This window comes from Crocosphaera sp. (genome assembly GCF_030064895.1).
In the GTDB taxonomy this organism is placed as follows: Bacteria; Cyanobacteriota; Cyanobacteriia; order Cyanobacteriales; family Microcystaceae; genus Crocosphaera.
Genome location: NZ_JASJEB010000121.1, coordinates 1 through 48,853 on the forward strand (window position 1 = coordinate 1; position 48,853 = coordinate 48,853).

Below are 48,853 nucleotides of genomic sequence, written 5' to 3' on the forward strand. Positions count from 1 at the left end.
AGTTACTAGCCAAATTTCTGACCTGGCTTCCCCACTATTAATTTTCCTCCATTCTTAAAAACTAATAAACTTCTCATAGGTTTATTAGGGATGATTTTTTAAAAAAGTCTTTTCATTTTCTTTTTACAAACAGTCTCTGAGGGAATTATTCCTATGAACAAGAGAAAAATCTCAATCATGTTACTCTTTACGTTGTTCGGTTTTGGTGTCTCTACGACACCAGTTAGAGCGGAAAAAATGTTTGATATTACAAGCATTACTTGCAAAGATTTGCTACTCATGGAAGGAGACCAAAGAGATTCTACTTTAGTCTTCTTTCATGGGGTAATGCTAGGAAGAAATAATACAACCATGTTAGATAGTGAAAAGATTAGTAGTCAAACGGATAGAGTGTTAGAAAGGTGTATTGCTAAACCCGAAAGTCAATTGATGTCTGTTTTTGAGGAAACTCGTTAATTATTAATTACATTGAGAGTCGCTTTATCCCGACTCTCCCCTATTCTAACTTCCCAACTTTAATTAAAGATCATGACTATGCAAAGCGAAGAAAACACACCCTCTAATTTAGTTAAACTTATCCGTACCACTTTTATCGGTGGATTTTTAGTTGTTCTTCCTGCTTATTTAGCTATTTTAGCTTTCAATAAAACAGTAAAAGGACTATTGGGATTAGTTGTTGTCTTACTAAAACCCATTAGCAATTTATTAGGAATTGATAATAATTCGATTGCCGTTCCTGTTTCTTTATTTCTTTTTATTTTAATTTGTTTTATTGCAGGACTTATCTTAAAAACCCGTTATTCTATTATTGTCAAAAAAACCGTTGAACCCATTTTAAAAAAGATTCCAGGTTACTTATTAATTCGCAGTTTAACCAATCGGGTTGCTAAACTAGAAAAATCAGAAACGTTAGGGGCCGCATTTGTCTCTATCGGGGAAACTTATCAAGCTTTATCTCCAGCATTTTTAATTGAAAAACATGATAACGGAATGCACACCGTTTTTGTTCCGACTGTACCCACACCGACGGTTGGTAACATATATGTCGTTCCCGATAATAGAGTATTTCCTGTTGACGTTCCCTTATTAGATATGGTTAAATTTATTTCAAAATGGGGTGAAGCTTCCCCTAAGTTAAATGAAGCTATTAAACAGATTAATACAGGGGTTAATTCTTAATTATTAGCTTCAAGTTTAATCATTTTTATTGTTTTCATTATCCCTTAGTCCTACAACAAGGTAAGTCAGGAATAGTAACAGTATAACCTCCTTCTTCTTCTGGATAGAGTGAAATGGGATATTTTAGAGAAAAATAGTATTCTAAAGATTGACGTTGTGGTTGTTGATTAGTGGTCATTGTCTCTCGCTTCTAATTGTATTTAATGAGAAAATTTTTTTGATGATAGCACTAAGCATTATGCTGAGAAGGTTAAAGAGATTCCTCGTACCTCACCAATGACAGCGATATATCCAAACAATGTCCTAACTAATTTTTGTACTGCTATAGTTTAAAGATTTCTTGCTATTAAGCTTAGGAAAAACCTTGTAATGATACAATTCATAAGACTTTATCAGGTAAGACTATCGTGGTTCAATTATCCCCCTCACCTCCTCAAACTCAGTCTCTACCCAGAGAAACCAACGCTTTAAAACACTGGTTAGATACTCTATCCCAACGTATTATCAACGGCCATCGCCTCAACAAAACCGAAGCCTTAACCCTCACCGAAATAGAAGGCCAAGACAACATCTTATTACTCTGTGAAGCAGCCGATCGCATTCGTCAAGCTTGTTGTGGTAACGTGGTGGATCTCTGTAGCATTATCAATGTAAAATCCGGCAACTGTTCCGAAAATTGTCAATTTTGCTCCCAGTCTGTCCACCATCAAGGAGAAAATAGCCCCATTTATGGCTTAAAATCTTCTGAAGAAATTCTCGCCCAGGCAAAAGCAGCCGAAGCAGCCGGGGCCAAACGCTTCTGTTTAGTCAGTCAAGGCCGAGGACCTAAGTATAATAGTCCCCAATCAGGAGAATTTGAGAAAATATTAGAAACAGTTAGACAAATCACCACCGAAACCAATATTAAGCCCTGTTGCGCCTTGGGAGAAGTTACCTTAGAACAGGCACAGGAATTAAAAAAAGCTGGTGTCACCCGTTATAATCATAATTTAGAAGCCTCAGAAAACTTTTATTCAGACATAGTTTCTACCCATTCCTGGGATGATCGCGTCGAAACCGTTAAAAACATCAAAAAAGCAGGAATACAAGCCTGTGCAGGCGGAATTATGGGCATGGGAGAGACGTGGGAAGATAGGGTGGATCTTGCTATCTCCTTACAAGAATTAGAAGTAGATTCCGTCCCCATTAACCTCCTCAACCCCAGAGAAGGAACCCCATTAGGACATTTACCAAAATTAGATGTTTTTCAAGCTCTAAAAGCCATCGCTATTTTCCGTTTCATTCTCCCCGAACAAATTTTAAGATACGCTGGCGGACGAGAAGCCGTTATGGGCGAATTACAAGGTTTAGGGTTAAAATCAGGAATCAATGCTATGCTGATCGGACATTATTTGACCACTTTGGGACAACCCCCAGAAAAAGATCACGCTATGCTAGAATCTTTAGGACTGCAAGGGGGTGAAGCTCCAATTCCTGGTGAATATCAAACGCAAACGCAGAAACAAGCTCACTAATACTAAAAAATCCTCATCAACGGTGTCTTTTGCCAATGAACTGCTTTGGGCCATAATCGGTTTATTACTAACCATATTCAGCACCTTTGTTGAAGCTTTCGTTACCAATACGCCCTGGACTTGGGCCCAAGAAGGGGTCAATAGTTTACCCCTTGGGGTCACTTTTCAAGTGGGTGCTGTCCTTTTAACGGGCTGTATGGGCGGCAAAAATGCCGGTTTGTTGTCTCAAGTAGCCTACATTTTCTTGGGTTTATTTTGGTACCCTATTTTTGCTCAAGGAGGTGGCCTACAATACTGGCAACAACCGAGTTTTGGTTATATTTTAGGGTTTATGCCTGGGGCTTGGTTGTGTGGTAGGTTAGCGTTTCGCAGGAGAACAAGATTAGAATTATTAGCTCTTAGTGCTATGGCTGGTTTACTAATTATTCATGTTTGTGGCTTAATTTATTTACTAGGACTCTGGTTTTTAATCCCTTCTCAATTACCTTCTAATAATCTTGTTGAGTTGATTATGGGTTATTCTGTGGAACCGATTCCTGGACAATTAGTTGTGGTTTGTACTGTGGCTGTTGTTGCTTTTATTTTGCGTTATATTCTCTTTTATTAATTATATTCGTGAAAAAAAATCGTTGGTTTTGGATAGTCGCTTTAGTCGGGTTTGTGTTGGATCAATTAACTAAATATTGGGTGCTTCAAACCTTTCCTAATATTGGTGATACCATACCATTATGGTTGGGTGTTTTTCATTTTACTTATGTCATTAATACAGGAGCGGCCTTTAGTTTTTTTGAAGGTGGGGCGAAATGGTTACGCTGGCTTTCTTTAGGGGTAAGTTTAGGGTTAATGGCTTTGGCTTGGTGGGGAGAAAAAATGAAAGTCACAGAACAATTAGGCTATGGTTTTGTTTTAGCTGGTGCATTAGGCAATGGATTAGATCGCTTTTTGTTTGGTTATGTGGTTGATTTTTTAGATTTTCGTTTGATTAATTTTCCTGTGTTTAATTTAGCGGATGTTTTTATCAATATTGGTATTATATTTCTGTTAATTGCTAGTTTTGCCTCTCAACCTTCTAAACGTTGATCTTAGTTTTTACTGATATCTTGCACCAGTAAGCTGTTAAGCATCTAAATTACTATTTATATAAATACATAAATAATTTAGTTAATTTGATATTTTTCTCTGATATATAATATTATTGGTTTATAAAAAAGAATATATAGCGGGTTTTATGGTATAATTATTCTTATAATGTTTGTTAGTTTATATTTTTATTTTGATTATAATTTGTTAGATTAATGGGACAAAAACCTGAAAAACCAGCTCTTCCGCTTATATATTTTAAGGACAAAATTATATTGCCTTTTAATCAAGAAACTTTTAATGATTTTATAGTTTCTTTGCTTGGAAAGCCTCAAAATATTACTAGAAAATTGATAGGTTCTTACATAGTTGATTCATCTTTTATTAAGTATATTGATCAATATCTTGATCATATTATTAATGAATTTAATACTTCTTCTTTAATTGAATTTAGCGCAATAGTTAGTTTTAATGATGATTCATCAATTTCATTTAATAGTATTGATGAACTTTTAGAATTTAATCAATATAAATCTTTGTTATGTACTTCTATAGCATTAAATTGGATTTATTTAGTAAATTTTCCAAAGGCTCAAAATAGTCGTAAACAACAAATAAATATATCAATGATAACTAATAGTCAATCTTCTTCTCCTAGTCAAATTAGTTATTCTATTGAGTACACTTCACAGCAATGGGGTATTTTTATTGGGACAAAAGTTAATGAAATGTTAGAAACCTTGATTAATAAGGAAAACAAGAAAATTATATTTTATAATTTAAGAGAATCTTTGACTGGTTTAGGTAAGTCATTTTTACAAACACCTGAGAATATTTTCTATCTACTATTTATAGGACTGTTTGTCTTTGTAAGTTTATTTCAGATTTTGTTTCTTAATAGTAAGAGATTGTTATTTTCAGATTATTTTGATAAATACTTTGAAAGTGAATTAAAGTTTTTAACATCAGAAAAATTAAATACTTTGTTAAAAGACATGGATATTAATGATAAATTGGATTTATTAATAGGATTGCATAACTCTCAAATTAATGAAATATTAGTTGCTGGAAAGGAAAGAGTTTTTTTTATTAGTCTTCAAATTTTTATATTTTCAATACTAATTATCTCTTTTCTTGCCTTTATTTTTAGTATTTTACAAATAATTAAATTACCAAATTATGGCTTTATTTTATTAACTGATAAATCTGTAGATGATAAAGATAAGTATTTTTTAACTAGAGATAGAGGTTTTAAAAAGTGGAGCTTAACTGCATTTATTAGTATTATAATGGGTATTTTTAGTGGAATAATTGGTAATTATATTTATACATATTTAATAAACTTATAAAATATTTTTTATTGCATCCGCGTGATTATTCTGTTATCTGCCTACTTGCAGTTTTTTATGGTTCTAAGTATTTTTTATTGTTCTTTACATTGTTTTATACCAATTTCAAAAAGTCTGGCTACACATTCGGTGTAGAGTTCAACGGCCCTTGACCCCTACAAAATAAACATCTGTAGTCTAAGTTAATGAAAATGGTATAACACTGAACTGAGGTTACTTTTATCGAAGGTGCAAGATATGAGTTTAACCCAAATAGCATCCTTATTTAAAACCATGTATTATATTTGTATTTTTAATCAATATATTTTGGGCAAATTTTTGAAAAAACAGTAATCTTTGATACAAACTGCCAGAGAAACTGTTCAAGTACCCCACAGAATTATTAGGAATAATTTTTAATAGCTAACGAGACAATGGGACTTACAGACCATACTACTTTTTTATGTTATAATGATAATTAGTCAGGTATTATGCCCTAACTGTATCTAGATAAGCAGTAAATTAAGGCAGAAAATAGAAGTCTGAATAAACAGCAGCTTGGCCTTGATACTTTTGTACGTCATCGAAAACATTCCAAACAATACCGTTATTAATTTTAAAGCGTTTACCCGTATTAGTGATGCGGATAGTGGAGAAATGAGAATAGCCTTTTTCTGTTGTTTCTTTGAGCAAACGATTTCGTTCTTGTTGTTCTATAGCTTCTGCCGTTTTTCGAGAAGGAGTTTGGATAAATTCATTCCAAGTTAATTCCCAGATATCCAAAGCTTTTTGGTTGCCATAATTAAAAATAGGATCAGGTTGAGTCCCATGAGAAGCAACGATAAAATCAGCTTCAAAGAGTTGTTTAGATACTTCTCTAGGATCATTTATAACATTATTTATACCAAAATGTTCAAATAAAGAACAACCCAACCAATGCTCAAAACTACTGACAATTAATTGAGTTCTTAGGATAACCTTTTCTTGTTGCCAAGGAGAAGAAGACATAAGCTGTTAAGCATCTAAATTACTATTTAATACCAAGTAAGATGGGCAAAATTGAAAAAATTGATAATAATTTGCCCACCCTACAGTTAATTAGAAAAATCATCAATCATCATCAAAACTTAAGGATTAACAAAAACTCCAATGCCATTGTGAACCCTTGCTGCTGTAACAGGAGAGCGATCAATCAACTGTCCCCCCAAAACTAAGCCAGTAGAACTGCCTCCATCCAAGTTAAGAGCATCCGTCGCGCCTAGACTTTGCATAATTTGAGCCATTTCATCGAGACTTGCGCCACTGCCCCCAACACGGGTATGAACCGCTACTAACATAATTGTACCGCGCTTGCTCACACCGATCGCACTACGAGAAGCTTTTTGTTTTTGGAACCCTTTACTAAACTGTTCACTAACAGCATTTAAAACAATTCTGCCATTACTAATTAATAACGGTCCGGCTCCTAAAATATGAGATAACTGATTAAATTCAGTAGGGATAGTATTGCTTTGTAACCTTAGGGGTGTCCCAGGAGAAAGCAAACTAGAAGCAACAGCATTTTTGCGAACCGTTAATAGATAGCCATTAGTCGGGATAGGATAAGACCTACTTTTTGCTTTTCCTGCTTTTTGTTGATAAGTAACTTGATTATTTTCCACAAAAATAATAGTTTCATTATCACTAAGAGGAGTATAACTTTGACCCCACTCAGAAGTATAACGAGACACTCCAGCTTGAATATAGCCACTATTTAAAAAAGCAATAGTAATGTTATTTCCTGTTGCCGTAGTAATAGTTTCTCTTAGTGCCAAACGGTTCATGTAAACTTGACCTTTATCGTTCCAACCAATGGCACCACGACCCAAAATAGGACTAGATAACCAACTATTATCTTGACGAATAGCTCCCAGAGGAAGTTGATTGTTGCGGTTAAAAAAGCCACCATTAATAGCAGCAGCAGCTTGCCATTTTCGAGTAGTTGTAACTAAAGGTGCTGTTCCTGTTTGTCCATTAACATTAGTGGTAATAGGTTTAAGAGAAATACGCGGTGATCTTTGGTCAATTTCTAACCAGTTTACCGGAAAAGTTGCTGTTTTTCTCCCACTATTAATAGTCACTAATTGTTGTCGCCAAATAATCCCTGGAGTCCAAACAATTTCTTTAGGAACCATCCCATCAGCACGGACATCAATAACAATACGATTGGGGTTAGATAAACTAAAAACATTTAGCCCATGTGCCGTAGGTAAATTAACATGAACCTTAGTTAAATTACCCGTATCTTCCAAAGAGAATAAAGAAGAATCCTTTGGTTGAGAAATAGGACTACCCAAATCATCTTCATCGGTATCTATTGAAGGTTTCGGAGTAGAAGAACCATCATAATTAGATAATTTGCTAGGAGAAGCTTTACCCGAAACCATTACTACACCATGACCCTTTGCCTGACTAATTTGCCAAACCGTAGGACGGTCAACCTCCATAACAATACGTTTTCCCCAGGTTTGATTACCTTGACGAATGTTATTAATTTGTGCTAGAGGAAAGTTTAATTCTAAGGTATTATTTTTAACTTGAAGCTGTCCACCAGCCAACTGAATTAATTCCGTGATATCGAGGTAGCGATAAGGAGCAATAAAGCGAGCTAAAATAGGTAAAGGTTGATTAGAATTTGTCCCAAACCAACGAACTGGCTGTAAACTAGGATCATCGGTACTTAGTAACTCTAACCCAAGTAAATTCATTGCCCCAATATCACTGATTCCGATGCGAGTTTTATCCCCTTGTTGCCATTGAGTCCAAGGAATTTTATAGGTTTTTCCATTGAGGATAATTGCTTGTCCTTGCTGGATAGAATTAGATGCTTCAACCGGTGCAATGGTTGGTGAGATATTGAGGTTAACCGTTTCTTCAGCTTGTGGATTACCCAAAGCAAGATAGACCAATAAGGTAGTGGTTAAGGAAATGGAAAAAAGACTTAAAGGATACCAGGGAAGTTTCATCTTATATAAAAGTTTAACTACTATGACAAATAACTATAAAACAAATTAGTCACATCTGTATTCTGTTAACTATATAGATTAGCTACATATTCTCCGTAACCATTGTAGGGTAATGTCTCTTTTATTTCCCAAGATAAACCAGGCCCAATACTAATAAATTTTTCCGTTGCTTGTGACCATCGGGGGTGAGGTTTAGCCGGGTTAACATTGGCTTCAAAATCGTATTCGTTGGGGTCAATAGTGTTCCAATAAGTTGCTGGTTGTTCTTTTAAAAATTCAATTTTGACAATTGATTTTGCTCCTTTAAATCCGTATTTCCAAGGAACAACCATACGTATCGGTGCGCCGTGTTGTTTAGGTAAATCATGTCCATAAATTCCCACAGCAAAAAATGCTAACTCATTAGCCATTTCTTCGATTCTTAAACCTTCTTTATAAGGCCAAGGCAAAGCTCCTAAATGTAAACTGGGTCCCGTGGTAATTTCTTTGTCATAAAAGGAGGTGAAACGTACGTATTTTGCCTCGCTCTTTGGTTCCACTGCTGCCATTAATGCTTTCATAGGAAACCCAACCCAAGGTAATACCATTGACCAAGCTTCAACACAGCGAAAACGATATATTCTTTCTTCTAAAGGGAACGTCTTTTTTAAGTCATCAATATCGTAGGTTTTGGGATTTTTAACTAATCCTGTAACTTCAACTTTCCAGTTTTCTGTAGGTAAGTTTTGGGCGTTTAACCAAATCTTTTTGGTTCCTCCAAATTCATAAAAATTGTTATATTGTCCCGCTAAAATTTCTTTAGTCATGGGGCGATCGACTTTACTAAATTCAGGGGCGGTTTTAAGCCCTGGAATTTTAGGCTTTTCTAATGTTGCTTCTAATGCGGTCTGAGAAGCTGATTTTTGACACCCTGACAGGGGAATTAAACTGCCAGCGATGCTTGCCCCGATTATTCCTTTTAAGAGACGACGACGGTTAAAATAAACGTTCTCAGGGGTGATTTTATTTTCAGAAATATCCCAAGAAGGAGGAATGCGAATTAAAGACATGATTGTAAAAAAATAGATTCAGAAAAAAACAAAAATTTTAAGCAGAAAAAAACAAGACTAAATTAGTCGTATCATAACACAGTCATCAACGGATAATGAATAATTATCCATTATAAATTCAAAGCTTTTAACTGTGCCTTTGCTTTTTGTAGAGATTCAAACCATTCTTTTTCGGGATCACTATCAGCAACAATGCCGGCACCAACTTGTCCCCAAACACTAGATAAATCAGGAGATAGTGGGGTATATAATAAGGTACGAATTAGTATATTTAAGTCTAAATTGCCCCGATAGTCTAAATAACCACAAGAACCGTAGAATAAATTACGTTTAACAGGTTCTAACTGTTCAATAATTTCTAAACATCTTACTTTGGGACATCCTGTAATTGTTCCCCCAGGAAATAAAGCTTTAATAAGGTCAATTGATGTTTTTTCTTGACGTAATTTTCCTTTAATATTACTGACTAAATGAATGACATGACTATATCTTTCGACGGTTAATAATTCGTCAACTTCTACGGAACCCCATTGACAAACTTTTCCCAGATCGTTGCGCTCTAAATCAACTAACATAATATGTTCTGCCCTTTCTTTAATATCAGAAGAAAGTTCCATTAACATCGCTGTTTCTTGTTGGAAATTTTTCCCACGGGGACGGGTTCCAGCAATGGGACGAGTTTGGGCAATATTATCATTTAAATTAACTAATCTTTCAGGTGAAGAACTTATAATATCTCCCCAAGGCGATCGCCAATAACTAGCAAACGGAGAAGGGTTAATCTGTTGTAACTTTTTATATAATTGCCAACTTTTTAATGACGTGGTAGTTTGAAATCTTAAAGAGAGATTCGCTTGGAAAATATCTCCTGATTGAATATATTTTTTTGCCTTACAAACTGCCTTTTCATACTCTGATTGAGCCGTGTAAAAAGATAAGTGAGAGGGAGAATTTTTGAGGTGATAGGGAAAGGTATAAGATTTTGTTTCTAATTTAGATTGTAAATGATCTAACCCTTCTAAAGTGTGACTCGCTAACCATAGTTTTTGTTCAAGATGATCTAAAATAGCGAAAGAGTTAGGTTCGTACCAATAAGCAATAGGAAAAGGAAGAGTATCCTTATTATAATTGGGTAAAGATTCGATTTCCCAAGCTAAATCATAGCCTAACCATCCTAACCATCCTCCCGCGAAAGGTAGATGATCAGGGCTTGAAATAATGTCGTTTTTTTGTCTTAATAATTGTTGTAAAAATGGCAAAATAGTGCCTAATTTTGGAGTCCATAATTGAGGCTTTCCGTTAATAATACGGGGTTCCCCTGCACAGATAGAATAACGGGATAAATAAGGATAGTCAGAAGGGGTAGGAAAGGGACTTTCTAATAAAGTTGCAATGGTTGCATCAGACGCGTATAATCTATCAAAAACCTCTGAAGCAGTTAACTTTTTTAGGGGAAGCGATCGCCAGTGCCAAGATAATAAATGAGTCATACTTAAGGATAACTAAGTTGTTCGGTGACTTTCCTTGTTAATATCTATTATAAACTTATAAGCTACTCTATTTCTCTGACGGAAAAATCTTTTGATACAAGAAAATTATCAATGATTAAAGAACTAGGGTGAAACAAAATTTTTATGTTTCAGTTTCTGCTCATATCATTGTGTATACTGAATTTTATCTGTTAATATTTGACTTTCTTCCTTGCTCAAAGAAAAAATAATTTTAGCAATAAAGTCAATGACTTGAGTATTAATTAAATTCGTGGGTTGACTCATAGTTCAGGAAATATTTACAAATTTAGCAATTACAGTATTTTTCTTATGTATATATTAAACATTAAAAATTAAAAACTCCCCACACTCCCCCAACCGAAATATTAATACACTCAATTGAAAACTGCTATATCTATCTCTAGTCTAGCGTAGGTTTACTCCTCTCCTATGTTCGCAAATGACAAACAATATGTCACAATATTAATTCAACCGTAATAATTTAACGATCTATCCTCAATCATCTATGACTACCACCAACACTGATAAGACTCAAAGTGATAAAGTACTAGAAGCAATGAAAAATTTTGCTGAACAGTACGCAAAACGAACAGATACATACTTTTGTAGCGAACCCTCTGTAACAGCAGTGGTGATTGAAGGACTTGCTAAACATAAAGAAGAATTAGGGGCCCCACTCTGTCCCTGTCGTCATTATGAGGATAAAGAAGCAGAGGTTAAGAATACTTATTGGAACTGTCCTTGTGTCCCCATGCGAGAACGCAAAGAATGTCATTGTATGTTATTTATTACCTCAGATAATGACTTTGCTGGGGAAGAACAAGAAATTGACTTAGAGTATATTAAAGAAGTTCGAGAAAATATGTCAGCCTAAATAAAATCATGATATCAGAGGCATTTTTGCAAGGTATTGAGCAATTTAATCAACAAGACTTTTATGCTTGTCATGATACCCTAGAAGCGATCTGGATCGACTCTGCCGAGTTAGATAAACGTTTTTATCAAGGTATTTTACAAGTAGCAGTTGGCTGTTATCATCTCACGAACCATAATTGGCGTGGTGCGGTTATCTTATTAGGAGAAGGGGTGAGAAGACTCCGTGACTATCAACCTGAATATGAGACAGTTAATGTTTCTCAATTGTTAGAAGAAAGTCAAACTTTATTGAAATATCTTCAACAAAGTGACCCTAATAATGTAGCCGAGATTGCCCAAACTTTGCAAGAATCTTCTGATAATTCTCCCTGTCAGTTTCCTTATATTATTAGATTGTAAGCAAGGCCATTTCATTTATCATTTAACATTTATCATTTATCATTCGTTTGGAAGTAGGCTTGAAACCTCTCCCAAACTTCTTTCTCCCTAAAGGGAGAGGCTTGAAACCACAATGAAAGATGTGCGGAATGCACTGCCGCTTTCCACCTCGAATTCAATTCGAGGTGGGTCGGCAGTTTAATGTTCAATGTTCAATGTTTGGTCATATTTTCATAGCAATATTAAAAAGTATTAAAATGGTTTTTTCAGTTATAAATTTTGTTTTGAAATAATTATTTCACCTCAAATAAAAATAATTTATCAGTCAATTAATAGTAATTATTTAATTAGTATCATAACTCTGTTTTTGTTATTTAATCTTCTTTTGAAACTTAAAGCTTATTTGTTTCGTCTTTATATATTGTTGTTTATTTTTTCATTTAGTTGCACAAAGAATTCTAATTTTTCTTCTTTATGTAACAATGAACTGTAAACTTTCTCTTGGGTCTCAAAAGTCTATGAAAAATGCTGCTCAAAATCCCAAATACAGCTTAATCATTCCCATTTACAACGAAGAAGAAACAATACCTGAACTTTACCACCGCATAAGCAAGGTAATGAATCGTCTTGACGGTTTGGTTGAATTAATTCTGGTTAATGATGGCAGTCAAGATAGATCCCTCAAATTGATTCGAGAACTACATCAAAGCGATTCGCGAGTATCTTATCTTAGTTTAGCCCGTAATTTTGGACACCAGACAGCCGTAACAGCCGGACTTAACTTTGCCAGGGGTCAAGCAGTGATTATTCTTGATGCTGACTTACAAGATCCACCCGAGTTAATCCCTGAGATGGTTGATAAGTGGAGACAGGGTTATGAAGTAGTCTATGCGCAACGTCTCAAACGTAAGCAAGAAGGATGGTTTAAACGCTTTAGTGCCTATTTATTCTACCGTCTTCTGAAACGATTAGCCGATGTCAATATTCCGGCAGATACGGGAGATTTTTGTTTAATGGATCGGCGTGTTGTCAATGTCCTTAATGCCATGCCAGAAAATAATCGCTATATTAGGGGTTTGAGAGCTTGGATTGGTTTTCGGCAAACTGCCGTTAAATTTGAGCGCGATCCTCGCTTTGCTGGAGAAGTTAAATATACTTTCCGTAAATCCTTTTCCCTCGCTTTAAATAGTTTGATTGCCTTTTCGAGAGTACCTTTAAGGTTATCAACCTATTTAGGACTACTTTCTGCTGCGGCAGCATTACTAATGGCTTTATTGGTACTTTATTGGCGTTTATACCAACAAAATTCCCCCATTACAGGGTTGGCTACCATTATGATTGCCATTTTCTTTTTAGGCTCAGTTCAGCTTGTCTGTCTTGGTATCTTAGGGGAATATATTGGACGCATCTATGAAGAGGTAAAAGGTAGACCTTTGTATACAGTAGCGGAAATTGGAGGCTTTAAGGATTCCACAATCTATCATAGAACTCCTCAACAAAGTCTTATTTCTGATGTTAGACAACATTAATTATGATTGACACAAGTTATTTCTTCTCAGTCATTAATTTTCTTAGTGCTAATATTTCTCTGACTTTAATCTCGATATCAGGAAATTATAATAGAGATACTGTTTCATTTTCTGGCAAAACCATCTCGCTTTCATAACCCTAATCTGTCCCATTTCTAAAAAGGTGCAAGCAACGATTATTCATATCTAATACAAATAAAATAACTTTTTCTGGATTTCCAATTATGTCAAGGTACTTTCTGAGTGTAAAGCTTGAGTTTCTTTGAGAAAATTTTTAAAGTTTGCAACTAATTCTTGTCGCTATTTATTTTTAGGAATAATAATAATTTCTATTTCTTCTCCTTCTTTGAAGTGCAAATCATCCAGAACTAAATTGGATGTCCTCTCTAACTTAATCAATTTTTGATAACTTTTCATTTTTTTGCTTCTGCTCTTTTTGAAGCTTATTCTAGCCTAACATACCCTCTAATACTGTAGAATAATAATTCAATAACAATTAGGAGATTTTTCTCAAAAATTTACTAAGGGGGTTTTTTTGGTCACTGCATCTTCTACTGACTCATCTAGGCTTGTTTTTTTTGTTCCTGGTATTATGGGATCAAGTTTATTTCTCAATCGCAAGACAGCTTTTGGAACAAGTCAAACAGAACAAATATGGGGTAATGATTTTCAAGAAAATGTACGTCTATTTCATCTACATCCTGAATATCTTAATCCCATAAATCCCCATGATATTCAAGCCGGTGAAGTTATTCGCTATTTCAACAATATAAGATTTCCTCAACGTTTGTTAAGTCTTATTCCTGTTCCTGTTAATAGAGTTATTGTGTATCAATCTTTAATGGATTTTTGTACTCAAGAAACAGGCTTAAATTTAACTGAAGGAACAAACTTTTTTCCATTTGCTTATAATTGGTTAGCGGATAATCGAGAAACGGCTGATCAACTAGCAGCTTATATTAGAGAAAAAGATAAAGATAAAAATTGTCGATTTTGTTTTGTTGGTCATAGTATGGGTGGTATTATTATTCGTTTAATGCTATTAAATAACGATGATATTGCTGAAAAAACGGATTTATTTTTTCAGATTGCTAGTCCCATTCAAGGATCTGCAAAAGCCTATTTTGGTATTAGACGTTATCCTCAACTTGATCCTATTTTTGATAGAGTATGGCGGTGGTTTCAACGAGCGGAAACGATGGGAGCTTTACAAAGAGCTATTGAACGATGTTATTCTTTGTATCAATTGCTTCCTGCTCCTGAAATAATCACACTTTATGATGAAGGTGGAACAGGATATTCTCCCCTAGATAAAAGGCTTTGGAATCCGGATCTTCATCAATATATTAATGCTGCCATTGATGTTCATAAACAATTAGCTCAATCCGCCAAGCTTGATATTAATATAAAATGCGTTTATTCCAATCAAAAACCGACGATTATTCACTATATTATTCGTCCAGATAATTTTGATATCATAAGACCAATTCCTCCTTCTATTTTAGGAGATAACACAGTAACCGTTGCTAGTGCGATCGCTTATTCTCAAGAAGATACACGAATCTTGATAAACACTCCTCCTGGAGATCATATGGGGATCTGTCAGAATCAGCAAGTGTATAATGAATTAACAAACGCATGGAATTCATTATGATAAAAGCAAATCATTTAACTAACTCAATATATCCCACCATACTTCTAACCTATCAGCCTCCTGTTCCCATACCTGGGGAGAAGTTAACCATTGATTTAAACAGAGATGGGGAATTTTCATCTGATCATCAGTTAATTGTTGAACTTGTTGCTGAGACAGGAAAAAGATTGATTACGTTGGATATCAATTCTTCTGACGATGTTGCTACTTTAGAAATTCCCAACAATTTTAAGGAAGGGACTTATATTTTACAAGTGATTGATAACAACGTTGTTTTAGATAGCACTGAGATCGATATTTTTGAAGATAAGAATTATGCTGAAAAAACCAATAGTTTTGTAGAAGAATTAAATCTTGAAATACAAATCAAAGAAAAGGTTGAAAAAGAATATTATCAACAAGCTTTTAAGTTACAAGAAAAGGTAAAAGAACATTATAAGCATAATCCTAAACTTGCTGCTAAGTCTTGGGAACAGTTCGCAGAGGTTTTGTATGATAAAGAAGAAATAAAGTTGTCAAAAAAAGCTTTAGAGAAAGCTTTAGAAATTTATGAGGGAATCAAAGATTTAGATAATAAAGAAGAAATTATTGATAGAATTAATGAGAAAATTGAAATTGTAAAACACAAACTGTTGCAAAATAGGCTCCCACTGTTAAGAAAACAAAAAGACTATTCTCAACAGGAATTAGCAGATAAAGTTGGAGTAGCGATTGAAACTATCCAAGAGTGGGAACAAGGTAAGCTTTTGGAGGAACTAAGAGAATTTATCGAACTTTCAGAAGTTTTAAATTGTAAGATTAATCAGTTGATATGTGTGAAGCTTAACTATGAAAATACCAGTTATGTCAAGCAAATATTGGATGACCGTCAAATTGAACCAAATATTAGAGAATTGAGAAAGAAAAAACACCTAAATAAACGTCAATTAGCAGCAATAGTTGGAGTAACACCTGCAATAATTCAAGAATGGGAACAAGGAAGCAAGTTAGATAACTTAGTTAAATATCTTAAACTGGTTCACGTATTAGATTGTGATGTTGATTATTTAATAGGAAAGGGAGAAGATCGATCTCCAATAAAAAATCCTATCGATAATTCGACACTAATAGGGAATTCGTATATACTTTAGTAAAGTTTCCAGATTTATCATTAATTAAGTATGCACTTTCATGACCACTCTTAGGATTTTAGTTGATGTCGACTTACTGGTCAACTCTCCAGACAAGCTTTGCGAACTTTTGGTTTTAATCGAAGCTCGTCGAGAGCTAAAAGTAGACGTAATAGTCATTGAAGAAACATTACAACGTGTTTGTAAATCTAAAAAGATTGACAACCATATAGAATGGTTATCCAATCATCAATTAAGTAATAAGATAGGAGTTTCTTCTCGTCATAATATCCCAGACAAGGAATCATTTTCTACTAATTTAGAAATAGCTGCTAACTATCTCGAAGATTTTGAATATCAACTTCAAATAGCTCATGCTTTGAGTCAGAAGATAGATTTTTTTATTACCGATAGAACAACCAATTTTGGAAAGTTTAAACTTTACGTAAAGGGAGTAAAAGTTGAATCAGTAGATGGTTTTAAAAAATTATTAGAATTACCGACAGAAGATATTCCACCAGTAAATGAAAAACCTGCAAATACTGAATCAGAAGAGATTAGGACACAATTGCAACGGAATATTTTAGGAGAACATCAAACGCAGAAACCCTCCTCAAAATCAGATTTTAAAAACTCCTTATATACTAAAATAATCCCCAAAACATGGTTTAAATCTAACTTAATTTTTTATATTATATTAGGAATAATTGTTGCTATTATCATAGTATTTATTATTCCACTTATGATTGATTTAGTAACTTTTAAAAATTATTGTCCCCGAAATAATAATGATGCCTTTATTAGTTGTGGAGAAAAAACATTCATTCAAGAACAACAAGGAAACCAAAATATAAATATACAAGAAAATGCGGTTGAGCATTTTAAAAGCTCTGAATATGAAAATGCAGTAGATGATTTTGAATTACTTTTCACGAGGACGAAATCTCCTGAAACTTTAATTTATCTAAATAATACGCTGCTAGAAGCTAAGAAAAAAACAGCTAATACCATTGCTATAGCAGCACCAATGAGTAAAAGAACAGGATCAGCAATTGATGATGAAAGAGATTTAGCCAAGGAAATTCTTAGAGGAGTCGCTCATGCTCAAACATTAGTCAATTATTGCTTTTTTTCTGAGGACTTTAATGATTTTGATTTTGTTCGGGATTCATTTTGAGATTCATTTCGAGATTCATTTCAAGCTGACAATCAATTATGTCAAAACATTCGCCAAAACGAGAGGGGATTAAGAATTATTATAGCTGATGATGCTAATGATAATGAACAACACGTTAACAATTTAGCTGATGAATTAAATAAACTAAAAAATCAATCAGTTTTAGCTGTTATGGGACACTATGCCAGTGATTTAACAAGTGAAGTTATTCAAAAATACAGTGATAATGAGTTAGTTTTAATCTCTTTTGGTAGTACCAGTGAAAATAAAGAAAAGAGATTTTTAAACCGTGATGATTACTTTTTTAGAACCGTACCTGGTGTAACTTATCATGTAGATAAATTAATTAAATATATCGAGAAAGAAGGTTATAAAAATCCAGCAATTTTTTATAATGAAAGTAGTGATTTTTCTAAATCTGTTTACAATAAGTTTATTGAAAAATTTAAAGATAAGATTGGAAACATCAATCCAGAATTAGTATTCAAAGGTGATAATGAAAATAATAACTCTTTCGCAGGAAAAAATTTTAATTCTGAAAATGAAGTTAACAACGCTGAAGATGCAGACGTTCTAATTCTATTTCCAGATGGGCAAACAAGTCAAAGTATGTATAATGCAATTGAGATCATGAAAGCAAATCAAGGAAGGAAACCCATTATAGGAACATGGACTCTCCGTAATAATCGCTTTCTCGAAGCAGCAAAAGATAATCCAGAGTGGGTGATAGAGGAGAAATTAGTTGTTTATTCGCCCTACTTTTTTGATAATAATGATAATAAACAATATGTTGAACAAGCTAATGCTTTATGGGGAGATGCAAGTAGTCCCAGAACAGCACTATCTTATGATGCTGCTTGGGTGTTAATTAACGCATTTCTTAAGACAAACAACCTTAATCGACAGACTCTACAAGAAACTTTAAATAACATGGAAACAGTTCAAGGTGGTGCAACTGGAGATATTACTTTTGATGACAACGGTAATCGTAATAATTTACCAGGATTATTATTAGAAGTAAAAGCAAATACAAACAATAAAGAAACTGGTTTAAAATTTGTGCCTCTCTCTGAAAATGGTAGTCCGTAGAGGTCGCAGGTTAACGAAGTCAGAAGTCAGAAGTTCCTCGCTGCGCTCCGGCTCTAGCGAACAGAAGTCAGAAGTTGTTTTTGAGACCATGATTTAAGCCTCGCCTTAAAAACGTTTCGCTTTAAAAAGCCAGGTTTTAAACCCTATTATCTCGATAACTCTGTTATCTAAAATTAATAACAAACGTGAGGGCTTAATAATATTAAGCCCCTACAAAGGCTAAAATTTATCAAATTCCTAACCGTTGATAAATGGTATCTAAATTCTGTAAATGATGTTGAGGATCGAAACAATTTTTTATGTCTTCAGCCCCAAGATATTGACTCACCTCGGCATCTTTGCTAATTAAATCATGGAAATCACCATCCTCTTTATTCCAAGCTTCGTGGGCGCATTTCTGTACCACTTTGTAAGCATCTTCTCGAATCATTCCCTTCTCTACTAAAGCGAGTAATACCCGTTGACTAAAAATTACTCCACCATAAACATTCATATTGCGTTTCATGTTGTCAGGATAGACCAATAAATTCTTGACCAAATTAGTCACTTCTTTCAACATAAAATGGGTCAAAATACAGGTATCCGGTAACATCACCCGTTCAACAGAACTATGAGAAATGTCTCTTTCATGCCATAAAGCTACATTTTCCAAAGCAGCAACCGTATAACCCCTAATAATACGAGCAATACCCGTTAACCGTTCCGAACGAATAGGGTTACGTTTGTGAGGCATAGCAGAAGACCCTTTTTGTCCTTTAGAAAAGTATTCTTCTACCTCTAAAACATCCGTGCGTTGTAAGTTACGAATTTCTACAGCAAACCGTTCCACAGAAGCAGCTAATAAAGCCAATTGTTGCACAAACTCTGCATGGAGATCGCGGGATATAACTTGAGTGGAAGCGGTATCTGGTTTTAGTCCCAAATATTGACAAGATAAGGCTTCTACTCTGGGGTCAACATTAGCATAAGTTCCCACTGCCCCCGATATTTTACCGACACTAATGGTACTGCGTAGCTTAACTAATCTTTCTCTATTGCGCAACACTTCTGCCAACCACCCGGCCAACTTAAACCCGAAAGTAATCGGTTCAGCGTGGATACCATGCGATCGCCCCACCATGACAGTATTACGATGTTGTTGCGCTTGATAACGTAGGGCTTGGATCAAATCTTCGAGACGTTCTAATATCAGGTTTAAACTAGCCACCAATTGCAAAGCCAAAGCGGTATCAAGAACATCAGAACTTGTTAACCCTAAATGGATGTAACGGCCAGCGTCCCCTACATATTCATTAACATTTGTCAGAAATGCAATGACATCGTGACGCACTTCTGCTTCAATTTCTAGGACTCGTTGCGGGTCAAAATTAGCTTTTTCTTTAATTTCTGCAACTGCTTCAACTGGGATGTAACCTAATTCTGCTTGGGCTTCACAAACTGCAATTTCTACTTGTAGCCAAGTTTTCAGCTTATAGCTATCTGTCCACAATTGGCCCATTTCTGGCAAGGTATAACGTTCAATCACTGCCATTTATAACTGATACAACAAGATATCGTATCACATTCAGGTTTTTTCCTTAGTTCATGATGAACCCTTGAGGACTGGGGATAGATAAGTTGCAATATCCGTTTACGACTTATCTCCAGCAACTGAGACGCTTTGGTAATATTGACACTCTCCCGAATCCGCTACGCTAAATTCGGGAGATTCTTCTCTCACAGGCTCTGATCTAGCCAATTAGAAATTGACCCCGATAGAACGCCTCCAGAAGCTTCTTGATGCAGTCACTCATGGGGGAAACCCTCAAGACCGCGCTGCATCGCATTTTCATTCACGGGCTGCCCGACCGCTACTAATCCTCGATTTCTTATTACTTGACTCGCCGCCACATCACGATTTGTTTTATACCCACAATTAGGACAATGATGAATTCTATCTGATAGATTCTTTTTGCCTGTTTGGGTATTACAATTAGGACAAATTTGCGATGTATAATCTTTATCTACTTTTAAAAAATAGACATCTCTTTTCCAACAAACATAAGCCAAGATGTTGAAAAACTGACCAAAGCCAGCCTCTAAAGTATGCTTGCCAAAAAGTCCTTTAGCCCATGCTTTGAAATTGATATCCTCAACGAATATCATGCCAGCTTGGTCACACAAATAATGAGCCAGTTTAAAATGCCAGTCTTTCCTAGTATCGTGGATTTTTTGATAAACTCTAGCTATTTTAGATTGAAGTTTCTGCCAGTTATTAGACCCCTTTTTCTTGTTTTTTAACCTTCTTTGCAGTGATTTCAACTGGCCATGAAGCTGATTAAAAAACCGAGGTCTTTTGACTAATTCTCCCTCGCTAGTAGCTAGATAGGAATCAAGTCCAATATCTACACCTAACGGATATCCCTGTATAGAAGTTTCAGGAATATTGACAGCTAACTGATAAATTAACTGAACAAAATAACCCGACGCTCTTTTAACTACTCTAATTTGTTTTAACAGAAAACTATCAGGAATAGGTCGAGACATTCTCATATTAACCTTTCCAATCTTGGGGAGTTTAACCCAACCATCTCCTACCCATTTTTGCTTAACCGATGGGTAGAGAAAACTTCTCATTTTCTTTTTAAAGCGTGGAAAACCGAAGCCTCTTTCCCACATATTCACAAATGCAGCCTCTAAAGTTCTTAAAGTTTGCTGCAAGACTTGGGAATGAGGTTCCGTTAATTCAGGATAGATTTTCTTAGCTTCTGTTAAAGATTTACACTGAGAGTTATAAGTAGGTCTAGAGGTATTTGGATTGATTATATATTCAGAATGAATTGAACAAGCATTGATAGGTGATTTCCTACTATTAACCCAATTTTTCCTTTCTCGAAGTGCATAGTTGTAGACCTTTCTGCACGTCTCAAGATACATCTCAATCTTTTGGACTTGAGACTTTCGGGGCTTGAGTTTGTAGTCGTAGGTCATGGTTATCATGGCACTATTATAACACACTTAATAATAATAATAACGGTTATTAAGAAATATTCACGGGCAATAAATTACCCGTGTTGCGCTACATCTCCCACTTGAAAGATGGGAGCTTTGCGCTGCCCGCGTTTTTCCGTAACTGTTTCCATAGTATATAAATATGCTTTAAAACGTTTTTAAGTACCACAAAAGTAACAAAAATATTGATAGTTAGTCAAAGTTGTCTGTTTTCATTCACTCAAGAATGTTAACTTTATTGTGATTCCATCCACTGAATACAGTTTGTCATTTGTTCTTTCATCGTTTCCCTATCATTGTGATAACGACGGCCATGACCTGGTAATACCCATTCAAAGGAATAATCAGCTAACATTTTCATGGAACTGATTTGTTTTTCCCAATCATACCAACAGAAACGATGGAAAGCGTAAAGATGATTTAAGTAGGGTGACCAAGCTAAATGATCTCCAGTAAATAAATAGGTTTTCTTGTACAAAAGAACGGTATGACCTTTGCTATGGCCAGGAACAGGAATAATCAGTAAATCGGGAGTCAAACTAATAGTTTGCTCTCCTGATAATTGAATTTCGACCCCTTGGGTTTTTTCCGTTATATCATCCTTATGTAGTATTCTTTCACAACCGAAATGATTAGCAAATTTTTCATGATCTGCTATATCGTCCTTATGGGTCAAATATAAGTATTTAATGCCTCCTTTTGCTTCTAACTGTTTCACTAATGGAGGAGAAAAGCGAGGAGAATCAATTAAAATATTGCCATCTTCCCGTTGGATAAAATAACTGGCGGCTGCAAAAGATTTTTCTGAATGATAACCACAATGATAAACATTATCTGCAATAGGTAACGGAAATCTTTGGTGAATTTCTTTGATATTACTGGGTTTTTCTACCGTTCCAATAGAAGCAGTAGGACAAGACAATAAAGCTTCATAAGCTTCTACAATTTCTCTTGTTTCTGTAGGTTGATGATAGACGGCAGATTGATTTCCAGCTTTATGAAACACGGCAGGGGACATCCAACGACAAGTATCACAGTCGATACAACTACTATCTACATAAAAGTTACCTGAAATATTTTCAGACCTACGTTTTTCTAAATTAGCCATAATGATTTTTTCTGATTTTATAATTGTGAGTTTATTTAAGGATTAGAATCGAGTCTTTGAGAAATCTTATTAATTCCCCAACTAAGAATAGCCCCTAAAAAGAGAATACCAATGGCAGGATTAAATAAAGGTTGCCAAAGTTTATACCAAAGGTCAAAACCCAGGGGAACACCAACATAACGACCAATAACTGCGACTATGAACCAGAAAAACCCCAGAAAGACTAAAAATACATCCGCCACCAGTAAACGGTTCAACCAAGTTAAAATTGTCTCTTTCATTATCTTCTGCATGAGATTTGATGGAGTACAAGTAGTCTGCTTTTGTGTTTTCCTAGTCATTTCATTTATCATTTAACATTTATCATTTATCATTCGTTTGGAAGTAGGCTTGAAACCTCTCTCAAACTTCTTTCTCCCTAAAGGAAGAGGCTTGAAACCAAAATGAAAGATGAAAGATGTTCAATGTTGAATGTTTGGTCACTGAGCAAGGTGCTACCTATTCCCATTAGACCATTTTAGCTTTCTCAGTCCAATCACGACAAATATTAACACAACGGAGTATTAAAATAGAACTTGGATAAATTCGCTACCTTTTTTATTTTATATTTAGCCATCATGCAAACTCTCGAAACGCCTAAAACCCTTTCTCAACCTGAATTTGATACCACTATTCAGCGTCGTAAAACCCGTCCGGTTAAAGTGGGAAATATTACCATTGGCGGTGGTTTCCCTGTTGTTGTGCAGTCCATGATTAATGAGGATACCCTAGATATTGAAGGGTCTGTGGCTGCCATTCGTCGTTTACATGAAATTGGTTGCGAAATTGTTCGGGTAACGGTTCCTAGCATGGCCCATGCTAAAGCTTTAGCCACCATTAAAGAGAAATTAGCCCAAGTGTATCAACCGGTTCCTTTAGTGGCAGATGTGCATCATAATGGCTTAAAAATAGCCCTAGAAGTGGCCAAGCACGTGGATAAAGTGCGTATCAATCCAGGATTATACGTTTTTGAGAAACCCAGTTCCACCCGTAGCGAATATACCCAAGCAGAATTTGACGAAATTGGGGATAAAATTCGCGAAACACTGGAACCTTTAGTAATTTCCCTTCGAGATCAAGGAAAAGCCATGAGAATTGGCGTTAATCATGGTTCTTTAGCGGAAAGAATGTTATTTACCTACGGAGACACTCCAGAAGGGATGGTGGAATCTGCTCTGGAATTCATTCGTATTTGCGAGTCCCTTGATTTCTATAATATTGTTCTTTCCCTCAAAGCGTCCCGTGTTCCTGTGATGTTAGCAGCTTATCGCCTTATGGTGAAACGCATGGATGAGTTGGGAATGGAATATCCTCTACATTTAGGGGTGACAGAAGCTGGAGACGGGGAATATGGTCGTATTAAATCAACCGCAGGAATAGGAACCCTCTTAGCAGAAGGAATAGGAGATACTATCCGTGTTTCTTTAACCGAGGCCCCAGAAAAAGAAATTCCTGTTTGTTATAGTATTTTGCAAGCATTGGGACTTCGTAAAACCATGGTGGAGTATGTTGCTTGTCCTTCTTGTGGTCGTACCCTATTTAATCTTGAGGATGTCTTACATCAGGTACGAGAAGCAACCAAACATCTGACGGGGTTAGATATTGCTGTTATGGGATGTATTGTTAATGGGCCCGGTGAAATGGCCGATGCTGACTACGGTTATGTCGGCAAACAACCGGGTTATATTTCCTTGTATCGTGGCCGAGAAGAAATTAAGAAGGTTCCTGAACAACAAGGAGTCGAAGAGTTAATTAATTTGATTAAAGCAGATGACCGTTGGGTTGAACCTTAGTCGGTTATCGGTGAGCAGTGAGCAGTGACAAGTGGGAACATGAGGTAACAAGTTGCTCAATAAACTTTATCTATTGTTATCTCTCACCGAAAAAATAAGAACAAAAGCTTAATATTGTCTCCTTTTGAGGCAATTTTTTTGTTTATATATGCCCAAAAATTAAAAAAATCTCAACATACAAGCTGAATCAAACAAAGATGAAATAGGGAGTGTGGGGATTGTGGGAGATGTGGGGAGAATTAAGCAATACATAATGTTTTATCTTCCACCTCTTCCCCATCCCTGTCTCAACAGACAATTTTCCAAAACCTACGCAGTATTAGGAGATATCACAGCAATTGATCCCGTTCTGTAATAGCCATACCGTGTGCAGGAAACTCCTCATACTCGGCTAAAGTTTGACTGGTTTCCTTAACGAGATCGAAACCTTGGGGAGTTAAATAAGCAACGGTTGATCGCTTGAGAAAATCGTACACCGATACCGCAGAATAGGAACGAGCAAATCCTCCGGTGGGTAAAACAGCGTTAACCCCGATGGCATAAGTAGCAGCAGAAGAAGGGGTATATTTTCCCAGTAAAATTTCCCCTGCATTCTTAATCTCTCCCACTAACCGCAAAGGGTCATCCACCAACACTTCTAGATGTTCCGGGGCGTAGTCGTTAACAAATTGCAGAGATTCTTCTAAGCTAGAGGTGAGAATAATACCACCATAAGCATCCAACCCCGTCTGACAAAACTCCCGTCGCCATTGGGGTAATTTTTCTAGGTATTGATCGGCAAAATAACTGACTTTTTCGGCAACAGTTTCGCTGTGGGTGACTAATAAAGCTGCCGAGTCCGGACCGTGTTCGGCTTCTATCAATAAGTCGAGGGCGGCCAGTTGGGGGTCGGTTGTTTCATCAGCTAAGACAATGGACTCACTCGGTCCAGCAGGTAAACCCACATCCACCGTACCGAATAACACCCGTTTGGCTGCTGCCCCATAGATACTACAAGGGCCGGTTAATTTATCCACTTTGGGTACTTTCGTTGTGCCTAAGGCCATGGCAGCTAAGGCTTGAATACCCCCTAATTTATAGACATTGCTTACCCCGGCCATTTGTGCCACATAGAGGGAAACTGGTTCGACCTGACCCTGTTTATCGGGAGGAGTACAAACCACTATTTGTTCAACCCCGGCCACCATCGCTGGAATAGTTAACATGAGCATCATGGAAGGGAAAGCCCCTTTCCCTCGGGGAACATATAAGCCCACACTAGGAATAGGGGTGATTTTTTCTCCAGCAAAGATACCGCTATCGATTTCGGCCAGATTCATTTCTTCGGGGAGTTGCCGTTGATGGACTTCTTTGATGTTACGAAAGGCTTGATCTACGGCTTTTTTAACCTCGGGTTCCACTAAATGTTGCGCTTGCTCAAATTCTTCGGGAGTTACTTTTATATTTTCTGGGGTTGCCCCTGCATAGTCAAATTTTTGGGCATATTTAATCAGTCCCTTATCTCCAGTTTGGGCGATCGCAGTTATCACTTCTTGGGCAATAGGAATCACTTGATCTATATCTAACTCAGCCCGTCGCTTTACTGTGGCGAGATCCTTGGCTGTCATTTGGGCAAGTTTAAGAATTCTGACCACTACTTCTCTCCTGATACTTTGATGCGTCTTTATCTATTTTAGTATCAGTTAGCAGTTAGCAGTTAGCAGTTGTCAGTTATCGCTTAAATCATTCTCGGAATTGCTATTTTCTAAAAATGCTCATAATCGACACTTTATTTTTTCATTCTTTTTTACTAGACTCTTTAGCTTAATTCAATAATTATGACTAAATCAACTTTATTTAACTTATTTGAGACTATTCTTGTTCGATTCTATAATATACATTTTATCTATCTCTACAGAAAACTTTCCATTTTTTACTTTATATATAATTCCATAATCTTAAGTTTTATTCTGCTTCAAAAATTTTGCCTAAAAAACCAGAAACAATGGACAAAATAATGGAACCAAATAGAGCATCTAAGAAACTATTAACCGTAAATCCCGGGGTAAAATAAGAAACTAGAGAAAAAGAAATAGCGTTAACAACGAAGAGAAATAAACCAAGGCTAAGAATAGTTAAAGGTAAGGTGAATAAAAGCAATATAGGTTTAACGATCGCATTTATCAAACCCATGACGGCTGTAGCGATCGCTGCCACTGTAAATCCATTAATGGTAATACCTGGAATTAAATAAGCGGTGATCAGTAATGATAAGGCAGTGATCACCCAAGTTAGGATAAACTGGAACATAGTCTTTAATGATATTGATTAATCTCTACAGTTAAATTATACCCGATCACATTAAGGTCTTCTAATACGAATCATAGCATTTTGGATTCTTTTTTTGAAAACTGCATCCTTTTGTGCATTTTCAGTTATAGCATTAAACTCGTCAGAAGATAAACCACTATCTTCAGCTATTTTTTTGGATTGATTACAAAATTCAACGGCTATTTCTTGAGCTTCATCGGGTAGTTTTTTGATACTTTCTGGTTGATCACAGGCAATTTCCGGAGGTTGAGTGTCCATAATAGCTTCAATTTCTTTATAGGCTATTTGTCGTTGATCTTCAATTTTTAATACCGTCTGAGCATAATTAGTGACTTCTTCATCACTAAAATTAGAAGGGGGCGGCAGTGGAGTAGGTGGAGGGCCTTGAAAGACAGTACATCCATGAAGAATACTAAAAAATACGACTAAACTAGACATAATGGAACGAGTGAAGATTCTGTTCAAATTAAAAAGGGAACAGTGGACAAACACCATGCGTTGAACCGCCAAACTCATAATAATAACTGAATCCCCGCCTGGGTTTCTTTTTTTTTGAATTCTTTTAAGCATTATAAGTTCCTGACAATTCCCACACAAGAGAGATTCCCAATTTAAAAAATTACGATACAATTAAGGGTCAGACTGGATTTGAGTGATGAGTATCCATTGTTACTACATCTTCTATACGGCCAATGTCTTTTTTGTTAACAAGGATCATCCTAACTTGCCAACACCTTCAACCCTTCACACCCCCGTTTTACCTCAAGCTTTGCTTGATGGTTTAGATATTGACCCTAACGGTCATTATTTAGATGCCACCTTGGGACGGGGCGGCCATAGTCGTCTCATTTTGGCGAGCTTTCCTGATGTTAGAGTAACAGCAATTGATCTTGATGACGAGGCGATCGCTACTACTCAAGCTAATTTATTAGACCTATTCGGCGATCGCTTACAGGTTTGGCAGGGAAATTTTGCAGATTACCCAGGTAAAATGGGAGAGTTTAACGGGATTATTGCAGACTTAGGTGTAAGTTCTCCCCAGTTTGATGTTCCAGAGAGAGGCTTTAGTTTTCGTCATCAGGCACCTTTAGATATGCGGATGAACCGTCAACAGTCTCTCACCGCAGCAGAAATAATTAATCATTGGGATCAGACGAGTCTTGCTGATCTATTTTATCAATATGGAGAAGAACGGCGATCGCGTGTAATTGCCCGTCGTCTTGTACAAAAACGTCCCTTTGAGACCACAACAGCTTTAGCAGAGGCGATTGCTTTATGTTTTCCTCCCAAACAACGTTATGGACGTATTCACCCTGCTACCCGTGTTTTTCAAGCGTTACGTATTGCGGTTAATGATGAGCTAGGATCTTTAGAAAGGTTCTTAGAAAAGGCCCCTCATTGGTTAAAACCTGGGGGACGTATCGGAATTATTAGTTTTCATAGTTTAGAGGATCGTCGGGTAAAATATAGTTTTCGAGACTCTTTATTATTGGATATTGTTACTAAAAAACCGATTATTCCCCAACGAGAAGAACAAAAACAAAATCCTCGATCTCGTTCGGCAAAATTAAGGTTTGCTCAACGGAAAACAGAGATGAATGTTTTCTAAACTTCGGTTCTTAAAACCCCAAACTTCGGTTGTCAATAGAAAGAATATTAGTTAAATTAACTTGGAAATTGTTTGTCCTTAAGTAATCATGAATATAATTGCTCAACTGAAGACTAAAAAACTAACATCTCGACAATTACTCTCCATGGGATTTTATGTGTACAAAAAAACATTCAGTCAGATGTTTTTACTTATTGGATTAATTTACTTGCCTCTAGTTTTAAGTATTTCTTGGATTCAATATTATGTTACTAATCAGTTACTTGAACAGTTACAAATCAATTTTTCTAGTTCAACTTTAATCCTTTATTTCAGTTTTGTCTTGATGTTTGTACTAATTGTATTTACCATTAATACTTTCTACTATAAAACCATTGTACTTGTGACTTATAACTATATTCATCAAAGACCTTTGATCAATGGCTCTTTATTAAGGGAAGTTTTTGATAATTTCTTTTCTTTATGGTTGTTAATGTTGAGAATTGCTATAAATTATTTTCTAAGGAGTTTATTGTTAATCGTACCAGGAATAATCTATTTAATCAATAATTTCTCAGTCCCTTTTGCTTTTATTTTTCGACAAGAAAAAATCGAACACGCTTTTACTTATAATAGTATTATTATGAAGGGCAATACTGGAAGAGTATTTTCTTTATTTTTATATCCCTTCATAATATATATGGTTTTTGCTTTATTCATTAATGTATTTTTTTCATCTGTGATGGATGGTTCTTCAACAATTAATAATTCTTCTAGTTATCCCTTTGGTTTGTCCTTATTTAGCCAAATTATTTTTATTGTTTTATACCCTATATTAATTAATGCTTATTTATGTCTATTTTTGAATGCAGAAGCACAAAAAAGATTAACTTAGTCATAGTACACTTAATACTAAATCCCCTGATCAAACCCGTCTTATCTTTTGGAAGAGGCAGGGAGGAGATAGAATATTATTCTACGATAATAAGCGGATTTGGTATTAGGATTTTATTTGAAGGTGCAAGATGTCAGCATAAGATGAATTTTTTTCTATTCATTAAGTAAATTAACTTAAAATAAAAATCAATCAAAAAATAAATTACTAAGAAATAACGATGTCTTAAACCGATATTAGAGAGAAAATCGTGGTCGAATGTAGCTTGTCTAAACATCACTCAAATTTTAAGTCATGGCTCTAGAAACTTTAAGTCGAAATTTTCTGCGTTTTGATCAGAGAAAACACTTAGATAAGATTGATATGATTCTCATTGAAAATCTTCCCTGTTCCAGTTTTTCTCACATTCAAGCAATTGGTTATGATGTCCCAACCAAAATTCTTAAAGTTAATTATAAATCTGGTTCTATTTATACTTATTTTCAGGTTCCTGCTCAAATTTTTAAGACCATGCTTACCACTCATAATATAGGACAATATCTTAACTCTCATATCAAAGGAAATTATCACTATCAGAGGTTTATTCCTCGTTACATCTAAAGGGATTTTTACTTAAAAAGTAGAAGTTATTAACTGAAATTTAAGCAGAAGTAGACAAAAAATAAGAATTAGAAAAATAAATAAAAGATTAGGGCAGATTAGAATCTGATTTTTGAGCGTTAAGATATTGAGATGCACTGAGTATTAGTTCGATTGTCTAATGTTTAGAGGAGTATGGTTATGTATATCATCTTTGGAATTCAAAAAGCATTCGAAGTTATCTATAATATCGCTGAGAGTGTAACTAAGATAGGTGTTATTGGGGAGATGTTACGGCGGCTGTTTCCACCAGACCCAGAGCCGAAGCCTAACCCAGAACTACCACCATCTCCAATTCCAACACCAGAGAACAAACCAGTTCGGAGATTTTGGCAAAAATTTGCTGAAAAAGACAAGGTGACTATTATTCTTAGCGAGTATGAGTCCAGTCCCACTACAGAACTTGGGTCTAAAGAAGCCATTAGAACAGCAATTAATAGACATTCTGTCTCAATGGGTAATGCAAAAGCTATGGCAACTTTATTCAGCTTTTTCTTAAAGGATAGCAGATTTAATTTCACACCTAATGTTCAAGGTAGTGAAAGTAGAGAAGCAAGTGAATGTTTCACAGGCTCAAATTTAATCCTTTTAGGTTCTGAGATCAGTAATCAAGTTACCAGAGAAAAGATAGAAGATTTAAGAAGAAAAAGCGCCATTATTCCCTATGAAGTTAGAGAAAATCAAGCAACAAATATGATTGAGATTCGCCATATCACAAATCCAGAGGCAATATATGTTCCACAAATTGATGAAGATGGGTCTGGAACTGATTATGCTCTAATTATCAAAACTAAAAACCCAAGTGATTTCGATAGAGGTAAAGAGCTAATTATTTTGGCCGGGGCCAATATGTACGGTGTCGAAGCTGCTGCTCGAATAATAACTGAAGCTGACCAGTTGAGAGAGATAAATGAAACAATAAGCCGCAATGAGACTGAAAATATTTGGATAATTATTAAAACAGAGGTTAAATTTTTCTCTCCTCATCGAGCCACAATTATAGATTCCAAGACTTTTTAATTAAACCGCGCCCAGGTTAAAAACCGTAGTTTTGAATAATCAAATAAAATGCTTATCTAACAAAGTTTTTCGTTTGTAGCTGCTGGAAAAAAAAACTCCAGTTCTCAAAATGGACACGGTTTCATTGCAACGCCTTCAACGTAAATAATCTATAATAGATAGTAGCCTATAAATAATAAAAGATAGAGGGATTTATAGATAGTCAATAGGGTTATTTTCCTGTCAAAAGAGAGGTTTTAGACCTCCATAAATTATTCATTGATAATTAAGGGATCATAAATTAGCTACATAACTATAGCTAAAAAATATATGAAAATAGTCACAGTCATCGGAACTCGTCCACAAATCATAAAAGCCAGTATTTTATTAAAGGAGTTGAAAAAAACAAATCACAAAAATATATTAGTGTATACAGGACAGCATTATAGTAAAAACCTTTCAGATATTTTCTTCCGAGAATTAAATCTAGAAATACCAGACTATAACCTTCAGATTGGTTCTGGAAGCTATTCCTATCAAATACAAACAGGAATTGAACATTTAAGCGAAATTTTGGAATTAGAAAAACCAGATCGAATAGTCACAATAGGAGATAGTAACCCTGCCTTAGTGGGAGCAAGAACAGCTTATCAGAAAAACATTCATCTTGTCCATTGTGAAGCAGGTTTAAGAAGCAATGATCGACATGAACCAGAAGAAAAAAATCGTGTTTTTATTGATTCCTACGCACACCAATTATTTTGTCCAACTCAAGAATGTTTGGATAATCTTAGGTTAGAAAATATAAAAACAAAACCAATATTAACCGGAGACTTACTTTATGATTGCTGGAAAAAATACCAATCTTCTCAAAAACAACCACAATTAAAATTTATCGATCAGCTAGAAACAAATAATTTCTGCTTGCTAACATTACATCGTCAAAGTAATTTATCTGATGTTGTTAAACTACAAAAAATTATTGGTATGTTAACTAATTCATGGGATTTACCAACCGTTTTTTGTGTGCATCCTGGCACAAAAAAAAGACTTCAAGAACTTGCTTTATTAAAAGAGTTAGAACAGAAAAAGAATTTTTGGATGATAGAACCCTTGAGCTATTTAGAGATGAGGTGGATGCAAAATAATTGTGCTATAGTTATGACGGATTCTGTGGGCATTCAGGTTGAAGCTTACCTATGTCAAAAACCCAGTATTATTTTAAGAGAAAAAACAGAACATCATGTATTAGAAAAATTGGGATGGAGTGTTAAAATAAATCCTAAGCTTGATGAACTTTTTAGCTGCTACAATTTAGCACAAAATCTTATTAATTATCCTCCATTAAATTATGATGTAGAATTGTTTGGTGATGGAAATGCTGCTAGTAAAATGGTTGAGAGAATTATTAAAGAATAGAAAATAGCTCGTTAGTTCTAGTTAGTTAGTGTCACCAAATCTATGAAAAATCTGGGATTTTGAGCATAAATTTACTATAATATGATTGTCTAATATTTCTCAGAGTACAGTTATGTGTATCATCCTTTTTCCTTTTCAGTGGGTTTTGGGTATAATTCCAAGATTAATAGAGTCCGTGGGTACAATATTAGACAATACAAATAAAATAGGTGAAATAATAAAGGAATTGCCGATACTTCCAGGCAGAAAAAAACCAGTTGGAAGATTTTGGCAAAAATTTGCTGAGAAAGAAAAGGTGACTATTATTCTTAGCGAGTATGAGTCCAGTCCCACTACGGAACTTGGGTCTACAGAAGCAATTAGAACAGCAATTAATAGACATTCTGTCTCAATGGGTAATGCAAAAGCTATGGCAAGTTTATTAAGCTTTTTCTCAAAGGATAGGAGATTTAATTTCACACCTAATGTTCAAGGTAGTGAAAGTAGAGAAGCAAGTCCATATTTCACCGGCTCCAATTTAATTCTTTTAGGTTCTGAGATCAGTAATCAAGTTGCCAGAGAAAAGATAGAAGATTTAAGAAGAGAAGGCGCAATTATCCCCTATGAAGTTAGAGAAAATCAAGAAACAAATATAATTGAGATTCGTCATATCACAAATCCAGAGGAAATATATGTTCCACAAATTGATAAAGATGGCTCTGGAACTGATTATGCTCTAATTATCAAAACTAAAAACCCAAGTGATTTTGAGAGTAGAGAGCTAATTATTTTAGCTGGGGCTAATATGTACGGTGTCGAGGCTGCTGCTCGAATAATAACTAAGCCTAACCAGTTGGAAGAGATAAATAGACAAATAAGCAATAATAATTGTCAAAACATTTGGATACTTATTAAAACCGAAGTCAAGTTTTTTTCTCCTAATAGAGCTACCATTATAGGGTCTGGCACTCTCACAATGGGAGAAGTCACTCAGTCTGAGAAACTTTCTGAAGCTGAACAAATAGAATCATTAAAAAAAGATTTTTGGGATGAGTTAGACGAAGTGATAGAAGACTGTAAAATAAACACAGGAATAAAGGACTTATCCTATCAACACGATCATTATATTCATGGCACACCTAAGCGAGATATTCAATAGGGAAAAAGTTTTAAATGTGGGAGTTATTAACACTCCCACAAAGGTTCAAAAAATCGTTAAAGTTTGACGGTTACTGTTTTAATTTCCGTGTATTGTTGTAGGCCATATTCTCCTAATTCTCGACCCATACCAGACTGTTTAAAGCCACCAAACGGGGCAGCAGCATCAAAGACATCGTAACAGTTAACCCAAACAGTCCCTGCACGTAAAGCATTAGCGATCGCATGACCTTTACTAATATCCTGGGTCCAAACAGCGGCCGCTAAACCATACAGAGTATCATTGGCTCGTTGGATCACCTCATCCATATCTTTGAACTTGATAATACTCATCACCGGTCCAAAAATCTCTTCTTGGGCAATTTTCATATTGTCCTGTACATCAGCAAAGACAGTGGGTTCGATAAAGTAACCCCGATCGCCCACACGGCCTCCACCACAAAGAAGTTTTGCCCCTTCCCTTTGTCCCGACTCAATATACTCCATCACCTTATCAAACTGAGTCTTGTCCACTTGGGGTCCTTGGCTGGTACTATCATCAAAAGGATTACCGACTATGCGTTGTTTTGCCTGTTCAACGCTTTTAGCCACAAATTCGTCATAACACTTCTCTTCTACAAAGAGACGAGATCCTGCGCAACAACATTGACCCTGGTTAAAGAATAAGCCGAAATGCGCCCCTTCGATAGCTTGTTCTAGGTTAGCATCGGCAAAGACAATATTGGGGCTTTTACCACCCAATTCTAAGGTAACGCGCTTTAAGTTAGTTTGGGCGGCCGCCTCCATGATTAAATGGCCCACCTCTGTCGATCCCGTAAAGGCCACTTTATCGATATGGTGATGACGGGCGATCGCTTGTCCCGCAGTAGGTCCGTAACCAGACAGTAAGTTAACTACCCCTGGAGGGAAACCTGCTTCTAGGATCAACTCTCCTAACCTTAAAGCGGATAGGGGGGTTTGTTCGGCAGTTTTCATGACAACAGTGTTCCCGGCAGCCAAAGCGGGGGCGAGTTTCCATGCTTGCATTAGTAGGGGAAAGTTCCAGGGAATGATTTGGCCCACCACTCCCACTGGTTCGTGACGAGTGTAACAAAAATAGGGTCCGTTGATGGGAATAGTTTTGCCTTGAATTTTGTCAGCCCACCCTGCATAGTAACGGTAACAGGCAATAACAAGCTGTAAATCTGCCTTTAAGGAGTCTTGATAGGGTTTTCCATTATCTAAGGTTTCTAGACGGGCTAATTCTTCCATGTTAGCTTCGATTAAATCAGCTAACTTGTATAACAGTTGTCCCCGTTGAGTGGCTGATAGTTTAGGCCAGTCCCCCTGGTTAAAGGCCTTTCTGGCAGCGATGACAGCTTTATCTACGTCGGCTGCATCTGCTTCTGCCACATCACAGATCACTTCCCCTGTGGTGGGGTTGATGGTTTCAAAGCGTTTTCCTGATGCACTTTCGACCCATTGGTTATTGATTAATAGTTGGGTTGGACCAATTTTAACTTTGTTTTCTGGTCGTGTTGCTGTGACCATCTTATAATTCTCCGTTTTTTATTTTGCCTTTATTTTTAGGGTGAAACATTGTTATTGATTTGGGAGGTATTTTTTTCAAAAATTAATATTTATTTTTTTTAAGATCGTGAATTTCTGTTAAAGAGTAGGGCAATTAATCCTAATCATGATATGAGTAATAGCAGACTTAATGGAGAGCTTAAATTTTATGGACAGTTTAAGAATTTTTAGCAAAAAATTAAGGATTTTTAGCTTGACTTTATTGTGGTTATTTGCGTTGATATTCATGCAGAGCGAGATGGCGATCGCTCTAGACGATTATAACTATTACCCCGCCCATGATTGTGATAAGGGTAATACTAGCAATTCTAATCCTACCCCTGTGGTGATGTTAATTGGAGGTTCCGAAACTAGAGCAGACGGGGAAAAAGCAGCAACTCAATGGTTTTTAGATCGAGCAGATGAGGGGGACTATTTGGTTATTCGTTATCGAGATCAAGGAGGTCAAGCTGACTGGATTTGTGATAACTTTCCTGATGCTATTCATTCAGCAGCAGAATTGAGTATTAATACGAGAAAAGGAGCTAATAGTGAAGAAGTAGAAAATTATATTAGAGATGCAGAAGCATTATTTATTGCCGGAGGAGATCAGAAGAAATATCAAGATACTTGGGAAGGAACTTATACAGAAGATGCAATTAATTATTTGATTAATGATAAAAAAGTTCCTATTGCTGGAACTTCAGCAGGAATGGCAATTTTAGGGGAATATTATTATGCTCCTGAGTACGATGGAGTCCTCAGTTCAGAAATTTTAGACGATCCTTTTCACTTGAATACAGATGATATTAATGAACGGGATTTTATCGATATTCCTATCCTCAGAAATACCATTACCGATACTCATTTAGATCGTTTACGTCCTGATGATGGATATAAAGAGACAAGATATGGTCGAATTTTAGGATTTTTGGCTAGGGTTGTAGAGGATAATGGTTTGCCTTCTTATGCTATTGGTGCAGAGGAAGGAGCATTTATTGCTATTAATGAAGATGGCATTGCCACAGTATTTGGTAATGGAAAAAATCGAGGAGAAGATGCTTATTTTTTACAGGCAAAAACCCAGCCAGAAAAGATTAGAAGAGATAAACCTTTAGTCTGGGATCATGATGGTAAAGCAGTGAAAGTTTATACCATTCAAGGAACTTCAAAAGGGCGTGGTCAGTTTAATTTAAATGACTGGAAAAGTGCAGAAGGGGGAAAATGGAGTTATTGGTATACCCGTTATGGTAATGCAGGCTTTCGTCATTGTCCCTAATCTTATAGCAGTTTTTAATTGGGTGTATCAAAATCTCGGTTTAGTGAGGGTGGGGAGTGTGGGGAGTATTGCAACCGCCAAGGCAATTAGGAAATTTTTTCAAACTCAAACCTAATACCAGCAAGGTTTTTACCTCCTGCCTCCTGCCTCCTGCCCCCTGCTATATTTTTCTTTGAGTCTGTAATCTATGCAAATGAAAATTGCTATTAGGCAAATTTTCTTTACTTAAGAAAGGGTTAAAAGATATCATCAAAGGGGAGGAAATAAGCTATACAGTAATTAGGGGAATTTATAGATAAGGTTTCTTCAAATTTACCCAGTTTTCTAGCACAAAACCTCAAAATTTTGGAGTTTAATAATGTCGAAAGAATTTCTAGATTTTCTTAAGCATAAATATGCCTATGTTGCTGTAGGAGAATTTAAACCAGGACAGTTTTCTGAAGCCCAAAGACTGTACGAAAAAGCCGTTTCTACCTATAAAGATGGATTTAAAGGAGCATTTTTATTACAAAAACCCGGAACAGATGAAGGAATAGCCGTCATTATGTGGGAAAAAATTGAGGATATGGAAGCCAACCAAAACGAGATTTATCAAGAAATTATAGAAAAAATGACACCCTTATTCGTTAAACCTCCCAAAACAGATTTTTATGAGGTTTGTAGTGAGATTGATGGCTTTTCTGAAGAATAGTTCACCGATAAACTTCTAAATTAAGGATATAATTACCCAATTGAACTTGACCCGACCATAACTCATATTCAATCCTCAAATATTCTGGTAATGTCTCTCCCTCTAGCTGTAAGCGACGAGTATAATTACGAAGGCGGAAGGCATTATCTATCTCTCCACCGCTATCGTTTAACCAGTAACGGCTCAAACCATAAATCCCTGGTTCCCAAAAATGACGATAGCAAAACCTGCCACTGCCTTGTAAACTCATAATTACCCTGGCCGGAGAGATTTCTAGCCACAAGGTATGTCTAGCGGTTTCCACAGTTGAAGTAGTTTCCTCTTGAGCCACTGACTGGGGAATCTCTGGTTGATTGACCAATAAATCAAACCGAAAACGATCTTTTTGATAAAGGGTTCCAGAGGTTTCTAGGGTACAGTCAAGGGGTAAGTCTGTGGACATTAAAGACAATGACACAGGATGATGATATTTTATAGGCATCTCTGAGTTCCATCTGAGGAGCATATTTATAACATAAAGCCCAAACGTGAAAATTAACAACGCCTAGATTAGTGATTTTTATTACGAAATGTAAAGAAAGGCTTGCCAAACTATATAAGTTGTTGCTATATTGAATACTTGTGTGAGCAATCCTCAGTAGCTCAGTGGTAGAGCGGTCGGCTGTTAACCGATTGGTCGTAGGTTCGAATCCTACCTGGGGAGTTTTTCAATAATGGACAATGAATAATGGATAATGGATAATGATCTTCCTATTTATCCATTCATCAAAATCATGACCCTTGATCCAGAACAACTCATTGACTTAGCCTTAAAAGCAGGGGCTTCTCACGCGGAAGTTTATCAGTCTAGTTCTCAGTCTCGTCCTGTGTTTTTTGAAGCCAACCGTCTCAAACAGTTGGAAAGTTCTCAGTCTCAAGGGACGGCTTTAAGGTTGTGGAAAGAGGGCGCACCCGGATTAGCTGTAGCCTATGGAGAGGTCGAAAGTCAAACCTTGGTAGAACGGGCGATGGCTTTATCGGCATTGAATGAACCTGAAACCATCGAATTAAATCAACCCCGTCAGCATATTCAACCTACTGTGGGGGAAGGGATGGCAGTGGAAACCTTGATAGATATGGGTAAAGAGGCGATCGCTCAATTACGGGCAAATTATCCAGAAGTGCTTTGTAGCGGTGAGTTTGCCTCTCAAGAGGATTTTTCCTGTTTAGTCAATTCTTTGGGGCTTCATTGTCAATCTAGTGAGGTTTCAACGGATTTTTATTTAGGGGTGGAATGGGTTAGGGGAGAGGATTTTTTGGCTATTTATGAGGGGGAACATAGTCGTCAGGAATTAGATGTAGATAAGGCTGTACAAGGGATTTTACAACGATTAGCATGGGCTAAAACAACGGTTTCCCCAAAAACAGGACGCAGGCCGGTGTTATTTACCCCCAATGGGGCAACATTGTTATGGGATACGGTAGTTGATGCTCTCAATAGTAAAATGGTCTTAGAAAAGGCTTCTCCTTGGAGTGAGAAACTAGGGAAAAAGATCATTTCTGAGCAATTAAATTTGTCACAACAACCGAATTTTGAACCCTATAGTTGTCCTTTTGATGATGAGGGGACAATCACGCAGCCATTATCATTAATTACAGAAGGAATATTAAGACAATTTTATAGCGATCGCACCAGAGCAAGATTGTTAGGAACCGAGAGTACAGGGAACGGTTTTCGTTCGAGTTTGGGGAGTTATCCTAGTCCTGGTTTGGTTAATTTAATTGTAGAAGGGGGAAATAGTAATTTTGAGCAGTTAGTTAAGCAATTAGATAACGGTATTATTGTGGAGCAAATTTTAGGAGGAGGTGCGGATATTTCTGGGGATTTTTCTATTAATATTGACTTGGGTTATGCTGTTGAAAATGGAGTTATTACTGGACGAGTGAAGGATACAATGGTGAGTGGCAATGTTTATCAAGTGTTACAAGAAATTATTGCACTAGGAAATGACTCCCGTTGGATAGACTCTTGTTTTACTCCTTCTTTATTAGTAGAAGGGTTATCAATTAACAATTAAAAATCAACAAATTGATTAATTGTTGACTTTTAAACAACAAGTTTGCACCAAAGGATTAGCATTAGTTCTCTGTTTCAAAGAAAAATGAAATTAAGAAATAGTCGAATATTGAACAAAAAGATTAGTCTTAGCAGCGTATGTATATGATGGAATATTAGGCTAAAATAAAAATATTAACCTGAAAAATTAGCACAAGAGCTAAACTATCATGATTAATTTTGAACAAATACAAAATGACATAAGTGAATTACCAGAAGAAGCACAAACCTTAGTCATCGATTTTATTGAGTCATTAAAAAAACAGTATTCTCTCGCTGAAAAACAAGAAGTTCAATCTACCTCTTCTATTGACAATGAATCTAATACCCTAGATATTCTCAAAGAGTCGGGATTAATCGGTTGTATTAGTGCAGAATCAGACCTTTCCATTAACTATAAATCGGTTCTAAAAGAAGGCTTAGATACTAAATATGATAATCGTTGATACAGGATTCTGGGTAGCTTTATTTAATGATAAAGACCAATACCATCAAAGCGCACAACAAACTTTAGAACAATATCCACAGGAACCTTTAATAACAACCTGGTGTGTTTTAACAGAAAGTTGTCATCTGCTCTTAAAACGTTCTTCAAGTACATATCAAGGAGTAGAAAAACAAATGAAGTTAATGGATGTTTTTCAAAAGTATCAAGAAAAGTTTAAGCTATTTAATTTTGAACCAATTCATTTAGAAAGAATCAAACTACTGATGAAAAAATATCAAAATCTTCCAATGGATTTAGCAGATGCTTCTCTTGTTATTTTAGCAGAACATTTAGGACATGGACGTATTTTTTCAGTAGATCATCGAGACTTTAATACCTATCGCTGGAAACAAACTTATCCTTTTGAAAATCTACTGATTAGATGAAGAAAGAGGTTAAATGAATACTGGAAAACAATAAAAAAATTGCGATCACAATCATTATCCCGAAAACAAAGCTACTGTCAATTAGCCTAAACTATCTAAAAAATGTTTATCTAAAACTGCTGTCAGGAGAAGTAGAAACAATTGGCACATATAAACAACAAGTTTGCACCAAAGGATTAGCAATCTTTGAGTTTTGAAATAACTAAACGTACTAAATCTCTGAAAAATTAACTAAAAATATTCATTTGCAAAGGAATATCCGGCTCAATATCGAACCATAGTGTTGCGCCACAGTTTTTCGGGTGGTCTGGATCATATACAAACCGACCAACACCAGGAATTTTCACCTCGTGACAAAGAATAGTTTTCTGCCCCATTTTCACAGAAATAACAGGATTACGGGTCTCATTGTTCCGATTAGAACTGAGTTTACCCTGATTTACATGGATATAGGTCATTATTTCTTGTTGCCTAATGCGCCAGGTACCTTTTGGCCCTTTCTTTTTTCGGCTTATTTTCGGCATTCCACTAGCAGACACAGGGATTCTCCACTGACCTTTCTCTTTAAAAGCCCCTTTAATGCGACCATCGATCGCTAGTTTTCTCACACGCTGAACCGACAAATGAAGACGACTAGCTGCTTGCTTAGTTCCAATGTAGGTTTCAGAAGTTTCAGTTTTAGACATAATTCTATTGCGCTATAGTTAACTTCAGATTTCATTATACTGCTGTAGTAATTACTTGTCAGTTCTGAGAATTAATTCTGAGTACATGGGAACAGGCAACAGAAAAATGTCCTAATAGCCTTGGCGACTGCTATAAATTAAGAATGGAACATAATAAAAAATTTGCGATCGCACTACTGATCCCAAAAACAAAGCTTACTGGACTGTTTCAGCTAAAATGAGGTAATAGGAATGTGAGCATCTTGCTCACTTGCTGCAAAAATAGCAAGCAAAATGATTGCACTACATGAAATCTAATGCACTAAATTAGCTGAAACAATACACTACTATAAATTAGCCTCAATTATTTAAAAAATCGATAGACAAGCATTGTTATCCAGATGGTTCCAGATGCTAATAAAATAGCTGAAAGAGAAGGATTAAAACCGTTGACAAACATTATTCCCCCCACAATTCCTAATTGAATTGTTAGTAATAAGTTAGGAATAGTAAATCTTTTATTAAATCCTCTTTTTTCAAAGCTCAAAAACGTCCAGAATATATTAAAAATTGTTGTGAATAAAACGAAAGCAAACACGAAAAGGGAAAGGTAAACAAAATTTATCGATAGAGAAAAACCACTGGATAAAGTTAAAAGTATACAAAAATAGGGAGGTTTATTTGGGTAAATTTTACAGCCAATAATATCAACGTCACCTTGATTTTTGTACCTAACTCCTGCTAAAGTATTTCCTTTAATTTCGGAATTTTCTACTCTTCCTTGTCCACTTTTATCAAACTGTAATCCATAATCTTTATTATTATAAATTTTACATGAACGAATAGTAGTTTTACTTCCTTGATTAATTCCTATTCCTGAAAAATTATTCCGATAAACATTACAATATTCAATCAATCCTAAGCCATTTTCTGTGATAAAAATTCCATTTTGTTTATTTTCATAAATTTTACAAGAGCGAATAGTTGGATTACTCTCAGTAGTAATCGCAATACCAGCGTAAGTATTACCATAAATATCACAATTTTCTATAATTCCTTGTCCATTTTCTCTTACAAAAATACCAAAATTTTTCCCATCAAAAATACGACAATAATCTATGCTAGGATTACCTTCTTCTGAAATGTAAATTCCTGGATTAATATTGTTATAAATATCACAATGTTCTATGATTCCTCTTCCATTTTCTACAATCGATATTCCATCATCTTTTCCATCATAAACACGACAAGAAAGTATGCTAGGATTAGCATCTTTTGAGATGTAAATTCCTGGATTGCTATTATTATAAATATCACAATTTTCTATGATTCCTTTTCCATTTTGTATAATCGATATCCCATTAGTTTTCCCATCAAAAATGCGACAAGATCGGATGATAGGATTAGCGTCTTTTTCGATGTGAATTGCCTGATTTGTATTTTCATAAATATCACAGTCTTCAATAGTTGGTTGTGCATTATTGGCAATCAGCATTCCAATAGAACTACTATTATGAATTTTACACCGCCGAATTACTGGATTAGTTTTGGAACCCTGAATTAGAATAGAAGTAACATCGCAATCTTCTAATAAAACTGACTTCCCTTGCAAAATATTAACAGTTAAACAGTAATCATTATCTAATAATTTTCTCAAAGTTAAACCACGAACAATGGCATAATCTGTTTTCATTGAAAGACAGTAATCAGTAGGACTTTCAACAATAATTTCACCCTCTCCCTCACCTATAAGCGTGAGAGGTTTATCAATAATAATAGTTTCTCGATATAACCCTGGACGGATAATAATTTCAGTGTCAGGTAAAGCATTATCAATCGCTTCCGAAATCGAAGTAAAGTCACCATTTCCTAATAAATCAACAATCATCACCCCTCCCATTAAATTGCTCATTTCAAGCACAAAAACACCGTAATCTTGCAGAAATTCCAGTCTAACTCAATTATCAACTGTTCATCTTGTCACCTCAACATGATATTATTACCACTGGTTTGCTATAAAAAGTTTTGTAGCCCCTTCGTTGTGACTGTATGCCATTGACTGATACCCCATCCCAAACTGCCGAAGCAACATCAGCCAAAACCGATTCGATGCAAGACTACTATCGTCTGCAACGTAACCTATTACTGGTCAGTTTAGTCTTCACCGCAATTATTTTTGTGTCTGTTTGGAACTTCTATAGTCTCAATTTAGCCCTCAACTACCTGTTAGGGGCTTGTGTTGGCATTGTTTATTTAAAATTGCTGGCAGGAGAAGTAGAAAAAATCGGCACATCTGAACAAAAAGTAGGCACCAAAGGATTAGCAATCTTTGCTGCTATGATTATTGTCGCCAGTCAATGGCAACAATTGCACATTCTCCCAGTTTTCCTGGGATTTTTGACTTATAAAGTCGCCATAATCGCCTACACAATTCAAAGTGTCATGGACCTAGAGTTAAAGTAGGCATTAAACCTTGATTTCGTAACCAGATTCGATATTCTACCCAATGACAATGTTAAATGGTTTACGCATTATAGATACTTTACCCCTTGCTGCCTTAGAAGTGGGTAAGCACTGGTATTGGGAGATAGGCAACCTCAAACTACACGGACAGGTATTTATGGCCTCCTGGGTAGTAATTGCCTTACTGATTATCGCCTCCTTACTAGCAACCCGTAATATTCAAATGGTTCCTAGTGGAATGCAAAACTTCATGGAATATGTCCTGGAATTTTTGCGAGATTTAGCGAGAACTCAGTTAGGAGAAAAACACTATCGTCCTTGGTTGCCCTTTATCGGGACCCTATTTTTATTCATTTTCGTCTCCAACTGGTCAGGATCTTTGGTCCCTTGGAGACTAATAGAAATTCCCGAAGGAGAATTAGCTGCTCCCACCAACGACATTAACACCACTGTAGCCTTAGCCTTATTAACCTCCCTAGCTTATTTTTACGCTGGTTTGAGTAAAAAAGGATTAGGATACTTTGCCAATTATGTCCAGCCTATTCCCGTTCTCCTGCCCATCAAAATTCTAGAAGATTTTACCAAGCCTCTCTCCCTAAGTTTCCGTCTATTTGGAAACATTTTGGCCGATGAATTAGTGGTAGCGGTGCTTGTATTTTTAGTCCCCTTATTTGTGCCATTACCCTTAATGGCCTTAGGATTATTCACCAGCGCCATCCAAGCCTTAGTATTTGCCACCTTAGCCGGTGCTTATATCCATGAGGCCATTGAGTCAGAAGAAGAAGAAGAAGAACACGCTTAAAAGTAAAATCTTTTGGAATAAACAAGGGACAGACCAATATCTCTTGTTCAAAAGTGACCAAAACGTAAGACAATAACAGAGAAGTCCAAGAGAGAAAAATTAAATTAATCTTTTCTCTGACATCTCAAGTCCTTACCGATTGGGATTACCCCATACTTCGTCACCCAAAAGGGAAACGTCTCGCTCCTAAACGTTTAAGCTAATCATTAGCTTGCAACTTATACTGTCAATAAAATCGAGGAAGAATTAACATGAATCCCACCGTTGCTGCTGCTTCTGTTATCGCTGCTGCTTTAGCTGTTGGTTTAGGTTCCATTGGACCTGGACTTGGTCAAGGAAACGCTTCAGGCCAAGCTGTATCTGGTATCGCGCGTCAGCCCGAAGCAGAAGGAAAAATTCGCGGAACTTTACTATTAACCTTAGCGTTCATGGAATCCTTAACCATCTATGGTCTGGTTATTGCCTTAGTTCTTTTATTCGCTAACCCCTTCGCTTAAAACCGAAGCAATGGTAGAGACGGCAGCCATGCTGTCTCTGCATCAAAAAAAGCGTTAAACCAACCGAGACATAGATGGGTGAACCATGTTTGATTTTGATGCAACTTTGCCCTTGATGGCATTGCAATTTGTTTTATTGGCGATTATTCTCAACGCCATTTTTTACAAGCCCTTGAATAAAGTATTAGATGAAAGGGCAGACTATATCCGCCAAAAACAAAGCGGTGGACAAAAAGAGTTAGTTCAGGCCAAAGAACTTGCGGCTCAGTATGAGCAACAATTGGCCGACGCTCGTAAACAATCTCAAGAAATTGTCGCCCAGGCTCAAAACGAAGCCAAGCAACTGGCTAATGAAGCTGTAGCTGAGGCGCAAAGAGAGGCCATCGCCAAAAAAGAAGCCGCTGCCCAAGAAATTGAGCAGCAACGCGAAGAGGCTCTAAAAACCCTAGAACAACAGGTTGATACCTTGAGTCGTCAAATTCTAGAAAAACTCTTAGGGCCAGAATTAGTCAAATAACGATGCTGTCCGTTGACTTCAATAACAGGTATGATCGATTCTTTTTTATTATTAGCCACCGAAAGTCAAGCTGAAGGGGAAGCCCTGATTAGTTTCCACTTTGACTTCTTAGAAAGTAACATACTCAATTTAGCCATTCTAGTTGGGGTTTTGTTCTTTTACGGTCGCAAAGTTGTGGGCAATATCCTCAGCGAACGACGTAATCAAATTACCCAAGCTATCCAAGAGGCTGAAGAAAAACAACGTACCGCCGCTGCGGCTTTAGCTAAAGAACAAGAAAACTTAGCTCAGGCCAAGAAACAAGCCGAAGGTATTCTTCAAGCTGCCTCAGAAAGAGCGAAAACAATTACAGCAGAAATTAAGGCACAATCGGAACGAGATATCGCTCGTCTCAAAGAAACCGCCGCTGCTGATCTTTCCTCCGAGCAAGAACGGGTAATGGCGCAATTGAAAAAACAAATTGCCGAACAAGCCATTGCTCAAGCAGAAAGTCAACTGAAAGCACAAGTTGATAACAATGCTCAGCAGCGACTGATTGATCGCAGTATCGCTAAGCTAGGAGGTTAAGGGTGAAAGGATCAATGTTTAGTTCAGAAATCGCTGAGCCTTACGCTCAAGCACTGATGTCCCTGGCACAATCCCAAGATATTACCCGCTCCGTTGGGGAAGACTGCCGCAGTATATTAGAACTATTAGAAGAATCTGCGGATTTACGGTCTTTTATTAGCTCTCCTGTCATGAAGGATGAGGATAAACGAGCGGTTTTAAATCAGCTACTAGGAGACGATATCCATCAGTATTTACGCAACTTTATCATGTTGTTGGTGGATAAAAGACGCATTATTTTCCTAGAAGCTATTTGTCAACAATACTTGGCTTTGCTGCGGAAATTAACCAATACGGTTCTGGCAGAAGTCACCGCTTCAACAGAGTTGAGCGATGGCCAACGCCGCGACGTGATCGAGAAAATTAAGACCTTGACCGGCGCAGAATCTGTAGAACTGAAAACCGATAATGACCCCGAATTAATTGGCGGTGTCATTATCAAAGTCGGCTCCCAAGTATTTGATGCCAGTTTGCGAGGACAACTACGCCGCATTAGCATCAGTCTCGCCGGAGCTTGATCGGCTTAACCCATTGTTATTTATTCAATTGCGAAACAAATCCCACTATGGTTAGTATCAGACCTGACGAAATCAGCAGCATTATTCGCCAACAAATCGAGTCCTACGACCAAAGCGTTCAAGTTTCTAATGTGGGAACCGTTCTCCAAGTTGGGGACGGAACCGCCCGTATTTATGGCTTAGAACAGTGCATGGCGGGTGAATTATTAGACTTTGAAGACGGAACCGTTGGTATTGCCCTCAACTTAGAAGAAGATAACGTTGGGGCTGTATTGATGGGAACCGGTTTAGATATTCAAGAAGGAAGTACCGTTAAAGCCACCGGCAAAATTGCTCAGGTTCCTGTTGGGGAAGCTATGGTTGGTCGGGTGGTAGACTCCCTCGGTCGTCCCATCGATGGTAAGGGTGATATTGCCACCACCGAAACCCGTTTAATCGAATCCTCTGCCCCTGGTATTATCGCTCGGAAATCTGTGTGTGAACCCATGCAAACAGGGATCACTGCTATCGATGCTATGATTCCCATCGGTAGAGGACAACGGGAGTTAATTATTGGTGACCGTAAGACAGGAAAAACAGCGATCGCGATCGATACCATCATTAACCAGAAAACAGAAGATGTAATCTGTGTTTATGTTGCCATCGGTCAAAAAGCTTCTACTGTAGCTCAGGTAATCGGAACCTTAGAAGAAAAAGGCGCAATGGACTACACCATTGTGGTTGCTGCTAACGCTAACGACCCTGCTACTTTACAGTATCTTGCTCCTTATACCGGTGCAACCTTAGCAGAATACTTCATGTATAACGGTAAGGCTACTTTGGTGATCTACGATGATTTATCCAAACAAGCTCAAGCTTACCGTCAATTATCCTTGTTACTGAAACGTCCCCCCGGACGTGAAGCTTATCCTGGAGACGTTTTCTACATCCACTCTCGTTTATTAGAACGGGCAGCTAAACTGAGTGATGCTCTCGGTGCTGGTAGTATGACGGCTTTACCTGTGATCGAAACCCAAGCAGGTGACGTATCTGCGTACATTCCCACCAACGTTATTTCTATCACCGACGGACAAATTTTCTTATCCAGTGACTTGTTTAACGCTGGTTTCCGTCCCGCTATTAATGCAGGTGTTTCTGTAAGTCGGGTGGGTTCTGCTGCGCAAACCAAAGCCATGAAACAGGTGGCAGGGAAATTAAAATTAGAACTGGCTCAGTTTGCTGAACTAGAAGCTTTCTCTCAGTTTGCTTCCGACTTAGACGCAGCTACCCAAGCACAGTTAGCACGGGGTCAACGGTTACGTCAAATCCTCAAACAACCTGAAAACTCTCCTTTAGCGGTTTGGGAACAGGTAGCTATCTCTTACGCCGGACTCAACGGTTATATTGATGAAGTTCCTGTGGATCAAGCCACCGAATTCGCGGCTGGTTTAAGGGAATATATCGCTACCAGTAAGCCCAAATATCCTGAAATCATCAAGAGTGAGAAAAAACTCACCGATGAAGCAGAAAGCTTGCTCAAAGAAGCGATTACAGAATACAAGCAAGCCTTTGGTGCTTAATAATGTCGAGTTATTGTGTCAGTGGTTCTATCATGGATCACTGACTCAGGCATATAAGCTAATTATTAATCAAAAATCACTCTCACATTATGCCTAACCTAAAAGCCATTCGCGATCGCATTCAGTCGGTCAAGAATACAAAAAAAATTACTGAAGCCATGCGGTTAGTGGCCGCAGCTAAAGTACGTCGGGCCCAAGAACAAGTTATCTCAACTCGTCCCTTTGCTGACTCTTTAGCGAACGTCCTTTTTAACTTACTCAACCGTTTAAAAACCGGGGATGTTAGCTTACCTTTGCTACAACAAAGAGAAGTAAAAACCGTTGCGATTGTCGTTGTTTCTGGCGATCGGGGTTTATGTGGCGGTTACAATAGTTATGTCATCCGTCGTACTGAACAACGGGTTAAAGAGTTACAAGCACAAGGTATCGATTGTCGTTTAATTACGGTAGGCCGCAAAGCCAGTCAATATTTTGGCCGTCGGGAAACCCCCATCGAGAACAAGTATACTGGGTTAAACCAAATACCTACCGCCGATGAAGCAGCCACGATCGCCGATGAATTACTATCTTTGTTTTTATCGGAAAAAGTGGATCGGGTAGAGTTAATTTATACTCGTTTCGTCTCTTTAATTAGTTCTCGTCCCGTGGTGCAAACCTTAGCCCCTTTAACCTTGCAGGGGTTAGAAACAGAAGACGACGAAATTTTCCGTCTCATTAGTCGTGAAGGAAAATTAGGGGTTGAAAGAGAAAAAGTTGCTCAAACCACGAGTAGTTTTCCTCAAGACATGATTTTTGAACAAGATCCTGTCCAAATTTTAGATGCTTTGTTGCCCTTGTATATTAATAACCAGTTACTCAGAGCGTTACAAGAGTCAGCAGCCAGTGAGTTAGCTGCGAGAATGACCGCTATGAGCAATGCTAGTGATAATGCAGGTCAATTAATTGGTACTTTAACTTTATCATACAATAAAGCCCGTCAAGCCGCCATTACTCAACAGTTAATGGAAGTAGTTGCTGGTGCTAATGCTTTGTAAGTTTTGGCTTTGTTTTTGTCAAGAAAAGCGTTTAGAGGTTTCTAAACGCTTTTTTAATGGCACAATAAAACTCAAGAAAATTTATTGTATAGCAATAGACAGGTTAGTTAGGACACATAAATTGTATTTTAAGGCAACAGGCAACAGGCAACAGGCAACAGAAAAATGTCCTAATAGCCTTGGCGACTGCTATACTTTTCATTATTAACCTGCATTATTCATGAGAGAATTGAGAACAAGCCTGAAAGCCTTATATAATAAGGAATATGGAGATTTGACCCCAATAACAGTCTGTAATTTTTATCTATTA

At 36.6% G+C, this 48,853-nt stretch carries 48 protein-coding genes, 1 tRNA gene and 1 pseudogene; 34 read left to right on the forward strand and 16 right to left on the reverse strand.

Going from position 1 to position 48,853, the window contains the following annotated elements; genetic code table 11:
- Nucleotides 1–177 precede the first annotated feature (177 nt).
- Together QNJ66_RS22680 and QNJ66_RS22685 are read left to right on the forward strand one after the other, a co-directional pair.
- On the forward strand, nt 178–456 hold the full coding sequence (locus QNJ66_RS22680; RefSeq protein WP_300510914.1) for an HdeA/HdeB family chaperone: 279 nt from the start codon (nt 178–180) through the stop codon (nt 454–456).
- Between the two features lie 72 nt (nt 457–528).
- Nucleotides 529–1,179, forward strand: a complete 651-nt coding sequence (locus tag QNJ66_RS22685; protein ID WP_300510915.1) for a hypothetical protein — start codon at nt 529–531, stop codon at nt 1,177–1,179.
- Between the two features lie 37 nt (nt 1,180–1,216).
- Here QNJ66_RS22685 and QNJ66_RS22690 read toward each other — a convergent pair whose 3' ends face one another.
- Nucleotides 1,217–1,357: a hypothetical protein gene (locus QNJ66_RS22690; RefSeq protein ID WP_366146312.1), complete on the reverse strand. Its 141-nt coding sequence runs from the start codon at nt 1,355–1,357 to the stop codon at nt 1,217–1,219.
- Between the two features lie 229 nt (nt 1,358–1,586).
- Between QNJ66_RS22690 and bioB the strand changes: the two genes are divergently transcribed.
- From bioB to QNJ66_RS22710, 4 genes are all read left to right on the forward strand, one after another.
- Nucleotides 1,587–2,693 (forward strand): biotin synthase BioB, encoded by a 1,107-nt coding sequence (gene bioB, locus QNJ66_RS22695; RefSeq protein WP_300510916.1) that lies wholly within the window; start codon nt 1,587–1,589, stop codon nt 2,691–2,693.
- The gene (locus QNJ66_RS22700; protein ID WP_300510917.1) at nt 2,656–3,300 is read left to right on the forward strand and encodes a biotin transporter BioY; all 645 of its coding nucleotides are present in this window, start codon (nt 2,656–2,658) and stop codon (nt 3,298–3,300) included. The genes bioB and QNJ66_RS22700 overlap by 38 nt, the downstream gene beginning before the upstream one ends.
- A gap of 8 nt (nt 3,301–3,308) precedes the next feature.
- Nucleotides 3,309–3,773: a signal peptidase II gene (lspA, locus tag QNJ66_RS22705; RefSeq protein WP_300510918.1), complete on the forward strand. Its 465-nt coding sequence runs from the start codon at nt 3,309–3,311 to the stop codon at nt 3,771–3,773.
- Between the two features lie 215 nt (nt 3,774–3,988).
- Nucleotides 3,989–5,122, forward strand: a complete 1,134-nt coding sequence (locus QNJ66_RS22710) for a hypothetical protein (protein ID WP_300510919.1) — start codon at nt 3,989–3,991, stop codon at nt 5,120–5,122.
- Between the two features lie 501 nt (nt 5,123–5,623).
- Here QNJ66_RS22710 and QNJ66_RS22715 read toward each other — a convergent pair.
- The 4 genes from QNJ66_RS22715 to QNJ66_RS22730 all read right to left on the reverse strand — a co-directional run bounded on the left by QNJ66_RS22715 (nt 5,624) and on the right by QNJ66_RS22730 (nt 10,645).
- Complete coding sequence (locus QNJ66_RS22715; protein ID WP_300510920.1) at nt 5,624–6,109, reverse strand: MEKHLA domain-containing protein; 486 nt, start codon at nt 6,107–6,109, stop codon at nt 5,624–5,626.
- Nucleotides 6,110–6,228: 119 nt separating this feature from the next.
- Nucleotides 6,229–8,106, reverse strand: a complete 1,878-nt coding sequence (locus tag QNJ66_RS22720; RefSeq protein ID WP_300510921.1) for a phosphodiester glycosidase family protein — start codon at nt 8,104–8,106, stop codon at nt 6,229–6,231.
- 65 nt (nt 8,107–8,171) lie between these two features.
- On the reverse strand, nt 8,172–9,155 hold the full coding sequence (gene msrP / locus QNJ66_RS22725) for a protein-methionine-sulfoxide reductase catalytic subunit MsrP (protein ID WP_300510922.1): 984 nt from the start codon (nt 9,153–9,155) through the stop codon (nt 8,172–8,174).
- Nucleotides 9,156–9,265: 110 nt separating this feature from the next.
- Entirely contained in the window at nt 9,266–10,645 is a 1,380-nt protein-coding gene (locus tag QNJ66_RS22730; protein WP_300510923.1) for an anthranilate synthase component I, read from the reverse strand.
- 526 nt (nt 10,646–11,171) lie between these two features.
- Here QNJ66_RS22730 and QNJ66_RS22735 point away from each other — a divergent pair.
- The 7 genes from QNJ66_RS22735 to QNJ66_RS22765 all read left to right on the forward strand — a co-directional run bounded on the left by QNJ66_RS22735 (nt 11,172) and on the right by QNJ66_RS22765 (nt 18,478).
- Nucleotides 11,172–11,540 carry a ferredoxin-thioredoxin reductase catalytic domain-containing protein gene (locus QNJ66_RS22735; RefSeq protein ID WP_300510924.1) on the forward strand — a complete coding sequence of 123 codons (369 nt, stop codon included), beginning with the start codon at nt 11,172–11,174 and terminating at the stop codon, nt 11,538–11,540.
- An 8-nt stretch (nt 11,541–11,548) separates the two neighbouring features.
- On the forward strand, nt 11,549–11,941 hold the full coding sequence (locus QNJ66_RS22740; RefSeq protein ID WP_300510925.1) for a DUF309 domain-containing protein: 393 nt from the start codon (nt 11,549–11,551) through the stop codon (nt 11,939–11,941).
- Nucleotides 11,942–12,438: 497 nt separating this feature from the next.
- Entirely contained in the window at nt 12,439–13,449 is a 1,011-nt protein-coding gene (locus QNJ66_RS22745; RefSeq protein WP_300510926.1) for a glycosyltransferase family 2 protein, read from the forward strand.
- Nucleotides 13,450–13,984: 535 nt separating this feature from the next.
- Nucleotides 13,985–15,103, forward strand: a complete 1,119-nt coding sequence (locus tag QNJ66_RS22750; protein WP_300510927.1) for a hypothetical protein — start codon at nt 13,985–13,987, stop codon at nt 15,101–15,103.
- Entirely contained in the window at nt 15,100–16,233 is a 1,134-nt protein-coding gene (locus QNJ66_RS22755; protein ID WP_300510928.1) for a helix-turn-helix transcriptional regulator, read from the forward strand. Before QNJ66_RS22750 ends, QNJ66_RS22755 begins: the two co-directional genes overlap by 4 nt.
- A 40-nt stretch (nt 16,234–16,273) precedes the next feature.
- The gene (locus QNJ66_RS22760) at nt 16,274–17,389 is read left to right on the forward strand and encodes a hypothetical protein (RefSeq protein ID WP_300510929.1); all 1,116 of its coding nucleotides are present in this window, start codon (nt 16,274–16,276) and stop codon (nt 17,387–17,389) included.
- A gap of 75 nt (nt 17,390–17,464) precedes the next feature.
- Complete coding sequence (locus QNJ66_RS22765; RefSeq protein WP_300510955.1) at nt 17,465–18,478, forward strand: ABC transporter substrate-binding protein; 1,014 nt, start codon at nt 17,465–17,467, stop codon at nt 18,476–18,478.
- Between the two features lie 229 nt (nt 18,479–18,707).
- Here QNJ66_RS22765 and purB read toward each other — a convergent pair whose 3' ends face one another.
- The 4 genes and pseudogenes from purB to QNJ66_RS22785 form a co-directional block, all read right to left on the reverse strand.
- Nucleotides 18,708–20,003 carry an adenylosuccinate lyase gene (purB, locus tag QNJ66_RS22770; protein ID WP_300510956.1) on the reverse strand — a complete coding sequence of 432 codons (1,296 nt, stop codon included), beginning with the start codon at nt 20,001–20,003 and terminating at the stop codon, nt 18,708–18,710.
- Between the two features lie 263 nt (nt 20,004–20,266).
- Nucleotides 20,267–21,448 (reverse strand): annotated as a pseudogene (locus tag QNJ66_RS22775) (transposase); the annotation flags it as partial.
- 256 nt (nt 21,449–21,704) lie between these two features.
- Nucleotides 21,705–22,577, reverse strand: coding sequence for an MBL fold metallo-hydrolase (locus QNJ66_RS22780; protein ID WP_300510930.1), 873 nt, complete (start codon nt 22,575–22,577; stop codon nt 21,705–21,707).
- Between the two features lie 35 nt (nt 22,578–22,612).
- Nucleotides 22,613–22,858, reverse strand: coding sequence for a hypothetical protein (locus QNJ66_RS22785; RefSeq protein ID WP_300510957.1), 246 nt, complete (start codon nt 22,856–22,858; stop codon nt 22,613–22,615).
- Between the two features lie 336 nt (nt 22,859–23,194).
- On the opposite strand from QNJ66_RS22785, the gene ispG reads away from it, so the two are divergent.
- Entirely contained in the window at nt 23,195–24,409 is a 1,215-nt protein-coding gene (ispG, locus tag QNJ66_RS22790) for a (E)-4-hydroxy-3-methylbut-2-enyl-diphosphate synthase (RefSeq protein WP_300510958.1), read from the forward strand.
- A gap of 329 nt (nt 24,410–24,738) precedes the next feature.
- Here ispG and hisD read toward each other — a convergent pair whose 3' ends face one another.
- The 3 genes from hisD to QNJ66_RS22805 all read right to left on the reverse strand — a co-directional run bounded on the left by hisD (nt 24,739) and on the right by QNJ66_RS22805 (nt 27,235).
- Nucleotides 24,739–26,043: a histidinol dehydrogenase gene (gene hisD, locus QNJ66_RS22795; RefSeq protein WP_300510931.1), complete on the reverse strand. Its 1,305-nt coding sequence runs from the start codon at nt 26,041–26,043 to the stop codon at nt 24,739–24,741.
- Between the two features lie 310 nt (nt 26,044–26,353).
- A complete protein-coding gene (locus QNJ66_RS22800; RefSeq protein WP_300510932.1) occupies nt 26,354–26,698 on the reverse strand; it encodes a phage holin family protein in 345 nt (114 codons plus the stop codon).
- A 51-nt stretch (nt 26,699–26,749) separates the two neighbouring features.
- Nucleotides 26,750–27,235 carry a DUF4168 domain-containing protein gene (locus QNJ66_RS22805; RefSeq protein ID WP_300510933.1) on the reverse strand — a complete coding sequence of 162 codons (486 nt, stop codon included), beginning with the start codon at nt 27,233–27,235 and terminating at the stop codon, nt 26,750–26,752.
- Between the two features lie 139 nt (nt 27,236–27,374).
- Between QNJ66_RS22805 and rsmH the strand changes: the two genes are divergently transcribed.
- From rsmH to QNJ66_RS22835, 6 genes are all read left to right on the forward strand, one after another.
- Nucleotides 27,375–28,328, forward strand: a complete 954-nt coding sequence (rsmH, locus tag QNJ66_RS22810) for a 16S rRNA (cytosine(1402)-N(4))-methyltransferase RsmH (RefSeq protein WP_300510934.1) — start codon at nt 27,375–27,377, stop codon at nt 28,326–28,328.
- Nucleotides 28,329–28,509: 181 nt separating this feature from the next.
- Nucleotides 28,510–29,202: a hypothetical protein gene (locus QNJ66_RS22815; RefSeq protein WP_300510935.1), complete on the forward strand. Its 693-nt coding sequence runs from the start codon at nt 28,510–28,512 to the stop codon at nt 29,200–29,202.
- Nucleotides 29,203–29,496: 294 nt separating this feature from the next.
- Nucleotides 29,497–29,802, forward strand: coding sequence for a KTSC domain-containing protein (locus tag QNJ66_RS22820; RefSeq protein WP_300510936.1), 306 nt, complete (start codon nt 29,497–29,499; stop codon nt 29,800–29,802).
- Between the two features lie 174 nt (nt 29,803–29,976).
- Nucleotides 29,977–30,861 (forward strand): hypothetical protein, encoded by an 885-nt coding sequence (locus tag QNJ66_RS22825; RefSeq protein WP_300510937.1) that lies wholly within the window; start codon nt 29,977–29,979, stop codon nt 30,859–30,861.
- Between the two features lie 309 nt (nt 30,862–31,170).
- Nucleotides 31,171–32,259, forward strand: a complete 1,089-nt coding sequence (wecB, locus tag QNJ66_RS22830) for a UDP-N-acetylglucosamine 2-epimerase (non-hydrolyzing) (protein ID WP_300510938.1) — start codon at nt 31,171–31,173, stop codon at nt 32,257–32,259.
- Between the two features lie 175 nt (nt 32,260–32,434).
- Nucleotides 32,435–33,397, forward strand: a complete 963-nt coding sequence (locus tag QNJ66_RS22835) for a hypothetical protein (RefSeq protein WP_300510939.1) — start codon at nt 32,435–32,437, stop codon at nt 33,395–33,397.
- 56 nt (nt 33,398–33,453) lie between these two features.
- Here QNJ66_RS22835 and QNJ66_RS22840 read toward each other — a convergent pair whose 3' ends face one another.
- Nucleotides 33,454–34,926 (reverse strand): aldehyde dehydrogenase family protein, encoded by a 1,473-nt coding sequence (locus tag QNJ66_RS22840; protein ID WP_300510940.1) that lies wholly within the window; start codon nt 34,924–34,926, stop codon nt 33,454–33,456.
- 187 nt (nt 34,927–35,113) lie between these two features.
- Between QNJ66_RS22840 and QNJ66_RS22845 the strand changes: the two genes are divergently transcribed.
- Nucleotides 35,114–36,223, forward strand: coding sequence for a cyanophycinase (locus QNJ66_RS22845; protein ID WP_300510941.1), 1,110 nt, complete (start codon nt 35,114–35,116; stop codon nt 36,221–36,223).
- A 358-nt stretch (nt 36,224–36,581) separates the two neighbouring features.
- The gene (locus QNJ66_RS22850) at nt 36,582–36,914 is read left to right on the forward strand and encodes an antibiotic biosynthesis monooxygenase (protein WP_300510942.1); all 333 of its coding nucleotides are present in this window, start codon (nt 36,582–36,584) and stop codon (nt 36,912–36,914) included.
- 1 nt (nt 36,915) lies between these two features.
- Here the strand turns inward: QNJ66_RS22850 and QNJ66_RS22855 are convergent, their stop codons facing one another.
- Nucleotides 36,916–37,395 (reverse strand): hypothetical protein, encoded by a 480-nt coding sequence (locus QNJ66_RS22855; protein WP_300510943.1) that lies wholly within the window; start codon nt 37,393–37,395, stop codon nt 36,916–36,918.
- 150 nt (nt 37,396–37,545) lie between these two features.
- On the opposite strand from QNJ66_RS22855, the gene QNJ66_RS22860 reads away from it, so the two are divergent.
- The 4 genes from QNJ66_RS22860 to QNJ66_RS22875 all read left to right on the forward strand — a co-directional run bounded on the left by QNJ66_RS22860 (nt 37,546) and on the right by QNJ66_RS22875 (nt 39,882).
- Nucleotides 37,546–37,617: transfer RNA gene (locus tag QNJ66_RS22860), tRNA-Asn, on the forward strand.
- A 70-nt stretch (nt 37,618–37,687) separates the two neighbouring features.
- Nucleotides 37,688–38,971, forward strand: coding sequence for a TldD/PmbA family protein (locus QNJ66_RS22865; RefSeq protein ID WP_300510959.1), 1,284 nt, complete (start codon nt 37,688–37,690; stop codon nt 38,969–38,971).
- 208 nt (nt 38,972–39,179) lie between these two features.
- Complete coding sequence (locus QNJ66_RS22870) at nt 39,180–39,455, forward strand: DUF2281 domain-containing protein (RefSeq protein ID WP_300510944.1); 276 nt, start codon at nt 39,180–39,182, stop codon at nt 39,453–39,455.
- Nucleotides 39,442–39,882, forward strand: a complete 441-nt coding sequence (locus tag QNJ66_RS22875; protein ID WP_300510945.1) for a PIN domain-containing protein — start codon at nt 39,442–39,444, stop codon at nt 39,880–39,882. Before QNJ66_RS22870 ends, QNJ66_RS22875 begins: the two co-directional genes overlap by 14 nt.
- Before the next feature lie 227 nt (nt 39,883–40,109).
- Here QNJ66_RS22875 and QNJ66_RS22880 read toward each other — a convergent pair whose 3' ends face one another.
- Both QNJ66_RS22880 and QNJ66_RS22885 read right to left on the reverse strand, forming a co-directional pair.
- Complete coding sequence (locus QNJ66_RS22880) at nt 40,110–40,568, reverse strand: helix-turn-helix domain-containing protein (protein ID WP_300510946.1); 459 nt, start codon at nt 40,566–40,568, stop codon at nt 40,110–40,112.
- Between the two features lie 343 nt (nt 40,569–40,911).
- Nucleotides 40,912–42,435 (reverse strand): right-handed parallel beta-helix repeat-containing protein, encoded by a 1,524-nt coding sequence (locus QNJ66_RS22885; protein ID WP_300510947.1) that lies wholly within the window; start codon nt 42,433–42,435, stop codon nt 40,912–40,914.
- A 161-nt stretch (nt 42,436–42,596) separates the two neighbouring features.
- Between QNJ66_RS22885 and QNJ66_RS22890 the strand changes: the two genes are divergently transcribed.
- The 8 genes from QNJ66_RS22890 to QNJ66_RS22925 all read left to right on the forward strand — a co-directional run bounded on the left by QNJ66_RS22890 (nt 42,597) and on the right by QNJ66_RS22925 (nt 48,543).
- Nucleotides 42,597–43,010, forward strand: a complete 414-nt coding sequence (locus QNJ66_RS22890; RefSeq protein WP_300510948.1) for an ATP synthase subunit I — start codon at nt 42,597–42,599, stop codon at nt 43,008–43,010.
- 43 nt (nt 43,011–43,053) lie between these two features.
- Entirely contained in the window at nt 43,054–43,812 is a 759-nt protein-coding gene (gene atpB, locus QNJ66_RS22895) for a F0F1 ATP synthase subunit A (protein WP_300510949.1), read from the forward strand.
- Between the two features lie 251 nt (nt 43,813–44,063).
- Nucleotides 44,064–44,309 (forward strand): ATP synthase F0 subunit C, encoded by a 246-nt coding sequence (gene atpE, locus QNJ66_RS22900; RefSeq protein ID WP_007303504.1) that lies wholly within the window; start codon nt 44,064–44,066, stop codon nt 44,307–44,309.
- Nucleotides 44,310–44,394: 85 nt separating this feature from the next.
- The gene (locus tag QNJ66_RS22905; RefSeq protein WP_300510950.1) at nt 44,395–44,826 is read left to right on the forward strand and encodes a F0F1 ATP synthase subunit B'; all 432 of its coding nucleotides are present in this window, start codon (nt 44,395–44,397) and stop codon (nt 44,824–44,826) included.
- Between the two features lie 30 nt (nt 44,827–44,856).
- Complete coding sequence (locus tag QNJ66_RS22910; RefSeq protein WP_300510951.1) at nt 44,857–45,393, forward strand: F0F1 ATP synthase subunit B; 537 nt, start codon at nt 44,857–44,859, stop codon at nt 45,391–45,393.
- A 2-nt stretch (nt 45,394–45,395) separates the two neighbouring features.
- Complete coding sequence (gene atpH / locus QNJ66_RS22915; protein ID WP_300510952.1) at nt 45,396–45,950, forward strand: ATP synthase F1 subunit delta; 555 nt, start codon at nt 45,396–45,398, stop codon at nt 45,948–45,950.
- Nucleotides 45,951–45,997: 47 nt separating this feature from the next.
- On the forward strand, nt 45,998–47,509 hold the full coding sequence (gene atpA / locus QNJ66_RS22920; RefSeq protein ID WP_300510953.1) for a F0F1 ATP synthase subunit alpha: 1,512 nt from the start codon (nt 45,998–46,000) through the stop codon (nt 47,507–47,509).
- Between the two features lie 89 nt (nt 47,510–47,598).
- Entirely contained in the window at nt 47,599–48,543 is a 945-nt protein-coding gene (locus QNJ66_RS22925) for a F0F1 ATP synthase subunit gamma (protein WP_300510954.1), read from the forward strand.
- Nucleotides 48,544–48,853 lie beyond the last annotated feature (310 nt).

What these genes read in the sequence shown, in the direction of transcription:
- QNJ66_RS22910 (WP_300510951.1), top strand. Translation starts at nt 44,857, where the DNA reads ATGATCGATTCTTTTTTATTATTAGCCACCGAAAGTCAAGCTGAAGGG.
- QNJ66_RS22870 (WP_300510944.1), top strand. Translation starts at nt 39,180, where the DNA reads ATGATTAATTTTGAACAAATACAAAATGACATAAGTGAATTACCAGAA.
- QNJ66_RS22755 (WP_300510928.1), top strand. Translation starts at nt 15,100, where the DNA reads ATGATAAAAGCAAATCATTTAACTAACTCAATATATCCCACCATACTT.
- QNJ66_RS22880 (WP_300510946.1), bottom strand. Translation starts at nt 40,568, where the DNA reads ATGTCTAAAACTGAAACTTCTGAAACCTACATTGGAACTAAGCAAGCA.
- QNJ66_RS22685 (WP_300510915.1), top strand. Translation starts at nt 529, where the DNA reads ATGACTATGCAAAGCGAAGAAAACACACCCTCTAATTTAGTTAAACTT.
- QNJ66_RS22820 (WP_300510936.1), top strand. Translation starts at nt 29,497, where the DNA reads ATGGCTCTAGAAACTTTAAGTCGAAATTTTCTGCGTTTTGATCAGAGA.
- QNJ66_RS22760 (WP_300510929.1), top strand. Translation starts at nt 16,274, where the DNA reads ATGACCACTCTTAGGATTTTAGTTGATGTCGACTTACTGGTCAACTCT.
- QNJ66_RS22925 (WP_300510954.1), top strand. Translation starts at nt 47,599, where the DNA reads ATGCCTAACCTAAAAGCCATTCGCGATCGCATTCAGTCGGTCAAGAAT.
- QNJ66_RS22720 (WP_300510921.1), bottom strand. Translation starts at nt 8,106, where the DNA reads ATGAAACTTCCCTGGTATCCTTTAAGTCTTTTTTCCATTTCCTTAACC.
- QNJ66_RS22715 (WP_300510920.1), bottom strand. Translation starts at nt 6,109, where the DNA reads ATGTCTTCTTCTCCTTGGCAACAAGAAAAGGTTATCCTAAGAACTCAA.
- QNJ66_RS22850 (WP_300510942.1), top strand. Translation starts at nt 36,582, where the DNA reads ATGTCGAAAGAATTTCTAGATTTTCTTAAGCATAAATATGCCTATGTT.
- QNJ66_RS22780 (WP_300510930.1), bottom strand. Translation starts at nt 22,577, where the DNA reads ATGGCTAATTTAGAAAAACGTAGGTCTGAAAATATTTCAGGTAACTTT.
- msrP (WP_300510922.1), bottom strand. Translation starts at nt 9,155, where the DNA reads ATGTCTTTAATTCGCATTCCTCCTTCTTGGGATATTTCTGAAAATAAA.
- QNJ66_RS22785 (WP_300510957.1), bottom strand. Translation starts at nt 22,858, where the DNA reads ATGAAAGAGACAATTTTAACTTGGTTGAACCGTTTACTGGTGGCGGAT.
- QNJ66_RS22740 (WP_300510925.1), top strand. Translation starts at nt 11,549, where the DNA reads ATGATATCAGAGGCATTTTTGCAAGGTATTGAGCAATTTAATCAACAA.
- atpA (WP_300510953.1), top strand. Translation starts at nt 45,998, where the DNA reads ATGGTTAGTATCAGACCTGACGAAATCAGCAGCATTATTCGCCAACAA.
- QNJ66_RS22680 (WP_300510914.1), top strand. Translation starts at nt 178, where the DNA reads ATGTTACTCTTTACGTTGTTCGGTTTTGGTGTCTCTACGACACCAGTT.
- QNJ66_RS22840 (WP_300510940.1), bottom strand. Translation starts at nt 34,926, where the DNA reads ATGGTCACAGCAACACGACCAGAAAACAAAGTTAAAATTGGTCCAACC.
- QNJ66_RS22800 (WP_300510932.1), bottom strand. Translation starts at nt 26,698, where the DNA reads ATGTTCCAGTTTATCCTAACTTGGGTGATCACTGCCTTATCATTACTG.
- ispG (WP_300510958.1), top strand. Translation starts at nt 23,195, where the DNA reads ATGCAAACTCTCGAAACGCCTAAAACCCTTTCTCAACCTGAATTTGAT.
- QNJ66_RS22690 (WP_366146312.1), bottom strand. Translation starts at nt 1,357, where the DNA reads ATGACCACTAATCAACAACCACAACGTCAATCTTTAGAATACTATTTT.
- QNJ66_RS22805 (WP_300510933.1), bottom strand. Translation starts at nt 27,235, where the DNA reads ATGAGTTTGGCGGTTCAACGCATGGTGTTTGTCCACTGTTCCCTTTTT.
- wecB (WP_300510938.1), top strand. Translation starts at nt 31,171, where the DNA reads ATGAAAATAGTCACAGTCATCGGAACTCGTCCACAAATCATAAAAGCC.
- QNJ66_RS22730 (WP_300510923.1), bottom strand. Translation starts at nt 10,645, where the DNA reads ATGACTCATTTATTATCTTGGCACTGGCGATCGCTTCCCCTAAAAAAG.
- atpB (WP_300510949.1), top strand. Translation starts at nt 43,054, where the DNA reads ATGACAATGTTAAATGGTTTACGCATTATAGATACTTTACCCCTTGCT.
- QNJ66_RS22745 (WP_300510926.1), top strand. Translation starts at nt 12,439, where the DNA reads ATGAAAAATGCTGCTCAAAATCCCAAATACAGCTTAATCATTCCCATT.
- QNJ66_RS22735 (WP_300510924.1), top strand. Translation starts at nt 11,172, where the DNA reads ATGACTACCACCAACACTGATAAGACTCAAAGTGATAAAGTACTAGAA.
- QNJ66_RS22885 (WP_300510947.1), bottom strand. Translation starts at nt 42,435, where the DNA reads ATGATTGTTGATTTATTAGGAAATGGTGACTTTACTTCGATTTCGGAA.
- QNJ66_RS22845 (WP_300510941.1), top strand. Translation starts at nt 35,114, where the DNA reads ATGGACAGTTTAAGAATTTTTAGCAAAAAATTAAGGATTTTTAGCTTG.
- atpE (WP_007303504.1), top strand. Translation starts at nt 44,064, where the DNA reads ATGAATCCCACCGTTGCTGCTGCTTCTGTTATCGCTGCTGCTTTAGCT.
- QNJ66_RS22890 (WP_300510948.1), top strand. Translation starts at nt 42,597, where the DNA reads ATGCCATTGACTGATACCCCATCCCAAACTGCCGAAGCAACATCAGCC.
- QNJ66_RS22710 (WP_300510919.1), top strand. Translation starts at nt 3,989, where the DNA reads ATGGGACAAAAACCTGAAAAACCAGCTCTTCCGCTTATATATTTTAAG.
- QNJ66_RS22815 (WP_300510935.1), top strand. Translation starts at nt 28,510, where the DNA reads ATGTTTTTACTTATTGGATTAATTTACTTGCCTCTAGTTTTAAGTATT.
- QNJ66_RS22855 (WP_300510943.1), bottom strand. Translation starts at nt 37,395, where the DNA reads ATGCCTATAAAATATCATCATCCTGTGTCATTGTCTTTAATGTCCACA.
- QNJ66_RS22905 (WP_300510950.1), top strand. Translation starts at nt 44,395, where the DNA reads ATGTTTGATTTTGATGCAACTTTGCCCTTGATGGCATTGCAATTTGTT.
- rsmH (WP_300510934.1), top strand. Translation starts at nt 27,375, where the DNA reads ATGAGTATCCATTGTTACTACATCTTCTATACGGCCAATGTCTTTTTT.
- QNJ66_RS22865 (WP_300510959.1), top strand. Translation starts at nt 37,688, where the DNA reads ATGACCCTTGATCCAGAACAACTCATTGACTTAGCCTTAAAAGCAGGG.
- QNJ66_RS22825 (WP_300510937.1), top strand. Translation starts at nt 29,977, where the DNA reads ATGGTTATGTATATCATCTTTGGAATTCAAAAAGCATTCGAAGTTATC.
- QNJ66_RS22875 (WP_300510945.1), top strand. Translation starts at nt 39,442, where the DNA reads ATGATAATCGTTGATACAGGATTCTGGGTAGCTTTATTTAATGATAAA.